Annotated in this window: 50 protein-coding genes (1 of these 50 cut by a window edge); 29 read left to right on the top strand and 21 right to left on the bottom strand. The window is 70.2% G+C overall.

What is annotated here, in order from left to right; translation table 11 throughout:
- The 10 genes in view from ABZ863_RS04940 to ABZ863_RS04895 are tightly spaced (at most 40 nt apart) and all read left to right on the top strand, a layout consistent with a single transcriptional unit that may run on beyond the window.
- A protein-coding gene (locus ABZ863_RS04940) for a sugar ABC transporter ATP-binding protein (protein WP_358531165.1) crosses the window boundary here: on the top strand, nt 1-1490 show its 3' portion. It extends 19 nt beyond the left edge of the window; 1490 of the gene's 1509 nt are visible here — the last part of the coding sequence; its start codon lies off the left edge, out of view; it ends in the stop codon at nt 1488-1490.
- A gap of 21 nt (nt 1491-1511) precedes the next feature.
- Nucleotides 1512-2516, top strand: coding sequence for an ABC transporter permease (locus ABZ863_RS04935; protein WP_358531163.1), 1005 nt, complete (start codon nt 1512-1514; stop codon nt 2514-2516).
- Nucleotides 2516-3616, top strand: coding sequence for a zinc-binding dehydrogenase (locus ABZ863_RS04930; protein ID WP_358531161.1), 1101 nt, complete (start codon nt 2516-2518; stop codon nt 3614-3616). The genes ABZ863_RS04935 and ABZ863_RS04930 overlap by 1 nt, the downstream gene beginning before the upstream one ends.
- A complete protein-coding gene (locus ABZ863_RS04925) occupies nt 3613-4797 on the top strand; it encodes a DUF4380 domain-containing protein (RefSeq protein WP_358531159.1) in 1185 nt (394 codons plus the stop codon). The genes ABZ863_RS04930 and ABZ863_RS04925 overlap by 4 nt, the downstream gene beginning before the upstream one ends.
- Nucleotides 4794-5546 (top strand): SDR family NAD(P)-dependent oxidoreductase, encoded by a 753-nt coding sequence (locus tag ABZ863_RS04920; RefSeq protein ID WP_358531157.1) that lies wholly within the window; start codon nt 4794-4796, stop codon nt 5544-5546. The genes ABZ863_RS04925 and ABZ863_RS04920 overlap by 4 nt, the downstream gene beginning before the upstream one ends.
- Before the next feature lie 40 nt (nt 5547-5586).
- Nucleotides 5587-6309: an FCD domain-containing protein gene (locus tag ABZ863_RS04915; RefSeq protein WP_358531155.1), complete on the top strand. Its 723-nt coding sequence runs from the start codon at nt 5587-5589 to the stop codon at nt 6307-6309.
- The gene (dgoD, locus tag ABZ863_RS04910) at nt 6306-7451 is read left to right on the top strand and encodes a galactonate dehydratase (RefSeq protein ID WP_358531153.1); all 1146 of its coding nucleotides are present in this window, start codon (nt 6306-6308) and stop codon (nt 7449-7451) included. The genes ABZ863_RS04915 and dgoD overlap by 4 nt, the downstream gene beginning before the upstream one ends.
- Nucleotides 7452-7465: 14 nt before the next feature.
- The gene (locus ABZ863_RS04905) at nt 7466-8098 is read left to right on the top strand and encodes a bifunctional 4-hydroxy-2-oxoglutarate aldolase/2-dehydro-3-deoxy-phosphogluconate aldolase (protein ID WP_358531151.1); all 633 of its coding nucleotides are present in this window, start codon (nt 7466-7468) and stop codon (nt 8096-8098) included.
- Entirely contained in the window at nt 8095-9012 is a 918-nt protein-coding gene (locus ABZ863_RS04900; RefSeq protein ID WP_358531149.1) for a sugar kinase, read from the top strand. The genes ABZ863_RS04905 and ABZ863_RS04900 overlap by 4 nt, the downstream gene beginning before the upstream one ends.
- Nucleotides 9009-9869, top strand: coding sequence for an SMP-30/gluconolactonase/LRE family protein (locus ABZ863_RS04895; RefSeq protein WP_358531147.1), 861 nt, complete (start codon nt 9009-9011; stop codon nt 9867-9869). The genes ABZ863_RS04900 and ABZ863_RS04895 overlap by 4 nt, the downstream gene beginning before the upstream one ends.
- Here the strand turns inward: ABZ863_RS04895 and ABZ863_RS04890 are convergent.
- The 8 genes from ABZ863_RS04890 to pip all read right to left on the bottom strand — a co-directional run bounded on the left by ABZ863_RS04890 (nt 9866) and on the right by pip (nt 20032).
- Complete coding sequence (locus ABZ863_RS04890) at nt 9866-10282, bottom strand: pyridoxamine 5'-phosphate oxidase family protein (RefSeq protein ID WP_358531146.1); 417 nt, start codon at nt 10280-10282, stop codon at nt 9866-9868. The genes ABZ863_RS04895 and ABZ863_RS04890 overlap by 4 nt on opposite strands.
- Nucleotides 10283-10467: 185 nt before the next feature.
- Nucleotides 10468-11643, bottom strand: a complete 1176-nt coding sequence (locus tag ABZ863_RS04885; RefSeq protein ID WP_358531145.1) for a Cmx/CmrA family chloramphenicol efflux MFS transporter — start codon at nt 11641-11643, stop codon at nt 10468-10470.
- 197 nt (nt 11644-11840) lie between these two features.
- The gene (locus tag ABZ863_RS04880) at nt 11841-12995 is read right to left on the bottom strand and encodes a VWA domain-containing protein (RefSeq protein ID WP_358531143.1); all 1155 of its coding nucleotides are present in this window, start codon (nt 12993-12995) and stop codon (nt 11841-11843) included.
- The gene (locus ABZ863_RS04875) at nt 12992-15202 is read right to left on the bottom strand and encodes a DUF5682 family protein (protein ID WP_358531141.1); all 2211 of its coding nucleotides are present in this window, start codon (nt 15200-15202) and stop codon (nt 12992-12994) included. The genes ABZ863_RS04880 and ABZ863_RS04875 overlap by 4 nt, the downstream gene beginning before the upstream one ends.
- Nucleotides 15184-16272, bottom strand: coding sequence for an AAA family ATPase (locus ABZ863_RS04870; protein WP_358531139.1), 1089 nt, complete (start codon nt 16270-16272; stop codon nt 15184-15186). The genes ABZ863_RS04875 and ABZ863_RS04870 overlap by 19 nt, the downstream gene beginning before the upstream one ends.
- Nucleotides 16269-17684: a DUF5691 domain-containing protein gene (locus tag ABZ863_RS04865; protein ID WP_358531137.1), complete on the bottom strand. Its 1416-nt coding sequence runs from the start codon at nt 17682-17684 to the stop codon at nt 16269-16271. The genes ABZ863_RS04870 and ABZ863_RS04865 overlap by 4 nt, the downstream gene beginning before the upstream one ends.
- Nucleotides 17681-18982: an SWIM zinc finger family protein gene (locus tag ABZ863_RS04860; RefSeq protein WP_358531135.1), complete on the bottom strand. Its 1302-nt coding sequence runs from the start codon at nt 18980-18982 to the stop codon at nt 17681-17683. The genes ABZ863_RS04865 and ABZ863_RS04860 overlap by 4 nt, the downstream gene beginning before the upstream one ends.
- An 87-nt stretch (nt 18983-19069) precedes the next feature.
- On the bottom strand, nt 19070-20032 hold the full coding sequence (pip, locus tag ABZ863_RS04855; protein ID WP_358531133.1) for a prolyl aminopeptidase: 963 nt from the start codon (nt 20030-20032) through the stop codon (nt 19070-19072).
- Nucleotides 20033-20077: 45 nt separating this feature from the next.
- Here pip and ABZ863_RS04850 point away from each other — a divergent pair, with 45 nt between their 5' ends.
- Both ABZ863_RS04850 and ABZ863_RS04845 read left to right on the top strand, forming a co-directional pair.
- Complete coding sequence (locus tag ABZ863_RS04850) at nt 20078-20560, top strand: MarR family transcriptional regulator (RefSeq protein WP_358531131.1); 483 nt, start codon at nt 20078-20080, stop codon at nt 20558-20560.
- A gap of 463 nt (nt 20561-21023) precedes the next feature.
- Nucleotides 21024-22211 (top strand): DUF222 domain-containing protein, encoded by a 1188-nt coding sequence (locus ABZ863_RS04845; RefSeq protein WP_358531130.1) that lies wholly within the window; start codon nt 21024-21026, stop codon nt 22209-22211.
- Nucleotides 22212-22213: 2 nt separating this feature from the next.
- Here ABZ863_RS04845 and ABZ863_RS04840 read toward each other — a convergent pair whose 3' ends face one another.
- On the bottom strand, nt 22214-22732 hold the full coding sequence (locus tag ABZ863_RS04840; protein ID WP_358531128.1) for a hypothetical protein: 519 nt from the start codon (nt 22730-22732) through the stop codon (nt 22214-22216).
- Between the two features lie 97 nt (nt 22733-22829).
- On the opposite strand from ABZ863_RS04840, the gene ABZ863_RS04835 reads away from it, so the two are divergent.
- The 5 genes from ABZ863_RS04835 (at nt 22830) to ABZ863_RS04815 (ending at nt 27766) form a co-directional block, all read left to right on the top strand.
- Nucleotides 22830-23576 carry a TetR family transcriptional regulator gene (locus ABZ863_RS04835; protein ID WP_358531127.1) on the top strand — a complete coding sequence of 249 codons (747 nt, stop codon included), beginning with the start codon at nt 22830-22832 and terminating at the stop codon, nt 23574-23576.
- A 63-nt stretch (nt 23577-23639) separates the two neighbouring features.
- Nucleotides 23640-24965, top strand: coding sequence for a sensor histidine kinase (locus ABZ863_RS04830; RefSeq protein ID WP_358531260.1), 1326 nt, complete (start codon nt 23640-23642; stop codon nt 24963-24965).
- An 8-nt stretch (nt 24966-24973) separates the two neighbouring features.
- Nucleotides 24974-25645 carry a response regulator transcription factor gene (locus ABZ863_RS04825; RefSeq protein WP_358531125.1) on the top strand — a complete coding sequence of 224 codons (672 nt, stop codon included), beginning with the start codon at nt 24974-24976 and terminating at the stop codon, nt 25643-25645.
- Nucleotides 25646-25728: 83 nt separating this feature from the next.
- The gene (locus ABZ863_RS04820) at nt 25729-26625 is read left to right on the top strand and encodes an ATP-binding cassette domain-containing protein (RefSeq protein WP_358531123.1); all 897 of its coding nucleotides are present in this window, start codon (nt 25729-25731) and stop codon (nt 26623-26625) included.
- Nucleotide 26626: 1 nt separating this feature from the next.
- Nucleotides 26627-27766 carry an ABC transporter permease gene (locus ABZ863_RS04815; protein ID WP_358531121.1) on the top strand — a complete coding sequence of 380 codons (1140 nt, stop codon included), beginning with the start codon at nt 26627-26629 and terminating at the stop codon, nt 27764-27766.
- A gap of 19 nt (nt 27767-27785) precedes the next feature.
- Here ABZ863_RS04815 and ABZ863_RS04810 read toward each other — a convergent pair whose 3' ends face one another.
- Nucleotides 27786-28409 (bottom strand): DUF2267 domain-containing protein, encoded by a 624-nt coding sequence (locus tag ABZ863_RS04810; RefSeq protein ID WP_358531119.1) that lies wholly within the window; start codon nt 28407-28409, stop codon nt 27786-27788.
- Nucleotides 28406-29725 (bottom strand): phosphoribosyltransferase, encoded by a 1320-nt coding sequence (locus ABZ863_RS04805; protein WP_358531117.1) that lies wholly within the window; start codon nt 29723-29725, stop codon nt 28406-28408. Before ABZ863_RS04805 ends, ABZ863_RS04810 begins: the two co-directional genes overlap by 4 nt.
- Nucleotides 29726-29871: 146 nt before the next feature.
- Here ABZ863_RS04805 and ABZ863_RS04800 point away from each other — a divergent pair, with 146 nt between their 5' ends.
- Nucleotides 29872-30444 (top strand): CBS domain-containing protein, encoded by a 573-nt coding sequence (locus ABZ863_RS04800; RefSeq protein ID WP_358531115.1) that lies wholly within the window; start codon nt 29872-29874, stop codon nt 30442-30444.
- A 9-nt stretch (nt 30445-30453) separates the two neighbouring features.
- Here the strand turns inward: ABZ863_RS04800 and ABZ863_RS04795 are convergent, their stop codons facing one another.
- Complete coding sequence (locus tag ABZ863_RS04795) at nt 30454-30855, bottom strand: hypothetical protein (RefSeq protein WP_358531113.1); 402 nt, start codon at nt 30853-30855, stop codon at nt 30454-30456.
- 188 nt (nt 30856-31043) lie between these two features.
- Between ABZ863_RS04795 and ABZ863_RS04790 the strand changes: the two genes are divergently transcribed.
- A complete protein-coding gene (locus ABZ863_RS04790; protein WP_358531111.1) occupies nt 31044-32399 on the top strand; it encodes a nicotinate phosphoribosyltransferase in 1356 nt (451 codons plus the stop codon).
- Here the strand turns inward: ABZ863_RS04790 and ABZ863_RS04785 are convergent.
- From ABZ863_RS04785 to ABZ863_RS04770, 4 genes are all read right to left on the bottom strand, one after another.
- Nucleotides 32387-32869: an adenosine-specific kinase gene (locus ABZ863_RS04785; RefSeq protein ID WP_358531109.1), complete on the bottom strand. Its 483-nt coding sequence runs from the start codon at nt 32867-32869 to the stop codon at nt 32387-32389. The genes ABZ863_RS04790 and ABZ863_RS04785 overlap by 13 nt on opposite strands.
- Nucleotides 32870-32941: 72 nt before the next feature.
- Nucleotides 32942-33583 carry a dienelactone hydrolase family protein gene (locus ABZ863_RS04780; RefSeq protein WP_358531107.1) on the bottom strand — a complete coding sequence of 214 codons (642 nt, stop codon included), beginning with the start codon at nt 33581-33583 and terminating at the stop codon, nt 32942-32944.
- Between the two features lie 104 nt (nt 33584-33687).
- Nucleotides 33688-35388, bottom strand: coding sequence for a GAF domain-containing protein (locus tag ABZ863_RS04775; protein WP_358531105.1), 1701 nt, complete (start codon nt 35386-35388; stop codon nt 33688-33690).
- Nucleotides 35389-35577: 189 nt separating this feature from the next.
- Complete coding sequence (locus ABZ863_RS04770) at nt 35578-36324, bottom strand: GAF and ANTAR domain-containing protein (RefSeq protein ID WP_358531103.1); 747 nt, start codon at nt 36322-36324, stop codon at nt 35578-35580.
- Nucleotides 36325-36918: 594 nt separating this feature from the next.
- On the opposite strand from ABZ863_RS04770, the gene ABZ863_RS04765 reads away from it, so the two are divergent.
- Nucleotides 36919-37839: a carbohydrate-binding protein CenC gene (locus ABZ863_RS04765; RefSeq protein WP_358531258.1), complete on the top strand. Its 921-nt coding sequence runs from the start codon at nt 36919-36921 to the stop codon at nt 37837-37839.
- Between the two features lie 417 nt (nt 37840-38256).
- Here ABZ863_RS04765 and ABZ863_RS04760 read toward each other — a convergent pair whose 3' ends face one another.
- Nucleotides 38257-38922, bottom strand: coding sequence for a hypothetical protein (locus ABZ863_RS04760; protein WP_358531101.1), 666 nt, complete (start codon nt 38920-38922; stop codon nt 38257-38259).
- Nucleotides 38923-38957: 35 nt separating this feature from the next.
- Between ABZ863_RS04760 and ABZ863_RS04755 the strand changes: the two genes are divergently transcribed.
- Both ABZ863_RS04755 and ABZ863_RS04750 read left to right on the top strand, forming a co-directional pair.
- The gene (locus ABZ863_RS04755; protein ID WP_358531099.1) at nt 38958-42329 is read left to right on the top strand and encodes a glycosyltransferase; all 3372 of its coding nucleotides are present in this window, start codon (nt 38958-38960) and stop codon (nt 42327-42329) included.
- A 373-nt stretch (nt 42330-42702) separates the two neighbouring features.
- On the top strand, nt 42703-42972 hold the full coding sequence (locus ABZ863_RS04750) for a DUF1876 domain-containing protein (RefSeq protein WP_358531097.1): 270 nt from the start codon (nt 42703-42705) through the stop codon (nt 42970-42972).
- On the opposite strand, the gene ABZ863_RS04745 is transcribed toward ABZ863_RS04750, so the two are convergent.
- The 3 genes from ABZ863_RS04745 to ftsH form a co-directional block, all read right to left on the bottom strand.
- Nucleotides 42941-44122, bottom strand: coding sequence for a site-2 protease family protein (locus tag ABZ863_RS04745; protein ID WP_358531095.1), 1182 nt, complete (start codon nt 44120-44122; stop codon nt 42941-42943). The genes ABZ863_RS04750 and ABZ863_RS04745 overlap by 32 nt on opposite strands.
- Nucleotides 44123-44137: 15 nt before the next feature.
- Entirely contained in the window at nt 44138-45520 is a 1383-nt protein-coding gene (locus ABZ863_RS04740; RefSeq protein WP_358531093.1) for an AAA family ATPase, read from the bottom strand.
- 77 nt (nt 45521-45597) lie between these two features.
- Nucleotides 45598-47550 (bottom strand): ATP-dependent zinc metalloprotease FtsH, encoded by a 1953-nt coding sequence (ftsH, locus tag ABZ863_RS04735; protein ID WP_358531092.1) that lies wholly within the window; start codon nt 47548-47550, stop codon nt 45598-45600.
- Nucleotides 47551-47779: 229 nt separating this feature from the next.
- On the opposite strand from ftsH, the gene ABZ863_RS04730 reads away from it, so the two are divergent.
- The 5 genes from ABZ863_RS04730 to ABZ863_RS04710 are packed head-to-tail and all read left to right on the top strand — an operon-like array spanning nt 47780 to nt 53453.
- Nucleotides 47780-48172, top strand: coding sequence for an Hsp20/alpha crystallin family protein (locus ABZ863_RS04730; RefSeq protein ID WP_358531090.1), 393 nt, complete (start codon nt 47780-47782; stop codon nt 48170-48172).
- Complete coding sequence (locus tag ABZ863_RS04725) at nt 48169-48966, top strand: universal stress protein (protein WP_358531088.1); 798 nt, start codon at nt 48169-48171, stop codon at nt 48964-48966. Before ABZ863_RS04730 ends, ABZ863_RS04725 begins: the two co-directional genes overlap by 4 nt.
- A gap of 40 nt (nt 48967-49006) precedes the next feature.
- Entirely contained in the window at nt 49007-51343 is a 2337-nt protein-coding gene (locus tag ABZ863_RS04720) for a phosphoketolase family protein (RefSeq protein ID WP_358531086.1), read from the top strand.
- Entirely contained in the window at nt 51343-52446 is a 1104-nt protein-coding gene (locus ABZ863_RS04715) for an acetate/propionate family kinase (RefSeq protein ID WP_358531085.1), read from the top strand. Before ABZ863_RS04720 ends, ABZ863_RS04715 begins: the two co-directional genes overlap by 1 nt.
- A gap of 38 nt (nt 52447-52484) precedes the next feature.
- Nucleotides 52485-53453, top strand: a complete 969-nt coding sequence (locus tag ABZ863_RS04710) for a magnesium transporter CorA family protein (RefSeq protein WP_358531083.1) — start codon at nt 52485-52487, stop codon at nt 53451-53453.
- A 22-nt stretch (nt 53454-53475) separates the two neighbouring features.
- On the opposite strand, the gene ABZ863_RS04705 is transcribed toward ABZ863_RS04710, so the two are convergent.
- Nucleotides 53476-53724: a PLDc N-terminal domain-containing protein gene (locus tag ABZ863_RS04705; protein ID WP_358531082.1), complete on the bottom strand. Its 249-nt coding sequence runs from the start codon at nt 53722-53724 to the stop codon at nt 53476-53478.
- Nucleotides 53725-53879: 155 nt separating this feature from the next.
- Between ABZ863_RS04705 and ABZ863_RS04700 the strand changes: the two genes are divergently transcribed.
- Nucleotides 53880-55310 (top strand): DUF4389 domain-containing protein, encoded by a 1431-nt coding sequence (locus ABZ863_RS04700; RefSeq protein ID WP_358531080.1) that lies wholly within the window; start codon nt 53880-53882, stop codon nt 55308-55310.
- A 348-nt stretch (nt 55311-55658) separates the two neighbouring features.
- On the top strand, nt 55659-56825 hold the full coding sequence (locus tag ABZ863_RS04695; RefSeq protein ID WP_358531079.1) for a CapA family protein: 1167 nt from the start codon (nt 55659-55661) through the stop codon (nt 56823-56825).
- Nucleotides 56826-56842 lie beyond the last annotated feature (17 nt).

Below are 56842 nucleotides of genomic sequence, written 5' to 3'. Positions count from 1 at the left end.
GCGGCACGACCGTGATCGTGGTCGACGGTGTCACCAAACACTATCCCGGCGTACCAGCGCTGACCGATGCGCACCTGACCATCCGCCAGGGTGAGGTCCGCGCGCTCCTCGGCCGCAACGGGGCGGGCAAATCGACGCTGATCCGCGTTCTGTCCGGAGTGGAGAGAGCCGATTCGGGCAGCGTGACGGTCGGCGGCGCGGAGCTCGCCGACGGCGGCGTGCGGCGGGCGGCCGAGCTCGGCATCCGCACGGTGCACCAGGAGCTGAGCCTGGTCGCCGAGCTGACCGTCGCCGAGAACCTGTACCTCGGCCAGTGGCCCCGGCGCGGGACGGCGATCGACTACGCCGCGATGCGCGCCGGTGCGGCAAGTGTGTTCCAGCGGTTGGGGCTCGACATCGACCCGTCCGCGACCGTCGGTTCGCTGTCGCTGGCCAACCGCCAGCTGGTCGAGATCTGCCGTGCCGTGCGTGAGCAGCCCCAGCTGCTCATCCTCGACGAACCGACGAGCGCGCTCGCCGCTGCCGAGGTCGACATCGTGCTGGACACCGTTACCCGCATCGCCTCGCAAGGTGTGGCCGTGCTCTACGTCAGTCACCGGCTCGAAGAGATCCGCCGGATCGCCCACAGTGCAACGGTGATGCGTGACGGTCGCATCGTCGACACCGTCGACGTCGGCGAAGCCGACACGGGGCGGATCGTGTCGCTGATGCTCGGTGAAGCCGCCACGGCGGCCGCGCGGCCACCCGAGCGGCACGTCGACCGCACCGGCGTCCCCCTGCTCTCGGTCCGCGGGCTCGCCGTCCCGCCGAAGGTGCTCGACGTGTCGTTCGACCTCCACGCCGGGGAGATCCTCGGGCTCGGTGGGCTGATGGGCTCGGGCCGCACCGAGGTGCTGCGCGCGATCGCCGGGTTCACGCACGCCGCCGGAACGATCGCCGTCGAGGGACACACGATCCAGCGCCCCAGCGCGCCGGCCATGAAGCGGCTCGGCGTGGGGATGACGCCGGAGGACCGCAAGGACGAGGGCGTCGTGCCGTTGCTCGGTGTCGACGAGAACCTCGTACTGTCCAAATTCGACACCGTGAGCTCGGGCCCGACAGTGCTGCCCGGCAAGGTCCGCCGCGCCGCCCAGCAGCTCATCAAGCGGCTGTCCATCGCGACCGCGTCCGCTCGCACACCCATCGTGAACCTCAGCGGTGGCAACCAGCAGAAGGCCGTCATCGGCCGGTGGCTGCACGCCGGCAGCCGCATCCTGTTGCTCGACGAGCCGACCCGAGGTGTCGACGTGCAGGCCAAGGCCGAGATCTACCGCCTGGTGCGGGAACTGGCCGATGGCGGCGCCGCGATCGTCTTCGTCTCCGGCGAGCTGGAGGAGCTGCCGCTCGTCTGCGACCGGGTGCTGGCGCTGCGCGAGGGCAAAGTGGCCGGGGAGCTGACCGGGCGCGAACTGACGACTGATTCCGTGCTGTCCGCTGCGATGGCGGCCTGAGAAAACGACAAGAGGACGACAATGACCGTTACCCAGACCACGCCGGAGCAACGTCGCGGCAGCGTGGGCAGGCCGTTCGCGGGCCGCTCGCTCAACGAGATCGGGCTGATCGCGGCGATCGTGGTGCTCTACATCGCACTCGGTAGCACGGCGGCGGGATTCCTCAGCCTGGACAACCAGCTCGGCATGCTCCGTGACGCCGCGATGGTGGGCATCGCCGCCTGGGGCGTCACCCTGGTGATCATCGCGGGCGAGATCGACATCAGCATCGGCCCGGCAGTGGCGTTCTCCTCGGTACTCGTCGCCAAGGCCGCGGCGGAGTGGGGGATCGGCATCGGACCCGCTGTGCTGCTGACCCTCGTCGCGGGAGCGGCCTGGGGTGCGCTCGCCGGCTGGCTGCGGGCCCGCTTCGACGTACCGTCCTTCATTGCCACACTCGGCGTGTGGAGCGCGCTGGGCGGTCTCGGCCTGTACCTCACCGACGCGCTTCCGGTGGTGCTGCCGGAAAGTGGGCTGTTCGACGTGCTCGGCGGCACCGTGCTCGGCATCCCCACCCCGGCGGTCGTGATGGTGGTGCTGTTCTTCGCCTTCGCCTACCTGGCGCGCTACACCGGCTACGGACGTTCCGTGTATGCCATCGGCGGCAACGCCCCTGCCGCCCGCATGGCGGGGATCAACCTCGCCAGGGTCCGGGTGCTGCTCTTCGCGACGACCGGCCTGCTGTCGGCTATCACGGGTGTCCTGCTCGCGGCGCGGCTCGGCTCGGGCAACGGTGGTGCCGCGTCCGGTCTCGAGTTCGACGTGATCGCCGCGGTCGTCATCGGTGGTACCGCGCTCGCGGGTGGGCGCGGGTCGATGCTGGGCACCCTGCTCGGCGTCGTGTTCATCACCGTGATCGGTAACGGGCTCGTGCTGCTCGGTGTGGACTCGTTCCTGCAGAACGTCGTACGCGGTGTGATCATCGTGGTGGCGGTGCTCGTGAACGTCGTGATCACCAAGCGGGCCCGTGCCACGAGGGAGACCTGATGAATGAGGAGACACCGATGTCCGGCAAGACCATGCAGGGCGTGTACCTGCCAGGTGACTCGACCGCGGTCCTGCGGGAGCTCACCGTGCCGGAGCCGGGGTACGGCCAGGTCCTGATCGAGGTGGGCGCCTCCGGCATCTGCGGTTCCGACATCAGCTACATCTACCGCGGGCACAAGGGACACCGGGGCGTCGACGGCCCCGCCTATCGTGGTGTGGTGGCAGGCCACGAGCCGTCCGGGCGGATTGTGGCCACCGGACCGGGGTGCCGTCGTTTCGGCGCTGGTGACCGGGTGATCGTCTACCACATCGCGGGCTGCGGGCTGTGTGACAACTGCCGGCGCGGTTACCTCATCAGCTGCACCGCGCCCCAGAGGCAGGCCTACGGCTGGCAGCGCGACGGCGGCCACGCGCACTACCTCCTTGCCGAGGAGTCCACCTGCGTCCCCCTGCCCGAGGAACTGTCCTTTGTGGATGGCGCGCTCATCGCGTGCGGGTTCGGCACCGCCTACGAGGGCCTGCGCCGCATCGGGGTGAGCGGTGAGGGCGATCTGCTCGTGGTGGGGCTCGGCCCGGTCGGCCTCGCGGCCGGGATGATCGGCAAGGGCATGGGCGCGCGCCGCGTGGTGGGCGTCGAGCTCTCACCCCAGCGCCGCGAGTGGGCCGCGGGCCTCGGCGTGTTCGACGCGACCATCGCTCCCGAAGCGGATGCCGAGGCGACAGCGGCGCGCGTCACGGATGTGCTGCACGCCAGGGGCGCGGTCACCACCATCGACTGTTCCGGCTCCAGGGCGGGGCGTGCGACGGCGATCGCGGGCGCGGCCGAATGGGGCAGGGTCTCGCTGGTGGGCGAGGGCGGCACGCTCGAGACGGAAGTCTCCGATGCCTTGCTGCACAAGCAGCTCACGCTCTACGCCTCCTGGGTGACCTCGGTGACCGCGATGACCGAGCTGGCCGGGAACCTGGCCCGCTGGCGGCTTCGACCCGAGTCCGTGGTGAGCGACCGGTTCCCGCTCGCGGAGGCCGACAAGGCCTATGAGCTGGCCGCCGGAGCGAGCCGGGGCAAGGTGGTGCTGCTGCCCGCGGAGCGGGCATCGTGACCAGCGCGCCGCGCGTGGAGCGGCATACCGGGCCGGAGGTGCTGTGGCTGGACAACGGCCTGCTGCGCCTCGGGCTGGTGCCCGCCCTCGGCGGCCGGCTGCTCTCGCTTCGCCTGCTGTCCGATCCGGACAGTGGGGAACTGCTGTGGCGCAACGGTGAGCTGCTCACCGACGAGCTCACGCCCCAGCCCGGCCACCGCCCTGCACCGCATGCGGGCAGCCTCGGTGACTGGGTCAACTACGGCGGCGACAAGACCTGGCCCGCTCCGCAGGGCTGGGACCACCAGGCACAGTGGGCCGGGCCACCGGACCCGGTGCTGGACTCGGGGCCGTACCGCGTGGAGGTGGAGCAGAGCGGGGACCTCGCCGCCGTCACGCTCACGAGCGGCGACGATCCCCGTACCGGCCTGCGGCTCACCCGCAGGTTCGAGCTGCGCCGGGGCCGCTGCTCGTACCGGTTGCGGCTCACGGCGGTCAACACCAGCGAACGGTCGGTGCGCTGGTCGCTGTGGAACGTCACGCAGCTCGCGGCCGGAACCGACGGCGGCACCTACGTCGCGAGCCCACCGCAGGTGACCGATGTGCTGGCAGGAACCGGGTTTCCCGAGTGGACGGCACTGCCCGGCGACCGCGTCCACATTCCACACCAGGATGTGGTCGGCAAGCTCGGCTTCCCGGCCGCCACCGGCTGGCTCGCCCACGTCGGCGGCGGTGCGACGCTCACTCAGTCGTTCACCGTCGACGCCTCGGCCGGGTACCCGGACGCGGGCTCACGCGTGGAGGTGTGGCTGGAGTATCCGCTGCCCAGACCGTTGGCCGAGCTGGGGAACCTGGACCCGCCAGCCAGGATCGTCGAATGCGAGGTGCTCGGACCGCTCACCACGCTGGCACCGGGCGACCAGACATCCCTGGTGCTGGACTGCGCGGTCACCCCGGGCACGGCACCCGTGCACGCCGTGACCCCGGCCGGGCACTGGACCAGGCCCGCCGAGCTGCGTGCCGGCCGGGTGGTCGGTGAGTTCGTCGCCTACCAGGACGGCATTCTCACCGCGGGGGACGCTGCGGTCGGAGCGCGTGCCGGACAGGCCACGATCGTCGACCTGCCCGCCGATGCGGGAGCGCCGGTGGTGGAACTGATCGACGACTCGGGTGACCGCATCCCAGTGGAGGTGCGAACATGAACAGGCTGACCGGCAAGGTTGCCGTGGTCACCGGTGCGGCACAGGGCATCGGCGCTGCGACCGCCCAGCGGCTCGCCGCCGACGGCGCCTCGGTCGCCGTGCTCGACATCGCCGCTGCCCGCGACGATGTCGCCGCGCGGATCAACGCCGCAGGCGGGCGAGCCGTCGCGATGCGGTGCGATGTGAGCTCGGAGGCCGACTGGGCCGAGGCGATCCGGCGTTGCCGTACCGAGCTCGGACCCGTGGACGTTCTGGTGAGCAACGCCTACACGGTCGATGTGCGACCCGCACACGAGACCAGCCTCGCCTCGTGGGAACGGCAGCTGTCGGTGAACCTCACCGGGACGTTCCTCGGTTTCCGCGCCTGCCTGCCGGACCTGACCCGGAATCGCGCCGGCTCGGTGGTGCTGACCTCCTCGGTGCACGCGCTGATCGGCCTGCCCGGCAGACCGGCCTACGCGGCGACCAAGGCGGCGCTGACCGGGCTGGCCCGCCAGCTCGCCGTCGAGTACGGCACCGCGCTGCGCGTCAACTCCGTGCTGCCGGGCCCCGTGCTGACGGCGGCGTGGGACGAGATCGGGGAGGCCGACCGCCAGCGCAGTGCCGAGGAGACCGCCATGAAAAGGTTGGGACGGCCGGAGGAGGTGGCGGCTGCCATCGCGTTCCTGGCGAGCGAGGAGGCGTCGTTCATCACCGGGGCGGCGCTGACGGTGGACGGCGGCTGGAGCGTCTACAAGATGTCGTCGTGACCGGCGGCTCGCCGGGGGACGACAAGGGGAGGAGCGGTTCATGAGTGCCTACAGCGGGCGCGGTGTGCACGGACAGACCGTGGCGACACTCGGCGCGCGCATCGTCTCCGGGGAGATCGGGCAGGGGGACATCATCGACCTCGGTGCACTCTGCCGCGACCTGGACGTGAGCATGACGGTGCTGCGCGAGGCCATGAAAGTGCTGGCGGCCAAGGGATTGGTCGAGGCGCGGCAGAAGCGCGGCACCTATGTGCGGGCGCGCGAGCACTGGAACCTGCTCGACGGCGACGTCATCCGGTGGCGCAGTGAGGCCGGTGACACCGCCGACGTACTCCGGGATCTCGCCGAGGTCCGCGCTGTGGTCGAACCGGCCGCGGCCGCGATGGCCGCGCTGCGCCGCGACCAGCGGGACCTCGCCGAGCTGGAGGCCGCGCTGGCGGCGATGGCCGGTGCCGTCGGCACCGGCGCGCACGCGGAGGTCGCGGCAGACCTGCGCTGGCACCGTGCTTTGTTGCGGGCCACGCACAACGAGATGCTCGCCAGGATGGACGTGTTCATCGAGCCGGCGCTGCGCCTGCGGGACGCCCTCGTCCACGAGGCGAGCGCCGACGACCCGGTGCCCAGCCACGCCGTTGTACTGGACGCCGTGCGCAACGGCGACCCGGACGCCGCTGCCGCGGCGGTGACCGCGTTGCTGGACAAGGCAGCCCACGATGTCGCCGGTGTCATCGGCACCGACGGGAAAGAGATGCATTCCGAGTGAAGATCACCTCCGTAGAGACGTTCCTGGTTCAGCCGCGCTGGCTGTTCTGCCGGGTTGCCACCGACGAGGGGCTCGTCGGCTGGGGCGAGCCCGTGGTGGAGGGCAGAGCGGAGACCGTTCGCGCGGCGGTGGACGAGCTCGCCGACCTGCTCGTCGGACGTGACCCGCGGCGCATCGAAGATCTGTGGCAGCTGCTCACGAAGGCAGCGTTCTACCGGGGTGGCCCGGTGCTGTCCAGCGCCGTCGCCGGTGTGGACCAGGCGCTGTGGGACATCCTCGGCAAGTCACTCGGTGTCCCGGTACACCAGCTGCTCGGTGGCGCGGTCCGCGACGAGGTCCGCGTCTACGGCTGGATCGGTGGTGACGAGCCCGCGGCGGTCGCCGAGGCCGCCGCGCAGCAGGTCGAAGCGGGCCTGACGGCCGTGAAGATGAACGCCTCCGGCCGGATGGGGCGCATGCCCAACCGGGTGGAGGTCGACGGCGTGGTGTCCAGGCTGGCGGCCGTGCGCGAGGTGCTCGGCGACTCCCGCGACGTCGCGGTCGACTTCCACGGCCGGTTCGGTGTTGCCGCTGCACGACGGGTGATTCCCGAGCTGGCACCGCTGCACCCGTTGTTCGTCGAGGAACCGGTGCTGCCGGAGTACACCCACCGGCTCGCTGACGTGGTGTCCGCCAGCACGGTGCCGGTGGCCTGCGGTGAGCGCCTGTTCTCGCGGACCGACTTCCTGCCCGCGCTGCAGGCCGGGGTCGCCATCGTCCAACCGGACCTGTCCCATGCCGGGGGGATTTCGGAGGTGCGCAGGATCGCCTCGCTCGCCGAGACTTTCGACGCGTTGCTCGCACCGCACTGTCCACTCGGGCCGATCGCGCTGGCGGCGAGCCTGCAGACGGCGTTCGCCACACCGAACTTCCTGATCCAGGAGCAGAGCATCGGCATCCACTACAACGTGGGGGCGGAGCTGCTCGACTACGTTCTCGACCGCGCGCCGTTCGCCATCGTGGACGGCGTGATCCGGCGCTGGGACGATCCCGGCCTCGGTGTGCGTATCGACGAGGACGCGGTCCGCAAGGCCGATCGGGAAGGGCACCGCTGGCGGCCGCCGGTGTGGCGGCACGACGACGGATCATTCGCCGAGTGGTGACGAGAGGAAACGTGATGGAGCTGACCGATCTGCTGGCCCGGCACCGCGTGATGGCGATCATCCGCGGCAGTGATCCCGCGGCATGCGTCCGGACCGCGGAGGTACTCGTCGAGGCCGGGATACGGTTGCTGGAGGTGTCACTGACCACCACCGACGCGCTCGATGTGCTGGCACGCATCACCTCCACACTGGCCGGTGGCGCCGAGATCGGTGCCGGCACCGTGCTGAGTGCTGAGGATGCGGAGAACAGCAAGGCGGCAGGCGCGACGTTCGCGGTCACCCCGGCGCTGGGCGAGGGTGTGACGGCGGCGATCGGGCTGGGCATGCCGGTACTAGCGGGCGCGATGACGCCGACCGAGGTGGTCGCCGCGCACCGTGCCGGTGCGGCGGCGGTGAAGCTCTTCCCGGCAGGGACACTGGGCCCCGGCTATGTGAAGGCATTGCGAGATCCGTTCCCGAAAGTGGCGCTGGTACCTGTCGGCGGGGTCGGGCTCGCCGACGTGCCCCGCTACCTCGCCGCGGGCGCGCTCGCCGTCGGCATCGGCAGCCCGCTGGCCGGTGACGCGCCGCATGGCGGCGATCTCGGTGCACTGCGGGAACGCGCGGGGAAGTTCGTCGAGGCCGCGCAGCAGGGGTCAGCGGGATGACCGAGGTCGTCACGCTCGGCGAGACGATGGTGGCGATGCGGGCGGACGGCCTGCTGCGACTCGGCACCACACTGCGTGCCTCGATCGCCGGTGCCGAGTCGACTGTCGCGATCGGACTGAGCAGGCTCGGGCACAGCACCCGCTGGGCGGGCCGGGTCGGTCGTGACGAGCCGGGCGAACTGGTGTTACGCACGCTGCGCGCTGAAGACGTCGACGTGTCCACTGTGGAATATGATTCGGCGCCGACCGGACTGATCCTCTTCGAGCAACGCCTGCCCGAGGTGACCAGGGTGCAGTACTACCGGGCAGGCTCCGCCGGCTCCTGCCTCGGCATCGAGGACGTCGCCGCCACGCTCGACAGTGGCGTCCGTGTGGTCCACCTGACCGGCATCACCCCCGCCCTGGGCGAGCGGCCCCGCGCTGCGGTGGCGGCCGCGCTGGCGCGAGCCCGCGAGCTGGGCGCCACCGTGTCGTTCGACGTCAACTTCCGGTCGAAGCTGTGGCAGGCCGACGATGCGGCGCGTGTGCTCACTCCGCTGGCGCGCCAGGCGAACGTGGTGATCGGCTCGGCGAACGAGCTGCGACTCGTCGGCGGTTCCCAGGAACTGCTCGCCGCGGGGGTCGGCGAGGTGGTGACCAAGCTGGGCGCCGAAGGTGCCTCGGTGTGCACTGTGGACGGTGAGTGGAGCGCGCCAGGGCATCGCGTGCCTGTGGTGGACTCCATTGGCGCAGGCGACTCCTTCACCAGTGGCTACCTGTCAGCTCTGCTCGACGGGCTGCCCCTGCCGGGGCGGCTGGCGCGGGGCAACGCCTGCGGCGCCTTCGCGGTGGCCACCTCCGGCGACTGGGAGGGGCTGCCGACCCGGGCCGAGCTGGAGCTGCTGGCAGCGGGAGAGGGGGCGGCGTTGCGATGACGACCGCACTGCACTGGATGCCCTGGGGCGAGCGGTTCGAGCTCGGTGAGGGCCTGCGGTACTGGGCCGGCCGGCTCCTCATGGTTGACATCCTCAGTGGACGGTTGCTCGAGCTGCCACAAGATCAGGGCGGGCCTGCTCACGTGGTGACCTCGCTCGACGAGCCGCTCGGCGCTGTCGCGCCGCTGGCGGACGGGGGCTGGATCGCCGCCGCAGGTACCGGGATCGCGTTGCTCGGCACCGGTGGCGCCGTGCGCTGGCTCGCGCGGCCGGAGGATCGCAGCGGCCCGCGGATGCGGATGAACGACGGTGTGGCCGATCCGGCAGGCCGGTTCTGGGCCGGGTCCATGGCCTACGACAACACACCCGGCGCGGGGTCGCTGTACCGCGTCGATCTCGACGGCTCGGTCAGCAGGGTGCTCGACGGGCTCACCGTGCCCAACGGGCCCGCGTTCGACGCGGCGGGCGAGACGATGTACCTGGCCGACAGCGCACGCGGCGTCATCTACCGTTTTGCAGTCGACCCGGTCAGCGGTGAGCTCGGGGAACGCAGCGAGGTCGCGCCGGTGCAGGGCGCGAGCCCGGACGGCATGACCGTCGACGCGCAGGGGTACCTCTGGTCGGCGATCTGGGGCGCGGGGCAGGTGCACCGGTACGCGCCGGACGGCTCGCTCGACCGGGTCGTGCCCGTGCCCGCGACGCAGCCGACGAGTGTGTGCCTCACCGGTGACCGGCTCGTCGTCACCTCGGCGACGATCGGTCTCGCCCGGCCCGGCACGCTCGACGGGGCGGTACTGGCCGCCCCGCTGACGCTGTCCGGTGTGCAGGCACACCCGGCCCTGGTTCGCGTCGATTAGGCGGGGATGTCGCTCGACGTCAGCCGCCTGCCCGACACCATCTCCACGGGGATGCGCAGGAACAGGTCCCTGGCGCCAGGTGCCCAGGAGCGGCTGCTGGGATCACACAGCGCGACGATCGTGTCGATGTCCGTGATGCGCTGGGCTCTGCCGAGCACGACGACGCTCCAACCGCAACGCAGGTCGGCGTCGACCTCGTCGGCTTCGAAGGCCACGACAGACTGGTGCAGGCGCGCGAGGCAGCCGTTGTGCGTCGTGCGGACGATGATGCTGCGCCCGTCGACCACGAAGTTCACCGTGCGGATCGCCGGGAGCGCGTCCTGGTTGAACACCACGCGTCCCAGGCGCACCGTCGGCAACAGGTCGAGGCACTCCTGTTCGGTCAGGGCGTGCATTTCGGGTCGGTTGTTCATGCTGTGTCCAAGCCTCGAGCGGCGATCGTTGCCGTCGAGAGTGCGCAGTTTTCCGTGCCCGTTACGACTGGCGAAGGTCCCTATTGCCGGTGACCAACGACACCCGGTGGGCAGGAAACGACATCGGGAACGCCGCGGGATGCTGACGTGACAGGCGTCACTGGTTAGGGTGAGGCGTCGGCCCGTCAACGCTGCCGGGCCGGCCCTGGGGCAGCTGCGAGCGCCCTACGCGTGGGGAACGCGATGACCAGGGCGACAGCGACGAGGAGTCCGCTTGCCCACAGCGGCCCGAGGTTGCCGACCGTGGTGCTGAGGGTGGTCGCGGCGATGAGTGGTCCGGCGGCGGCTCCGACGTTGAGTGCGGCGGTCGCGTAGGAGCCGGCCATTGTGGGGGCTGCGGACGCTTCGTAGAGAACCCGCGTGATCAGCGTGCTGCCCACCGCGAACGACAGCGCGCCCTGCACGAACACGAGGGTGAACAGAGCACCCGGGTTGTCGGCCAGCATGGCCAGGGCCGGCCAGCCGATGAGCAACAGGGGACCGCCGACTGCGATGACCAGCCCGGGGCGCTGGTCGGACAACCGTCCGGCGACGGTGACGCCGGCGAAGGAACCGACACCGAAGAGCACCAGGGCGATGGAGATCCACAGCTCGCCCAGCCCGGCGATGTCGGTCACGATAGGGGCGAGGAAGGTGAAGCTGGCGAAGGTCGCCGAGTTCACCAGCGCGCCGAGTAGCAGGGCCAGGAGCAACCGCGGCCTGGCGAGTTGCGCGAGCTCCGAGCGCAAGGCCGGCCCTTCAGCCGCGGCCGCGTGCGCGCGGCTCGCTGGCAACGCCGCGAGGATGCCGATGGCTGCGGGCACGCAGAGAACGGCGACGGCCCAGAATGTGGCCCGCCAGCCGAGCAGTGTGCCGAGGACTGATCCTCCGGGGACGCCGGCGATCGTGGCCATCGTGGTGCCCGACAGCAGCACGGCGAGCGCGCGTCCCTTCTTACCGGGCGGGACCAGCGTGGCAGCCATTGTCAGTGCCACGGCGAGGAATCCCGCGTTAGCGAGCGCCGCGACCACCCGGGTCGCCAACAGGACCGGGAAGCTCGACGTGGCGCCCACGGCGTGGGCTGCCAGGAACACGAGGACGAACCCGAGCAGGCTGGACCGCGCGGGCCAGGTGCGGGCGAGTGCTGCCGTGAGTGGGGCGCCGACGATCATTCCGATCGCGAAGGCAGAGGTGAGCATGCCCGCGGTCCCGACGGTGACGTCGAGGTCTGAGGCGATGTCCGGCAGGAGACCGGCGAGCATGAACTCCGAGGTGCCCATGGCGAAGACCGCCAAGGCAAGCAGGTACAGCGGGAAAGGCATCGAGTGGCTCCGGGGTGAGGAGAAGAACGAGAAAGGTCATCTCGTCACCGCGGTCAGCACCCACAGGGCGTACTCGCCTGGCCGTAGAGAACGGCAGAACTAGGCGCTCAGTGGTTCAGGGGGCTGACGGCGTGACCGAAAGCCCCCACCCTGTCTGACTCAGGACTCGACATGGCACGCACGCTACCCGACCGCGCCTAGCCGTCAGCGGGCGGCGCGGCCAGCGTGATGTCGTGCGCGCCTGCCCACGCCGTGAGGTCCTCACGTTCGATCGCGGCCGCGAGGAGATCGGGGAACCGGTCCGGCGTGCAGGCGAAGGTCGGGATGCCCAGCGCGGCCAGTGCCGCGGCGTTGTCGTGGTCGTAGGCCGGTGCTCCCTCGTCGTTGAGCGCCAGCAGGCACACCACCTGTGTCTCACCGGCGACCAGCGCCTGCGCGCGGCGCAGCATCTCGTCGTTGTCGCCGCCCTCGAACAGGTCACTGATCAGCACGAACACCGTGTCGCGCGGGTTGGCGATCTGCGTCTGGCAGTAGGCGAGAGCGGAGGCGATGTCGGTACCGCCGCCGAGTTGCACACCGAACAGCAACTCGACCGGATCGGCGACCGCGTCGGTGAGGTCGGCGATCTCCGTGTCGAACGCGACGATCCGGGTGCGCAGTGACCGCACCGACGCCAGCACCGCACCGAACACACCGGCGTAGACCACCGACGACGCCATCGACCCGCTCTGGTCGAGGCACAGCACGACCTCCCGGCTCAGCTGTGGCAGCCGGCGCCCGTAACCGATCAGTCGCTCCGGAACCACGGTGCGGTGGGCGGGCTGGTAGTGCTTCAGGTTGGCCAGGATCGTGCGATTCCAGTCGATGTCACCGGCGCGGGGCCTGCTGGTGCGCCCGGCGCGGTGGAGCGCTCCGGTGACGGCCTGCCGGGTGGGTTGCGCCAGCCGCCGTTCCAGCTCCTCGACCACCTGGCGGACCACTTCCCGCGCGGTCTGCCGGGAGCGCTCGGGAATGGCCTCGTTGAGGCTCAGCAGCGTACCCACCAGGTGCACGTCGGGCTGCACCGATTCGAGCAGCTCCGGTTCCAGCAACAACCGCCGCAGGCCGAGCCGGTCCATGGCGTCGCGCTGCATGACCTGCACCACCGACGCCGGGAAGTACCCGCGGATATCGCCGAGCCAGCGGGCGACCCTCGGCGAGGAGCCGCCCAGTCCGCCGCGCCGCTTGTCGTTGCCGTACAAGGCATCCAGCGTGCTGTCCCGCTTGAGGTCCCCGCCGGACAGTGTGCTGCCGGTGCCGTCGGCGTCCGAGCCGCCGAGGACGAGCCGCCAACGGCGGAGCCGGTCGTTCATCGGTCGCTCCCGAGAAGGTCGAGGACGCGGGGCAGGACCCTGGCCGCCCGGTCCGGGTCGAGGTCCTGGCCGGACATGGCCGGCAGGTTCGTGATGCCGCGGTCCAGCCGGGCCACCTGCGCACCGATGTCGCGGCGTTCGGCGGGCGGGAACGTGGCGAACGTCCGCCGCAGCAACGGGAGGAGGTGGTCGAACAGTGCACTGTCCACTTCGGTCACCCAGCGGTCCACGACCGCGAGCAGCTCCGGCTCGTGGACCAGGAGCGCAGCCTCGCCGGACAGGAAGCCGTCCAGCCAGCCCGCGGCCTGCACCGCGTTCGCCGCGGGGGAGAGGCGAAGGGACAACCGCCGGCTCGCCTCGCCCACGTCGATCCGCCCGGCGTCCAGCAGCAGCCGTGTCGCGCGGCCCGCGACGAGGCCGTGGACGCCTGGCTGTTCGGCCACCGCGTCGAGCGCACGCTGCCATTCCCGCCGCAGCGGGTCCTGGTCGAGCAGTGCGATGCCGCGCTGTACTCCGTCGACCAGCTCACGCAGCGCCGCCGCGGCGTCGTCGTCGAGGGCGGCACAGGCCGCGGGCAGGCCGACGGCCACCCGGGTCACGACGCCGGTCAGCACCCGTTGCACCAGGCCGGTGTCGGCGCGCCGCACCGTGCCGTAGCGGCGCACCCTGGCCATGGGCTCCACCGCCGCCATCAGCCGCGACGTGTCGTGTGCCCGCGCCGCCCGCGCATCCAGTTCCGTGAGGACGGTGCTGAGCGCGTCCGGCAGATCGGCCACCAGCGCTGTCTCCACCAACTCGGCGAGCGCGGCCAGATCGGCCTCGGCGGCCCGCTGCGTGACGATCGCCGTTGCGGCGGTGCCGATCGTCGAGCCGTAGCCGCTCGCCTCGATCAGCGCCACGTCGAGCTCGGGCCGCCATTCCAGCGTCCACGACTCACGGAACGTGCCCCTCGTCCTGCCCACCTCGGCGGGGACGCCCCACGGCACGCCGAGCAGCAGCAGCCGGTGCAGCAGGGTGCTGCGCTCGCGGTGCGTCGCCGTGCGCAGGTCGAGATCAAGTGTCCGGACCGCTGCGCTCTGCTTGAGCCGCAGCCGTTTCCGGCTGGTCTCCAGGTCGCGGGCGAGCGGCACCATCGGGGTATCGGGCGGGACCCTGCCGAGGACGTCGCCGACCAGAAGCTCGCGGGCCACCAGCCGCATGGGGACCGGCGAACCTCCGCACAGCACGGACTGGGCGGACTCGAGCACCTCGGCAAGCCCCGGCTGCGGACGGCCACGCAGGCCGGCCAGCGCGTGCGCCAGCCGGACCGCCTCGATCACCGCCGCGGACGACACGTCGTACTGCTCGGCGCGCAGCAACCGGGCAACGCGCACGAGCCACCGGCCCACCACCTCGTCGGGTGTGGTGTACAGGTGGTGGTACCAGCCGGGGGACTCGATTCCCGCGCCGTAGCCGCTGGCTCTGGCCAGCCGACCGGAGGTCCATGGCACCCAGGTGGCGCGCACCTTGGTGCTCGGCAGCCCCTTGAGCAGGGCGGCATCGGAGGTCGCCGTGGGGAAGTGGTCCGGGCTGAGCGCGGGCACGTGCCACGCGCCGCACACGACCACGATCGTCCCCCGCTCGGCGCGCCGGGCCGCCCGCAGTATCCGGCGCATGGCGGCTTCCCTGCGGCGGGTGTGCGGGTCGAGTTCGTACCCGTCGCGCAACGTGTGCATGGCTTCGCCGACCGCGGCGAAGACGTCCATGCCGTGGTAGCGCAGCTCGATGGCGTCCTCCCACCAGCGTTCCGGGTCGTCGTATCCGGCGGCCGCGGCGAGCGTGGCGATCGGGTCGGCAGGGGAACGGGGCTCCTCGTCGTCCAGCGCGAGGGCGTTGGCGGCCGGCAGGTCGAGAAAGCGCGCCTGCCTGCCGTGCTCGGCGGCCCAGCGCAGGGCAACCCACTCCGGGGAGAACGCCGCCATGGGGTAGAACGCCGCGGTCGCGGGGTTGTCCGCGGCGTACACCAGCCCCGCCACCGGTGGCCGCATACCTGCCGAGGCTGCCAGACCGGCGACCTGGTCCAGCTCGGGCGGCCCCTCGATCAGGACCAGCGCGGGGGAGAGGGCATCGAGCGCGGCGCGGACCGCGCGCGCCGAGCCGGGACCGTGGTGCCGTATGCCGAGGACGTGCATCGGGCCGGCCTCGCCGCTCACACCAGCTCGCGGCATGCCCGGTAGAGGTCCTGCCACGGTGACCGTTCGCGCACCACGGCCTCGAGGTACTCGCGCCAGACCAGCCGGTCGGCGACCGGATCCTTGACCACCGCGCCGTGCAGACCGGCCGCGACGTCGGCAGCGCGGACCACGCCGTCGCCGAAGTGCGCCGCCAGTGCGATGCCGCTGGTGAGCACGGAGATCGCCTCCGCGGTGCTCAGCGTGCCCGATGGCGACTTGAGCTTCGTGCGGCCGTCGGCGGTGACCCCGTCGCGGAGCTCCCGGAAAACGGTGACCACCCTGCGGATCTCCTCCACCGCCTTCAACTCGGCCGGCAGCTGGAGGGCGGCGCCGAGCTGGCCGACCCGCAACCGGACGATCTCGACCTCCGATTCGATGTCCTCCGGCAGCGGCAGCACCACCACGTTGAACCGCCGCTTGAGCGCCGCGGACAGCTCGTTGACGCCGCGGTCGCGGTCGTTGGCGGTGGCGATCACGTTGAACCCGGCGCGTGCCTGCACCTCGTCGTCGAGTTCGGGAATCGGCAACGACTTCTCGCTGAGTACCGTGATCAGTGCGTCCTGCACGTCGGAGGGAATGCGGGTCAGCTCCTCGATGCGGGCGATGCCGCCGCGTTCCATGGCACGCAGAACCGGGCTGGCGACCAAGGCGCCCCGCGACGGCCCCTCCGCCAGCAGCCGCGCGTAGTTCCAGCCGTACCGGATGGCCTCCTCGGCGGTGCCACTGGTGCCCTGGACCAGCTGGGTCGAATCACCCGAGATGGCCGCCGCCAGGTGCTCGGCGAGCCACGTCTTGGCGGTGCCGGGCACACCGAGCAGCAGCAGGGCCCGATCGGTCGCGAGGGTGGCGACGGCGACCTCGACCAGCCTGCGGGACCCGAGGTACTTCGGGCTGATCTCCGTGCCGTCCTGGGTCTGGCCACCGAGCACGTAGGTGGCAACGGCCCACGGCGACAGCCGCCAGTTGGGTGGCCGGGGACGATCGTCGGCCGCGGCGAGTGCGGCCAGCTCGTCGGCGTGTTCCTGCTCGGCATGCGCCCGGAGTACTGCGGGCACGTCGGTCATGAGAACTCCTGATCGATGGCGCTTCGGATGGTGAGGGCGTGGGCGAGGCTGCGCAGTGTGCGGCGGCGCGCCTTGCTGTCGTGGGACGTTTCGGCGAGCCAGCTCTCGACCCCGGTCAGTGCGGTGGTGTCGAGGTGTTGTGCCAGCCCGGGGAACGCGGTGGCGAGCACCCGGTCGGTTCGGACGGTCCGCAACCGCTCGATGACGGCGCTGGAGAACGTCGCGGGCCACGGGCCGGGACACGCGGCGAGCAGTGCCGCGAACCGAGCGTCCACTGTGGATAGTTCACTGACGATGCGAGTGCCCACCTCCGGCGGCAGTGCGCGGAGGAGCTCGGCCGTGGGGTCGGACTGCGCGAGGGCGGTAAGCCACCGGATGTCCTGTTGCCGCAGCGCCGCTTTCGTCCAGCCCGCGATCACCGCGGGATCGGCCTGCCGGAGAGCCGTGGTGCCGGGCGGTGACTGCAGCGGGGCGGCTCCGACGATCTGGATGAGCCACGACGCGTGTAGTCCATGGCCGGGTTCGCGGCGGTCGGTGATGCCGTCCCGGCGGGCGGCGGCGTCGGGTTCGCCGGGCAGTTCGATGGTGCTGTCTTGCCGGGTGAGTGCGCGGACCCGCTGGGCCATCCTGGCGGCGCGGCGGGAGTGGGGCAGCCGGTCGAGCAGCGCCGCGGCGGCCGCTCGCACGGTGGGTGCCCGATCGTCCAGAACGGACTCGAGGAACGGTTCGTCCGCATCGGACAGTCCGATGGCGAGTGTGTCGACGAGTGCGGCACGGCTGGCCGCCTGCTCAGCTGTCCAGGTCTGCTCGACGAGCCCGCGCGCGAGTTGCGGGTCCACCTCGCGCAGCGTGGCGAGCAGGGCCAGCCGTTCGGCGCGGGTGGCGGTGCCGAACTGTCCGGCGGCGCCTGCGACGTCGGCCGGTACCGCCCACGCCCAGCGCCGGTTGTGAGTGCCGAGCCATCCGCCGCGCGCCCCCGCAGCGGAACGTACAGCTTCGCGTAGCTCCGGGACCGTGGTGCCTGCCTGGAGGAGGGGCACCACTAGCTGCGCCGGTGGGCGGTGCCCGGCCGCCTCGCATGCGTGGAGCCAATAAGCGATCAACGGCTCGTTGCCGCCGTCGACGCGGATGCTGCGATCGAGCAGGAGTTCCAGAAGTTGTGCCGCGGCCGCCGAGCACTCCGGCCGGTCGTCGGCGGCCGCGGCGTCTCGCGGTGTGCCCTGCCAGGCCGGGGGAAGCCAGCCCGCGCGGCGGCGGGTTCCGAGCACAGCGGCGGAGGCCAGCACGGTGGCTTCGGTCCCGTCGACCGGGAGCGTGCCTGGTGCGACCACACCGGCGAGCAGGTCGGCAGGCGGCGGCCGGCGCCCGGTCCCGACGAGCGCGGTGCCGATCAGCGTGTCCCATTCACTCATACCGACACCAGCTTCCCGGCCGCGGCGACGCTGCACGGGTGGAACCGGTTGTCGATCCACTCGCCGAACACCTCGACGGGGTGGCCGCCGGAGAGCGCGAGCAGCGGCCAGACGTCCGTGCCCGCTGCGACCGGCAGCGCGCTGCCCGCGCGGTCGACGAGGACGGCGTCCTGTTCGCCGGGCATGAGGGTGATCTCACCGAGTGCCATGGGAATCCGGTCGAGCCACGGGTTGCCTGCGAGCCACGTCGCCGCCTTGTCGAGCGCACCGAGAACGGTGTCGGTCACGGGCAGGCCGTCGCCCGTGGTCACCGTGTGCTCACCGGCGAGCAGTGCCCGCCGCGGTGCCGAGCCGGGGTAGAGGGCCAGCTCGCCGTCGAGTACCGAACCGAGCACCTGCGGAACCCGCAGTGTCCCGCCGGCCGCGGCGAAGTCGAGTAACACCACCATTTCGCTGCTGTTCTGCCCGTAGAGCCAGGTTCGCTGGGACAGTAGCCGCTCGTCCTCCTCCTGCCGCAGTCCGAGGACCCACCACCGGTCGTGCACGCGTTCGCCGGCAAGGACTTCCTCGGAGCGCCGCGCCCAGCCGAGCAGCGCGCGCAGGTCGCCCAGCGCGTCCGCGGGCAGTGTGGCGCGGCGGCGCCACGCGCGGACCGCGAGATACCAGCGGCCGAGCTGGTCGAGCAGGTACTCGGCCCAGTCGGCCCGGGCGTGCACGACAGCGCCCATGGTGCGAACCCGCTCGGCCAGTCCCGGCACCTGCGCGTCGACCAGCCGCGCGGCGGTGTCGTCCCAGAACTGTGGCGGCTGCGTACGCACCGTGGCGAGGCCCTGGCGCACCACGTCGAACAGCCAGCGCTCGAAGTCGTCGAGACCGGCGGTCATGAGACGTTCGCGCTCGGCCTGCCGTGTGGCCGCCGCCTCCGGATCGGGCGGCGAACCGGTGGCGCGCCGCGCGGACCGTTCCTGCCTGCCGGCTGCCCACTGTGCGGCGAAGTCGGAGGCGGTGTCGAGGTCGGCGACGGCGCCGTCGTGTGCGGCCCACATCAGCAGCAGCGCCAGCCCGTGCTTGCAGGGGAACTTGCGGCTGGGGCAGCTGCAGCGGAACGCAGGCTCGGTCACGTCCACGGTGACCTGGTAGGGCTCGCGGGCGCTGCCCTGACACTTGCCCCACACCAGTGAGTCGGTGCTGCCCAGCGCCGACCAGGTGCGGGGCCGCGCCAGCGTGCGGGCGGCTTTCACGGAGCCGCCGTCGGGGGCGAGCGCGAGCACCTGCTCCACCGTCCACCGCGAGCCCACGCCAGGTCCCTTCCACGTCGGCGCTCGGCGCCGTTTTCGCCGTGCCATCCAGCATATGGACAGTGCGGCTTCGCCGAACCTGGGCGGTCACCCCTGGGCGAAGGTGTCCAGCGCCGTGCGGATCCGTGCCCGCGTCGTGTCGCTGCCGACGTGCCCTGAGTCGTCGATGACGGCGAGCTCGGCGCCGGGCCAGCGGCGGGCAAGCTCCCACGCGGTGTGGAGCGGACTGCTCAGGTCGTGGCGACCGTGGATCAGCACGCCGGGTATGCCGGCGAGGCGTCCGGCTTCGGCGAGCAGGACGCCATCGGCCAGCCACGCGTCGTGCGAGAAGTAGTGTGCGCAGATGCGGACCAGCGCCAGCCGGTCGCGGAGCGAGCGACTGCTGAACGCGTCCGGTACGCCGTGGGGTTCGGTGGCGAGTATCGCGTCCTCCCAGGCGCACCAGGCGTCGGTTGCGCGGACTCGCACGGCGGGGTCCGGATCCTCCAGCAGGCGGGCGTAGGCGGCGGTCAGGTCGCCGTCGCGCTCGTCCGCCGGCACGACGTCACGAAACCGCTCCCACTCCTCGGGCAGAAAGCGCCCGGCTCCGCGGTAGAGCCAGTCGATCTCGTCGTGGCGGCCCGTGGTGACGCCTACGATGACCAGCGCGGTCACCCGGTGCGGATGTCGTTGGGCGTAGGCGAGCATCAGGGTGGATCCCCAGGAGCCGCCGAAGAGCAGCCAGCGTTCGACGCCGAGGTGCTCGCGAAGTCGTTCCATGTCGGCGAGCAGATGCTCGGTGGTGTTGTGGCGCATGTCGGTGGCCGGATCGCTCGCGTGCGGGGTGCTGCGACCGCAGCCACGCTGGTCGAACACGACGAGACGATAGCGATCCGGATCGAAGTACCGGGGCGTGATCGGCGTGGCGCCCCACCCTGGGCCGCCGTGGACGTAGAGGGCGGGCTTGGCGTCGGGCTTGCCGTAGCTCTCCCAGTACACGTGGTTCCCGTCGCCGACGTCGAGCATGCCGTGCGTGGTCGGGTCGGTGGGCGGATACAGCACGTCGGTCACGGGATTCCTTCCAGTCGGATGCAACAGTGCTGTTATATTAGCGCTGTGACTTCTACGCATGGGCCAGACCCCACCGAGCTGCTGGGAACCCGGCTGCGCCGCCTGCTGGAGCTGTTGGACAGCGAGGTCGCGGCCGTCTACGCCGAGCTGGGGCTGCCCGGTTTCCGGCTGCGCTACGCCCCCATCCTGCGGGTGCTCGCGACGTCGGGTCCGGCCTCGATCCGAGAGCTGGCCGACGCGATCGGCGTGACCCATTCCGCGGCGAGCCAGACCGTGACACAGCTGGCCAGGGACGAACTGGTCACGGTGTCGCTGGGGGAGGATGCCCGGCAGCGCATCGTCCGGCTGGCTCCCCAAGCCTCGCGCATCGTGTCGGTGGTGAACGCCGAGTGGGTGGCTACGGTCGCCGCGGCCAGGGAGCTGGAGGCCGAGTTGCCCTATTCGATGAGTCAGCTGATCGACGAGATGTTCGCTGCGCTTGAACGGCGGTCCTTGCGGTCGCGGGTCGTTGCTCATTTTTCCGGGTAGGTGGTTGCCGTTATTCGGTGGGGTGGTTGGGTTTCGGGCACGCCTTCGGCGCGCCGTGTGAAACTGTCGCTCCTGTGTTTGGGTTTTGTCACTGTCTACTGGCGACAGTTTCTCCACGGTCCGGGTGTCGCTGTCAGGTTGCTTGGAGCCGGGGAGGACGCCTGGCAGCGCATTGTCCGGCCGGCTTCTCAGGCCTCGCGGATCGTGTCGGTGGTGAACGTCGAGTGGGTGGCTACTGTCGCCGCCGTCAGGGAGCTACTCATGTGTCTGGGTAGGGTGGTTCGGGTTCGGTTGCCGGAAGTTGTTGGGGTGGTTGGGTTTCAGGCACGCCTTCGGCGCTCCGTGTGAAACTGTCGCTCCTGTGGTTGAGTTTGCCACTGTCTACTAGCGACAGTTCCCCACGGTCCGGGTATCGTTGTCAAGTTTCCTTGTAGTGGTCTACGCATTGCGGTATGATCGGTTCGTGGGGGATTTCTCGCGACACCAGCAGATTCCGGATCGGATCTTGGCGTTGAATCGGCTCAAGATGTGGGTTGATGCCTCGTTGCATCGGGCCTTCGATGCGCTGGATGAGGATCGGGGGCGTGCTCCTGATGTGGCTGCTGAGTTGGCGTTGTTGTTGTCGGTTGGTGAGCAGCACGCTCGGCGGGTCTTGGATCTGTCGACTGTCCTGGTCCATCGGCTGCCGGAGACTTTGGCTGCTATGGAGTCCGGTGTTGTCGATTCCTACCGCGCATCGAAAGTTGCTAGCGCTACCGCTTGGCTCAATGATGAGCAGGCTCGGGAGGTTGACTCGACTGTCGCCCCCAAGCTTGGGGGTAAGAATCCGCATCAGGTTCGGCGGGTTGCGTCCTATTGGGCTTTGAAGGCCGATCCTGAGGGTGCTGCCCTGCGGGCGGACCACTGTCGGGCGGAACGGTCGGTGCAGTTGCTGCCAGGCGAGGATGGGATGTCCACCCTGCTCGCTGACCTGCCCGCTGAGGTTGCTTCATCCGTGTATGCGCGGATTGATCGGATGGCCCGTACCTTGCGTGGTACCAACGAATCGCGCACCCTCGACCAACTTCGGGCCGACGTGTTCGCTGAACTCCTGCTCGGCTCAAATGCCAGTGGTTCGGGGGCGAAAGCCGATGTGCACGTCTACGTCGACCTTGCGACCCTCGCCGGGTTGAACGACGATCCCGCTCAGTTGGCCGGATATGGGCCCATTCCGGCTGGCGTGGCGCGGCAGATCGCGCACCAGCCGTCCTCGACCTGGAGGCGGATTGTCACCGATCCACTCACTGGGGCGCCGGTGGACGTCGGGCGACAACGGTATCGGCCACCGGCGGTCACCGACGAGTTCGTGCGGGTGCGGGATCGCGAATGCCGCTTCCCATCGTGCCACCGGCCGGCGCATTGCGGCGACAACGACCACCACATCCCGTGGAGCAGGCGGGGACCCACAGGTCAGGCGAATCTGATCAACCTGTGTCGGCGACACCACCGCCTCAAGGACCGTCCCGGGTGGACCTACCGACTACACCCGGACACGGGAGTCGTCACCGTCACCACACCCAGCGGCTACACCTACACCAGCAACCCCGAACCACTCCACGACCCACCTTCGGCTAGGAACAGTCCGAATGCGACAGACGACAAACCCAAGTGACGCTACTCAATCGCTGTCCGTCTTGTCCTGGGGCGCACGGTGGTCAAGCCCTTGTGGTCCCAGCGTGGCTCGCGGGCAGGGCCGCCGCGAGCCACCGAACGGATGCTCGCCAGCACGGCGGCCAGGCTCGGGAGCCACCGTTGGTGCTCATCCGGTGCGACCAGCCAGCGTGCTAGGTTGCCGGGTCCATTGCCGGGCAACGGAACTCCGCTGCCCGTCGGCAGCACCTGAACGCCCTCGGGCAGGGGAGTGTCGTCGAAGGTCAGAGCGTCGGTCTCCACCAGCAGCATCACGACGGTGCCGCGTTTCGTGGGTACGTTGACGGCCGGGCCGGAGCAGCCCTGGCGGGCGAGGCTGTCCAGTACGCGGTCGGCCAGTGCCTTCGGTACGGTCACGGCGCCGATCCCGGAACCAGTCACGAGCATCAACTCACCGTTGTGCCAGCGCACCGGCCAGCCGAACAGCCCACGGTAATCCAACTGCGGAACGACGTCCGGTACCACCCGCTGATCGATGCTCATGAGTCTCACCTTCCGCCGGTGGCACTGCACTGTCCCGTGCTCGATAACTCTAGTGGCACTGCGTGCCGTTAGCAAGATGGCCTGTTAGGTTCTGTCCATGCTCGAGGAGTCGCAGCCGGCGCCCCGGCCACGCGCCGGCCGGACCATGGCAGGCCGGCGCAGGCTGCGCCATGCGCTCACCGTGGCCGCGATCGACCTGTTCCTGAAGCAGGGCTACGACGCGACCACCGTCGACGAGATCGCCTCAGCGGCCGGGGTCGGCCGGCGCACCTTCTTCCGGTACTTCCGGTCGAAGGAGGACGCCATCTTCCCCAACCACGAGGAAGTGCTGCAGGACATCGAGCGGCTCTTCGCCGGCGCCGACGAGACACGGAACCCAGTGGAGGTCGCCTGCGCGGGCGTGAGCCTCGTACTCGACTTCTACCTCGCCGACCCCGACGTGTCGGTCAAGCGCTACGCGCTCACCCGCACCGTGCGTTCCCTGCGGGACAAGGAAGTGGCGAGCGTCGACCAGTACCAGCGCGTGCTCGCCGGCTACCTGCGCGGCCGGTTCGAGCGCGTCGGCGACCCGCTCGCCGACCTCCGTGGCTCGGTGATCGCCGCCGCGGTCGCCGCCGCGCACAACCACGTCCTCCGGCGATGGCTGCGCAGCGGCGGCGCCGGCGACGCACACGCCGATGCCGAGCAGGCATTCCGGCTCGTCGTCGAGGCGTTCCCGCCCGCCGGTGGCACGGCCCGGCAGGACGCCGGCGAGACGGTGGTGGCCGTGCTGCGCAGCTCCGCAGCCCTGCCCGACGTGGTCAACGAGATCAACGCGGCACTGAGACGGGCGGAAGCTGAATGATCCTCCCACCTTAGTGGCACGTGGTGCCGTTAGAGCGAGGGTGGCAAGCTATGGCGCGTGTTGATGTCACGGGCTGAGCCGGAGCCGGACTGGGCCAGCTGGCGCCGGCCGCGGCCGACCGCGGCCGAGCAGCGGTGGGACGTCTGGGTGGCGCTCGCCGTGTTCGCCGGCGCGATGGTGGGGACGATGCTCATCAACAGCATGGGTCCTTTCCCGTTGGGAGTGGCTCCGTCGCTGTCCGAACAGCTGCTGTGGGGTGCCGCGCTCGCCGTGCCGCTGGTCGTGCGCCGGAGGTTCCCGGTCCCGGTGCTGATCGTGGTGGGCGCGATGTTCATTGCCGGGCAGTTCCGGCAGAACGGCGACACCTTCACTCCGGCGGTCGCACTGTTTCTCGCGATCTACACCGCAGGCGCCTGGGAACGCAACCGCATGGCCGCCCGGTGGGCGCGGATCGGTGTGGTCGTGGCGATGTTCACCTGGCTCGGGTACGGGCTCGCCCGGTTCCTGCTCGATCCCCGCCCCGACTTCGGCATGGTGGCCGGCCCGCTCGATCCGGTGCTGGCGTCCGTGCTCTACAGCATCGGGTTCAACCTCGTGTTCTTTGGCGCCGCCTACGTCTTCGGCAACATCGCATGGGTCTCGGCGCGCAGGGAGGCTGAGCTCGCACAGCGTGCGCGCGAGCTGCGCGACTCCCAGGAACAGAACCTGCGTGGCGCCGTCGTCGCCGAACGGGTGCGCATTGCCCGCGACCTGCACGACGTCGTGGCACACCATGTGTCGGTGATGGGCGTGCAGGCGGGCGCCGCGCGCCGGGTGTTCGACACCGACCACGACCTCGCCCGCTCGGCACTGCACACCGTGGAGGAGACCGCGCGCACAGCGATCGGCGAGCTGCGCTCGCTGCTCGGCGTGCTGCGCGCGGAGCCCGCCGACGCGCCCGCGGCCGACGCGGAACACTCCGCCTCACCCGGCCTCGAGCAGCTACCGGAGCTGGTGACCGCGGCCGGTGCGGCCGGGCTCGACGTGCGCCACGGCACCTTCGGCGAACCGCGGGCGGTGCCGGACGGTGTGGCGCTCTCGGCGTACCGGGTGGTGCAGGAGGCACTCACCAACGTCGTCAAGCATTCCCGCGCCAGGACGGCCGATGTGCGGGTGCGTTTCCTCGACACCTCGCTGGAGGTCGAGGTGACCGACGACGGGCTCGGCGCGGCTGCCGCCAGGCAGCGCGGCTCCGGGTTCGGCCTGCTGGGCATGCAGGAGCGGGTCGCGGTGCACGGCGGTGAGCTGGAAGCGGGGCCGCGGCAGGGCACCGGCTTCCGTGTCAGGGCACGGTTCCCGTCCGCGATGCCCGATTCGTCCATTGCGGACAGTGTGAACGGTAAGGAGTGAGGGGACGTATGACGGGGGCCCTGCGAGTGGTACTCGCCGATGACCAGGACCTGGTGCGGGCCGGTTTCCGGGTCATTCTCGGTGCGGAGGACGGCATCGAGGTCGTCGGCGAGGCCCGCGACGGCGCGGAGGCCGTGGACGTCGTGGCGCGGGAGCAGCCCGACGTGGTGCTGATGGATGTCCAGATGCCCCGCCTCGACGGGCTCGCGGCCACCGAGCGCATCCTCGACCAGTCCGCGCCGGGAGCCGGTGCGAAGGTCGTCATCCTCACCACGTTCGACCGCGAGGACTACCTCTTTGCGGCGTTGCGCGCCGGTGCGAGCGGTTTCCTGCTCAAGAACGCCGCACCGGAGGACCTGATCGACGCGGTCCGGATCGTCGCCCGCGGCGACGCGCTGTTGTCACCGGAGGTCACGCGCCGCGTGATCGCGCGGTTCAGCACACCAGGGCCCGCGCTGCCTGCCCACCGGCCACCCGAGCTGACCGACCGGGAGTTCGACGTGCTCGTGTTGCTGGCTCGGGGCGCCAGCAACGCCGAGATCGCGGCCGAGCTGTTCGTCGGCGAGACGACGGTGAAGACGCACGTGTCCCGCATTCTGAGCAAACTCGGCCTGCGCGACCGGACACACGCGGTGGTCTACTCCTACGAGAACGGCATCGTCGCGCCCCGCGGCGCGTAGCCGGGTCCTTCGCGAGGAGGACCCGCCGGATCGGTCTCCTGCCGGACGACGGGGGAGCAGGCTCTGTCCTAGTCTTCCGGACTATGTTGCAGGTGAGCACGATCAGCAGGAGCTTCGGCGAGCACCGCGTCCTCGACGGGGTGTCGTTCGAGGTTCAGCCGGGCCGGATGACGGGGTTTCTGGGGGCCAACGGTTCCGGCAAGACCACAACGATGCGGATCATACTGGGGGTGCTGGCCGCGCACGGCGGAACCGTTACCTGGCAGGGAAAGCCGGTGACTCAGGCGGTGCGGCAGCGGTTCGGCTACATGCCGGAGGAACGCGGCCTGTACCCGAAGATGCGGATCGCCGAGCAGATCGCCTGGTTCGCGCAGCTGCACGGACTGAGCAGGGCGGCGGCCCGCCGGAACACCGATGACCTGCTGGAGAAGCTGGAACTGACCGAGCGCGCGAACGACAAGCTGGAGGCGCTGTCGCTGGGTAACCAGCAGCGGGTGCAGATCGCCGCCGCGCTGGTCCATGAGCCTGCCGCACTGATCCTCGACGAGCCGTTCTCCGGCCTCGACCCGATCGCCGTCGAGACCGTGCTCGGGGTCCTACGCGAGCGGGCCGTGGGCGGTGTTCCGGTGCTGTTCTCCAGCCACCAGCTCGCGGTCGTGGAGAAGCTCTGCGACGACGTGGTGATCATCTCCCGGGGTGCGATCGCCGCCAGCGGTGAGCGGGAGGAGCTCCGCAGGCGCTACGGCACACCCCGGTTCGAGCTCGTCGTGGACGCTGACGCGGGGTGGCTGCGCGATCTTCCTGGCGTGCGGGTCGTCGAGCTGGACGGTCCCCGCGCGGTGTTCGACGTCGCCGACGACGCCATGGGGCCTGAGCGCACCGCACAGCATGTGCTGCGTGCCGCGCTCGGCCGGGGCGAGGTCCACAGCTTCACCCCCGTTCTTCCCTCGCTGGACCAGATTTTCAAGGAGGCGATCTGAGATGACGACCGCAGAGCGCGGTATCCGGCACGCGGGTCCACAGCACGAGCAGCCCGAGCCCGGCGTCTCGTTCGTCTCGGCGACCCGGCTTGTCGCCGAGCGGGAGATCATGAGCTTCCTGCGGATGAAGGGATTCTGGATCGGCCTCGGGGTCCTGGTCGTCGGCCTGTTCGCGTTGACCATCCTGCCGTCGGTGTTCGGCGGCGGGCAGCCCAGCGTTGCCGCTGCCGGTTCGCAGGCGGCGTCGGCGCTCGCCGGGACGGGCTGGGAGGTGCGGGAGGTCGCCGATACCGCTGCGGCCGAGGAGCTCGTGCGCGCCGACGAGGTCGACGCCGCGGTGGTACCGGACACGACCGGGGAGTCCGCGACCGGCCTGCGGATCGTCGGGTTGTCCGACGTCCCCGACGAAGTGGTCGCCGCGCTGGGCACCGTGCCGCCGGTCGATCTGCTGGAGCGCGCCGACGTCAGCGCGGGTGAGCGCCAGCTCGTCATCATGGTGTTCGCCTTGCTGTTCATGATGTTCGGCATGGGGGGTGCCGCCATCGCCCAGAGCACCGTCACGGAGAAGCAGACGCGGGTGGTGGAGATCCTCGTCGCGACGGTTCCGGTGCGGGCGCTGCTCGCCGGCAAGATCCTGGGGCACACGCTGCTGACGCTCGGTCAGGCGGTCGTGGTGGCGTTGGCGGGGATGATCGCACTGCAGGTCGGCGGGCTCAGTGAGCTGCTGTCGATCGTCGCGCCCGCACTCGGCTGGTTCGTGCCGTTCCTGTGCGTCGGGTTCGTCCTGCTCGCCGCGATGTGGGCGGTCGCGGGGTCGCTCGTCAGCCGCCAGGAGGACCTCGGCTCCAGCATGAGCGTGGTCATGCTCCTGGTGATGGGCCCGTACTTCGCGGTGATGTTCTTCTCCGACAACAGCACTGTCCTCAATGTACTGTCCTATGTGCCCTTCTCCTCCGCGATCGCCATGCCGGTCCGGATGTTCGCGGGCCAGGCGCAGGTGTGGGAGGCTCCGGTGGCGCTCGCCCTGCTGGCCGCGACGGTGGTACTGATCGTGCTGCTGGCAAGCCGGATCTACTCCGGCTCGCTGATGCAGACCCGCGGCAAGGTCCGCCTTGCCGCCGCCTGGGCAAGGGCGGAATGACGGCTGTAGTAGCCCCGCATCAGGATTGGCGGGCGAGCATGATCCGCTTGACGGTCCTGGCGGCTTCCGCGCCGCGCTCGCCGAGGGGCGGGCTCGCCGAGTTCTCCGCCAGTCCCCTGGCGAGGGTGGCGACGGCGTCGGCGAGCAGCTCCACGTCGTCGCGGACACCCCGCAGCTGGTCGGCCAGCCCCGGCTCGGCCGGCAGCGGGGTGGCCGGCAGCTGCGCGCCGGTGAACAGCTCGCGCAGGTCCTTCGGCAACTGGTCCAGCGCATGGTCGAGGGCCCCGGTCGAAAGCAGCTCCCGCATTCCCGTGGTCACGCCTCCGATCACCTGCCGCACATCGGCGCGGCGCACAGTGGCCTCGGTCGAGACTCGCGTGATGCACTCCTCGACGCTGAAACGCTGTGGCTGCTTGCTCGGGACCCAGCCGTCGTAGAAGGTGCCGCGCAACAGTTCCGGTAGCTGGGCGGCGAAATGCGCGGCCGCCTCGACGGTGAGCCGGTCACGCAGGACATGCAGCCAGGCGCGCAGTACCCGGTAGGTGAACCGGCGGTCCCGGGTGCCCAGCGCCTGTGCCACGGTCGCCAGCCACTCGCACGCGGTGTTGTAGGTACGGGCGAACGGGTCGTCGTGATGTGTCATGTGGTCCTCCCGGTGGAGCCGAAATGGGCGAGGAACCAGTCCCGGGCCAGCCGCGCGGCGTGGTCGAGGGTTCCTGGTTCCTCGAAAAGGTGGCTGGCACCCGGAACCACGGCGAGCTGCTTCTCGCAGCGCAGCCGTTGTGCGGCAGCGCGGTTGAGCTCCAGCACGAACGAGTCGTTGCCGCCGACGATGAGCAGGGTCGCCGCGCGTACCCGGTGCAGCACCTCGGTGGCGAGGTCCGGCCTGCCGCCACGGGAGACGATCGCGGCGATACCGGCGGCGGAGTCGGCAGCCGCCCACAACGCCGCCGCGGCACCGGTACTGGCGCCGAAGTACCCGAGCCCGGCCTCCCGGCAGCCGGGCTGGGAGCTCAACCAGACGGTCGCGTCGCGCAGCCTCCCGGCGAGCAACTGGATGTCGAAGACGAGCCTGCGGTCGACCTCCTCGTGGCGGGTGAGCAGATCGAACAGCAGCGTGCCGAGACCGGCGTCATGGAGTATTCCGGCGACGTGCCGGTTGCGGGGGCTGTGCCGGCTGCTGCCACTTCCGTGCGCGAACACCACGATCCCTGGCGAGTGTTCCGGGATGGTGAGGTGTCCGGCGAGCGGTATCCGGCCCGCGAGGACCTCGACCTCCTCGTCACGGGCGGACGGATCGGACCGCGCGGGTCGCACGGAACCGGGTTCCCCTGCGTTGTGCAGGAGTTCGAGCACCTCGTCGTCGGTGACCTGCTGGAAGTCCTCGTACCACTGGCCGACCGCGTGGAACCAGGACGGGGTTTCCAGGCACACCACGCTGTCGGCTTCCCGCCGCAGCGCAGCGACAGCCCGCGGCGCCCCGACGGGCAGCGCGAGAACGACCCGCTTTGCGCCCTCCGCCCTGGCCACCCGGCAGGCCGCGCGCGCCGTGGAGCCGGTGGCGACGCCGTCGTCGACGATGAGCGCGATGCGGCCCCGCAACGGGATGCGGGCCCGGCCGCCCCGGAAGTGGCGGGCGCGCCGTTCGAGCTCGGTGCGTTCGGTGGCCTCGATGCCGGCGAGTTCGGCCGGGGTCACCTGACAGGCCCGCATGACCTCCGGATCGATGACGCGAACACCGTCCTCACCGATCGCGCCCATCGCGAGCTCCGGCTGGTAGGGAACGCCCAGTTTCCGCACCACGATGACGTCCAGCGGCGCCTGCAGTGCCCGTGCGATCTCGCCTGCGACCGCCACCCCGCCACGGGGCAGGCCCAGCACCACCACGTCCTGACCGCGCAGCTCCGCCAGCCGTCCGGCGAGCCGCCGCCCGGCATCGGCGCGATCCACGAAGGGCACGACGTCAGCGTCCCGCGGCGCCACCCGGTGCGAGCCAGTGTCGAAGGTCCCGCCGGTGCAGGACCAACGCAGGCAGCTTCGGCCCGGGTCCGGCTCCTAGCGTCGTGGCCATGGTCGTCGGGCGAGACGAGTAGTGGAGAAACGCGATGGATGCCAGGGACATCATGACCCGGCCGGTGATGACGGTGCACCCCGACACCCTGATCCGGGACGCGATCGCGGCGCTCGTGGAGCACGGTTTCGCGGCGCTGCCGGTGGTCGACTCCGAAGATCGGGTGCTCGGCATCTTCAGCGAGGCCGATGCCCTGCGCAGTGCCGCAGGCCTGTCGGCCGAGGCGGCCGTGGGCTCGATGATGACCACACCGGTCGAGGTCGTCGACGCCGACACGGATGTGGCCCGCATTGCCGAGCACATGCTCAGAGACCGGCGTCGCTGCGTGCCGGTGGTCTATGACGGTGTGCTGATCGGTGTGATCAGCCGCAGGGACCTGCTGCGCTCGCTGGTACGGCAGGACGACACGATCGCCGCCGCACTGCGTGCCGTGCTGGCCGAGTACGCCGGGCCACGGCGACGGTGGTCGGTGAACGTCGTGGGCGGCGTCGCCGCCATTCGCGGTGAGTTCACCGATGCGGCGGAGCGGCAGACGATCGAGGCATTGGCCAGGACCGTGCCGGGTGTCAGCAGTGCCGAGGTCTCCAGCGTGAAGGCGGAGGTCTGACGGCGGCGTTCACCGCCCGGCCCCTGCGGGGTGACCTTCCAGCCGTGCGACCCGCACCCGTAACCCGTTGCGGAACGCCTCCAGCATTGCGAGCGCTCCGCTGGTGTAGGGAAACCCGGCAGGCTCGTCCCTTCGGTTGAGCGGTTTCGCCAGCCCGATCGCGACGATCGTCCAGCTGCTGTCGCCGTCCGGGTCCGGGTGGGTGAACTCGACGGTGACCGGCCTTCCGGCGGCGGCACGTAACAGCGTGCGGTCCTCGCCGGTCGGGATGAGGACGTCGCCATCCGTCTGCACGAAGCAGACCAGCGGGACCGGACGGTTCCCGTCGACCGACAGTAGTCCCACCCGGCCGCGGTCCGGCGCGGCGACCAGCCTGACGCAGTCCTCGTGACTCAGCGAGGTAACCGTCATCGCCGACCCCCTCTGCCCATGCGCGAACAGCGTCTACTGTGGCGAGTCACTGTGGACGGTGGTCGCCGGCAGGCTCCGCTGTCCCCAGCGTCCTCGGCCGGAAACCTGGTGGGAAGGGGCGAAAGTCCCCGCTGTGCCGGTCACCCAGCCCTGTCACGGCAGGGCGGCGGTTCGTAGTTTGTTGGCCCATGACGGCGTTGCACACCGATCTGTACGAGATCCGGATGGCGGTGAGCTACCTGCGCCGTGGCATGACCGAGCCCGCCACGTTCAGCCTGTTCGCCCGCACCCTGCCCCACGATCGCGGTTTTCTGGTGGCCGCCGGGCTCGCGGACTGTCTCACTTTCCTCGAGCGGTTCGGCTTCGCCGACGACGAACTGGCCTACCTCCGCGACCATCTCGGTATGGCCCGGGCCGATCTCGACGCGCTCGCCCGGCTGCGGTTCGACGGTGACGTCTGGGCGGTCCCCGAGGGACGTGTGGTGTTCGCGGGCGAGCCGCTACTGGAGGTCACCGCCCCGCTGCCGCAGGCACAACTCGTGGAAACGGCGCTGCTGAACTTCGTCACGTTCCAGTCGCTGGTGGCGACGAAGGCCGCGCGGTGCCGGATCGCCGCGCCGGATGCCGAGCTGATCGACTTCGCGGCACGCCGCGCCCACGGTCTCGGCGCGGCGCTCGCGGTGGCGCGTGCGGCGGCCGTGGTGGGCTTCGCAGGTACGAGTAACGTCGCGGCCGCGCGCGAGTTCGGCCTGACGCCGCTCGGCACGATGGCGCATTCCTATGTGCAGGCCTTTCCCAGTGAGGCCGCCTCGTTCACCGCCTTCGCCGAGGACTTTCCGGACAACGCGGTGTTCCTCGTCGACACCTACGACACGGTGGGCGGGGTACGGGCGGCCATCGAGGTGGCCGGGAAGCTCGCACTGCCCGATGACAGGGTCGGCATCCGCCTCGACTCCGGTGACCTGTCCGAACTCGCCCACGCGGCGCGGCGGCTGCTGGATGCGGCGGGCCTGCGCCGGGCGCGGATCGTGGCCAGCGGCGGGCTGGACGAGCACGAGCTCGCCGCGCTGGTCGCTTCCGGCGCGCCCATCGACTCCTACGGAGTGGGAACCAGGTTCGGGGTGTCGGCCGACGCGCCATCGTTGGACAGCGCGTACAAACTCGTCGAGTACGCCGGACGGCCGGTCCGCAAGCTCTCGCCCGGCAAAGTCAGCGTACCGGGTGCGAAGCAGGTCTACCGGCGCGCGCCCGGCGAGCCGGATATGCTGGCGTTACGGCAGGAGGCGCCGCCACCGCGCGCGGAACCGTTACTGGCGAGGGTGATGCACGGTGGCAGGCGTGCGCATCCCGCGGAGACCAGGGAGAAGGTCAGCGAGGCGCGGGACAGGTTCGACCACGACCTGGCCTGGCTTCCCCGTGCGGTGTGCCGGCTGCGGGCGCCGGACACCGTGCCCGTCCGGCACTCCGCCGCGCTGCTCGCTCTGTCCGAGCGGCCGACGGGTGTCCGAAGTGGACCAGATCGCGGCCCGTCTCACAGCTTGTAGCCCATCGTGCGCAGGAACGCCCTTCGTTCGGCCTGATCGGCCTCCGTCTCGACGCCCAGCGGCGTCGCGCCGTCCACCACGCCGACAATGCCGCGCCCGAGCCCCGTCCCGGCGACCAGCACATCGACCTGGTTGGCTGTCGCGCAGAAGATCGTGCACACCTCGGGTACCGCCTTGAGTGCGGTGAGCACGTTGAGTGGATAACCCTCGCGCAGGAACACCAGGAACGAATGTCCCGCACCGATCGCCTGTGCGTTCTTGACCGCCAGCGCGGTCAGGTCGGAATCGTTGCCCGAATGCCGGACCAGGCGTGGTCCTGACGCCTCACAGAAGGCCAGTCCGAAGCGTAGGTGCGGGCTGGTGCCGGCGAGTGCCTCGTGCAGATCCTCCACCGTCTTGACGAAGTGGGTCTGGCCGATGATGACGTTGAGCCCGTTGGGCTTGTCGACCCTGATCGCCGTGAATGCCATGCGCGGCAGTGTGCTCGCGGTCCTCGCGCGTCGTGAGTGTCGAAGGTCCCGTGCGCAGGGGCACCTCGGCCCTCACCGCGGCGCGGCACGCTGCCGCAGCGGGTAGCGGAGTTGGGCGAGCACACTCAGCAGTGGCGCATTCCCGGTCCCGGCGCCGGGATAGATCGTGAGGTCGCGCTCCGCGCTCAGCTCGGTGAGTATGCGCTGCAGCTGATCGACGGGCCGCGCACCGGCGATGCGATCGCGGCCACCGAAACCGCAACCGGTCGGGCACGCCCCCGCCAGTGCGGGATGCGCATGCGCGGGAAGCCCGCCACGGAAGACACCCGGCGTCGACAGGTCGTGGCCGGACAACAGCACGGCGTAGCCGCCGCCGACACAGAAGCCGAGCACACCGATCCTGCCGGTGCACGCCGAATGCGTGCGCAGCCATGCGCGGACGGTCTCGATGTCGTCGAACGTCCGGCCCTGGCGCGCGCCGAGCTCGCGCATGATCGCACGCAGGCACCGCAGGCGGCCGCCCCAGTAGTAGAGGTCCGGTGCGGCGGCAAGGAAACCGTTGCCCGCCAGCCAGTCTGCGTGGGCGCGCAGGTCACGGGTCATGCCGGTGAAGTCGTGGACCACCACGACGCCCGGCCACGGTCCCGCACCGGACGGTGTCGCGACGTAGGTCGGCATGTGGCCGTAGCCCGTCACGAGGTCGATATCGGACATGCACTCAGTCGACCCGGCGAATGCCCTGGGTAACCAGGAGCCAACGCCCCGTGCAAATAGGGCCGAAGTGCCCGCGCGGGCGTGACGCCCACACTTTCACGCGATCAGTCCGGCTCCCGTGCCGGCAGCGGCGCGGTCCACCGCACCTGCGTGCCCTTGCCGGGACTGCTCGTGATGACGCCTTCACCGCCGCAGGTCCTTGCTCGTTGCTCCAGGTTGGACAGCCCGCTGCGACGTGCCGTCTCGGGAACGCCGACACCGTTGTCGCTGACGGTGATGACCAGCTGGTCGGCGGCTTCCACATCGACCCGGATGTCGGTGGCGTTGGCGTGCCGGATGGCGTTGCTCAGACTTTCCCTGACCACGGCCTCGACGTGTTCGCCCATGGTGGCAGGCACCACGCTGTCCACCGCGCCGTCGATGCGGATCGTCGGCGCGACCGTGCTGCTCGCGGACAGTTCGGCGATGATGTCCAGCAGCCTGCGACGCAGGCTGTGCGGCCGGCGTTCGTTGGCGGCGTGCAGATCGAACACCGAGGTGCGGATCTCCCTGGCCACCTCGTCGAGCTTCTCGACCGCGTCCCGGATGCGCTCGCGTGACTTGGGATCGGAGATGCGCCGCAGTGTGCCTTCCAGGCTCATGCCTGTCGCGAACAGCCGCTGGATGACGTGGTCGTGCAGGCTCTGCGCGATGCGGTCGCGATCGGCGAGCAACGCGAGCTGCCGCTCGTTGTCCTGTTTGTCGGCGAACTCGAGGGCGACCATGGCCTGCGCGGCCAGTGAGGACAGCATCGACACCTGCTGCTCGGTGAACTGCTCGCTGCCTTTCTCCCTGATGGCGAGCAGGACACCACTCGTGCGTGTGGCTGTGCGCAGCGGCGCGACCACAGCGGGGCCGAACTCGTCGCCGATGAGCGGCGCGTTCGCCCGGGACAGCTGGGCGAGGTCGGGGATGATCTTCGGCTCCCCGGTGCGTGCCACATCGCCCACCACACGGTCGGTCGACGCAACAGTGACCCCGAGCAACCGTTCCAGCCCGCCACCCGTGACGGCGCCGACCGACAGCGTCGCCTGATCCGGACTCGTGAGCAGGACGAGTGCCGCACCGGCGTCGGCGAGGTCCTTCGCCGATGCCGCGATCGCCTGCAGCGCATCCCCGGTCGAGGCGCCGGCGAGCAGTGTGGTGTTGATGCTGGAGATCGCGCCGAGCCAGCGTTCCCGCATTCTGGAATGCTCGAACAGGCGCGCGTTCTCCACGGCAGCGCCAGCGGCGGCGGCCAGGGAACGCAGGACGATCTCGTCGTCGACGCTGAACTCCCCGCCACCTTTTTTCTCGGTCAGATAGAGATTGCCGAAAACGTGGTCGCGCACCCGCACGGGAACCCCGAGGAAGTTCCGCATGGGCGGATGGTTCGGCGGAAAGCCGACCGAGGTGGGGTGCTGCGTGATGTCGGGCAGCCGGATGGGACGCGGTTCCTTGATGAGCAAGCCGAGAACGCCGTGGCCTTCGGGCAGATGGCCCATCCGTGCGCGGGTTTCCGGGTCGATCCCGTCGTAGACGAACTCCGCCAGGCCTTCCCCAGTGGCATCGAGGACACCGAGTGCGCCATAGCGGGCGTCGACGAGTTGTACTGCCGCATGCACGATACGTTGCAAGGTCGAATGCAGTTCCAGTCCGGTTCCCACGGCGAGGACGGCGTCGAGAAGTTCCTGCAGCCGGTCCCGCGTATGCGCGATCTCCGCGAGTCTCTGCTGGACTCCGGCGAGCAGTTCATCCAGTTTCAGTCCGGTCAACTCGCGGCTCACCGGTTGGTACCCCGGGGCCTGCTGAGACGGTGTCGAGTCAGTTTCCACCACGCCAACGCCTGCCTTATCAGTCCAGGGAATGTGGCTCCGGCTCGAGCCCTCACTTGCCAGGGACTGGGGCGCTAACGAAACTAGTCGGCATAGTGCCGATCGGCAACCTTGACCAGGGTGGACGTGGTTGTGGCCTGCTCAGGCGCGATGGTGGCGCGGCCCGTGCGGCACGGTCTGGCCGGGCTTGCCGGCGACGATGTCGTGTGCGAGGTCGTGGATGCGCTGGTTGGTGTTGCGGGCGTGCCGGCGTAGCCGTTGAAACGCCTCGTCGACAGTGCAGTCCTGTTGCGCCGCCAGTATCCCCTTGGCCTGCTCGATCACGATCCTGGTGTCGAGCGCTGTCTGTAACTGCTGCGCGAGCGCGCTACTTCGGGTCAGCTCACGGCGGTGCGCAAGGCCAACGGCAGCAGCGTCCACTAACGCCTGGCCGACGCCCTGTACCGCGGTCGGCAGCGGTCCACGATCGGTGCTGAACAGGCTCAGCGTTCCGATCATCTCCTCGCGCAGGCGGACGGGAAGTGTGTGCCATGCCGCGTATCCCGCCTGGGTGGCTGCCGCCAACGCCGGTGTGCGGTGCGTTTCCGCGGCCAGGTCGGGCACGGTCACCGCGACGCCTTTGGTGAAGCAGTCCATCGCGGGGCCGTCCGTGTCCTCGGCGTGCAGGTCGAGTACGGCGCGGGCCTCGTCGCTCGATGCGGCCACCGGGCGCAACGGCGGCTCCGGGTAGGCGAGCAGGAGCGCGGCGGCCTGAACCCCCAGCAGGTCAAGGCACCGCGCAGTGAGCTTCTCGGCGTACCGGGCCACATCGACGTCCGAAACCGCCGTATCGACGAGCGCGATCATCGCACTCGCGATGCTGGCGGCCGAAAGCTGGCCTGTGCGCATCATTTCCTCCCCACGTCCGATTCCCCTGCCGTGAGGTCGGGTCTCACCGAACACCCGTTACGTGCATGAGTGCAGGTTCACCGGCCTGGCACAACGGTGAGTGCACGATCTCCGACAGAAGGCACGTGAAAGTACCCACTTCCTAACCAATTATTCGCAACCACAGGGATTTCGCGATTTTTGGGGGCCCGCGTTGACCGTTCCGGGACAGCGTCGTATGTTCGGGATGCCGCTCGAGACCCCGGCAGCACCGCCTGAGACCGGTGCTCCGGCGCGGTCGCACAGGGCGGTATCTGGGAAGCGAATCTTCGGTCGGCAATACCCTCCGCACCACTCGGTGCGGGTCCCCATGCGCCGCCCGGAAATGGCGGGTCCGCCATCGCCGGGGAGGGTACGACTCGACCGTAATGCCCACATCACAGACATCAGGTGCCGCGGCGGGGGCGGCACCTGATCATTGTGACGGTACGAGATTTATTTTCCCGGTTTCTCCAGCCCAGCCGTGCCTTTTCGGCATTGTGCTGGGCGGCCGGGTGGAGGTTCTAGTCAGTGAGACGGGCGGACAACGGCCTACCTAGACGCGGAAATGGCTTGGTGATCGTGTTGTGCTCAGTGCTGCTCGCAGCCTGTTCGGCTGCGGTGGAGCAGCGGCAGCCGCAGCCGATGACGGCCGGGCCCTACGTCTACGTGGGATCGGCGGACACGGGTATGACAGCGGCACTGACGGCCGCCCCCGTGAACCGCTTCGTGCTGGCGTTCCTGCTGGCAGGCGAGACGCCGTGCACACCGACGTGGAACTCGCAGCGTGCTGTCGATGATCCGGCACTGCTGGCCGAGATCGACCGGGTGCGGGCTGCCGGCAGCGCGGTGACTGTGGCCACCGGCGGGGCGAGCGGCACCTATCTGGAGAACACCTGTGGGAGCGCGGCGGAGCTCGCTGCGGCGTATCGGACCGCGCTGAGTGCTACGGGTGCGGACCGGCTCGATCTCGACATCGAAGCGGAGATCCCGGTCGACATGGTCGCGGACGCGCTGGCCGCGGTTCACGCGGACGGCATAGGGATCACCACGACGGTGGAGGTCCTCGATGCGCAGCGCGGGTTGACGCGTGAGGCCACCACCATGGTGCGCGCCCTCGCCGCGCGCGGTGTCGACGTCATCGTCAACGCGATGATCATGAACTTCCCGGAAGGCCAGGACTGGCAGGCATCACTGCTGCAGGCAGCGGAGTCGGTGACGGGTCAGATCGCGCAGATCTGGCCGGGGGACGGCCGCGACACGGCGTACCGCCGGCTCGGGCTGACCTTCATGGCCGGGCGTAACGACACCGGTCCGGTCACGACTCTGCATGACGCGCGCGCCCTGCGGGAGTACGCCGGCCGCAACGCCATCGGGTTTCTCGGTTTCTGGTCGCTCGGCCGCGACACCGGCCGCTGTGCCGGCGCGGCGACGGCCCAGAACCACTGCAGCGGTGTGGCGCAGCAGCGTTACGCCTTCACGGCGGCACTGGTGTGACAACCACTGCCGCCATCGAAATGTGTACGGACAGGAGATCATTGTGGACCAGGACAGGCAGTTGACGCGTCTGGGAGAGCCGGACTCGACACGGCCCGTATTCTTCGACCCGCGTGGCCGCCGTCGGATCTGGGTCCGGTTGACCGCCGGCGTGACCGGCAGCGGTGGTGTCGCGGCGATGGTCCTTTGCGGCATGTTGCTCGCCGAGCAGCCCGCCACGGTGTTCTCGCCCCAGACAGGCCCGGAAAGACAGGCGGCCCGTCCGGCACCCGGCGATGCGGAAGTGCCGCAGGCCGACTCGTCGCCGCAAGGCGGCACATCGGACGGGCCGCGATTCGGCTCGGACGTCAATCGCGCCGCGGAGATCTACGCGAACGGCCCCGCGGCCGTACCGAAACGACCGGTGCCGCCCGCGAATCAGTCCACAACGAACCGTGGGCTGCTCGGTGACGAACAAGGCGAAGCGCCGCGGACGCGGCAGCCGCGACCTGTCGTGCCCGTTGAACCGCAGCCGCGACCGCCTGTGGAGCAACCACCCACGAGCCCTCCGAGCAATGAACCGACAAGCCCGCCGACCGACCCGCCGAGCAACGAACCGACGACCCCGCCGACCGACCCGCCGAGCAACGAACCGACGACCCCGCCGACCGACCCGCCGAGCAACGAACCGACGACCCCGCCCACCGACCCGCCGACAAGCCCACCGACGAACCAACCAACGAGCCCACCGACGGATTCGCCGCCGACGGATTCGCCGCCGAGCAACCAACCGACGAACCCACCGCCCAGCAACCCATTGCCAACGGATCCGCCGCCGACGAATCCGCCGCCGAGCAACGTGCCACCGACCAACCCGCCGACGAACCCACCGAGCAACCAACCAACGAACCCGCCGACGAACCAACCGCCCAGCAACCTGCTGCCGACCGATCCGCCGACCAACCCATCGCTCACCAACCCGCCGACGACAGATCCGTCGCTTCCGGCGAACCCGCCGCCTGGCGATCCGCCGACCCAGCCGCAGCCGCCGGCGGCCAGCAGGTTCGTGCCGGTGAGCCAGTCGGTGGTCGACGCAGTCGTCAACAACCTTTCCGTGCTCGGCAAGTAGCGGTGGTGGAATGCGAATCAAGGGATCATGGCTGGTCGCCACAATCATGGGCCTCGTGCTCGTCGGCATGCTCATCGTCGCGGGCTGGTCGAGCGCCGAAGTCGCCAACGAAGCCTCGGCGCGGGATCTGGTGGCAGCGGACCAGGTACCGGGCTCGGTTCACGGGGGCGGTTCCATCGTCGACACCACGGCCGATGAGGTCGTGTCGCGGGAGATACCCGACCGCACCATCGTTCTGACGTTCGATGACGGACCCGATCCGGAATGGACACCGCGCATACTCGAGGTGCTGCGAAAGCACGACGTGCCCGGCACGTTCTTCGTGCTCGGCGCCATGGCCGCACGCCACCCGGACCTGATTCGCCAGATCCGCGACGCAGGCTCCGAACTCGGCGTGCACACCTACACCCATCCTGACCTCGCGCACGTTCCGCAGTGGCGGTTGGAGCGCGAGCTCGATCAGTCCCAGCTGGCGCTGATCGGTGCCGCGGGAATCACCAGCCGGTTGTTCCGCCCGCCGTTCTCCTCGAGCGCGGCGGCACTGGACAACCCCGGATACGGCGTCGTCGAGGCGGTGGGGGATCGCGGTTACGTGAGCGTCTTCACCGACGCCGACAGCGATGACTGGCACAAGCCGGGTGTGGACGCGATCGTCCGCAACTCCGTTCCGGCGAACGGGGCCGGTGGGACCGTCCTCATGCACGACTCCGGTGGTGACCGGTCGCAGACGGTGGCGGCGCTGGAGGTGTTGATCCCGCGGCTGCAAGCGCAGGGCTACCGGTTCACGACGGTCAGTGGTGCTCTCGAACTGCCGCCGTCGAACCCGCCTGCGCCCGCGACCGACCGGCTGCCCGGCACGTTGCTGGTGGCGGTGGTCGGTGTCTCGATGACCATAGTCACAGGACTGAAAATGCTGCTGGTGGTCGTCGGGGTGCTCACAGCGCTGCGGTTGCTGATCATGGTGATCGCCGCGCGGGGCCATGCGCGGCAACGGCGCAGCAAGGACTGGAGCTGGGGCCCGCCGGTGACCGAGCCGGTCACGGTGATCGTGCCCGCCTACAACGAGGCGGCCAACATCGAGACCACCGTGCGCTCCGCGGTCGCCAGTACCCAGCGTGTCGAGGTCATCGTCGTCGACGATGGGTCCACAGACGACACAGCGGAGATCGTGGAACGGCTCGGCCTGCCGCAGGTGCGGGTGATCCGTCAGCCCAACGCCGGCAAGGCGGCGGCGCTCAACACCGGCATCGCCCACGCCAACAACGAGCTGATCGTCATGGTGGACGGTGACACCATGCTCGAGCCGGACACCGTGCGCGAGCTGGTGCAGCCGTTCGCCGACCCACAGGTCGGCGCCGTGGCCGGGAACGTCAAGATCGCCAACCGGGACACGTTCCTCACGCGGCTGCAGCACATCGAGTACGTCATCGGCTTCAACGTCGACCGGCGTGTGCACGACCGCACGCAGTCCATGGCGACGATTCCCGGCGCGGGTGGCGCTTTCCGTCGCCGGGTGCTCATCGAGGTGGGCGGGCTCAGCTCCGAGACTCTCGCCGAGGACACCGACCTCACACTGGCCATCGGGCGGGCGGGGTGGCGCATCGTGTACCAGGACACGGCCGTGACCTGGACCGAGGCACCCGCGACCGCGCGCCAGCTGTGGCAGCAGCGGTACCGATGGACATTCGGCACGATGCAGGCGATCTGGAAGCACCGGCGGGCGATCTTCCAGCGCGGTGCGAGCGGTCGTATCGGCAGGTTCGGCCTACTGCACGTCATCTCCTTCCAGATCGTGCTGCCGCTCAGCGCACCGGTGATCGACGTGTTCCTCATCTACGGGCTGGTCTTCCTGGATCCCGCGACCACGATCCTGTTGTGGTTGGTGATGCTCGTGATCCAGCTGGTCGGCGGTGCGTGCGCGTTCCATCTGGACGGGGAACGCAAGGGTGCACTGTGGCTGTTGCCGGCGCAGCAGCTGGTGTACCGCCAGCTCATGTACGTGGTGCTGCTGCAGTCGGTGACGGTCGCGCTGTCGGGGATGCGCATCCGCTGGCAGCGGATGCGCCGGGTCGGCGTGCTCCGCAACCGGCGCCTTCCGGCCAGCCGCACCGAAGCACGGGACGAGCGGACCGAGCGTACCGGGACGGCGACCCACGCGGAACCGGAGGAGCTGGCGCCGGTGGCGCAGGCCGCGTACGCGGAGCCGGAGCAGTCACCTGTCGACGCCGCGGATCCGTCGGCGCGGCGCGGGCCCAGGCACGCCGCGCGCAGGACGGTGGCAGCAGTCGCCGCGCCGGTGCGCGAGCGCTGGCTCGACGTGCTGCGGATGGCCGCCCTGGTGCGTGTCGTCATCTACCACACCACGGGCTGGGGCTGGCTGAGCCTGGCTTTCCCTGCGATGGGCGTGATGTTCGCCCTCGGTGGCTCGCTCACGGCACGCTCGATGGGCACCAGCCCAGCGGTGGACGTCATGGGCCGGCGTATTCGCCGCCTGCTGCCACCACTGTGGTTGCTCGCGGTGATCATGGTGCCGTTGATGCTGCTGCACGGCTGGAACACGATCGCGACCGACGAACACGACCGGTACGTCCTCAACGTGCCGGACCTGATGTTCTGGATCTTCCCGATTCTCGATCCGCCCGCCAACGACTGGGGGATCGGCCAGAACGCGGCCGTCGTGCTGTGGTATCTGCGCGCCTACATCTGGTTCGTCCTGCTCACACCGTTGCTGCTGCGGGCGTACAACCGGCGGCCGGTGCTGACCGTGCTCGCGCCGTTGGCGTTGCTCGCCGTCGACGCGCTGCTCGGAGCGAGGCTGGGGAGTGGCGGTCCGTTCTCGCATGGCGTGCAGGACTTCCTCACCTACGGGGCGTGCTGGGTACTCGGGTTCGCACACCGGGACGGCCGGCTGCGGCAGCTGCATCCGGCCGTGTTGTTCGCAGCCGCGGGAACGGCCATCGGCGTCGGCGTGGCCTGGCTGCTACAAGATCCGGTGGGGCGGGTTTCGCTCGACATCAACGACGTGTCGCTCGCACAAGGGCTGATCAGTACCGGCGCGGTGCTGCTGCTCCTGCGGGTGTCACCGTCGCTGGACTGGCTCGACCGCAGGGCCGCGCTCGGCTGGCTGGTCACGCTGTTCAATGCCAGGGCGATCACGATCTACCTCTGGCACAACATCGCGATCGATGTCGCGATTCCGGTAATGGGCTGGCTCGGTGTGCCGTACTCGACCGGGGCGCACCTGACGGTCGTGGCGGTGCTCGTGGGCCTCGCCGTGGTCGCCTTCGGCTGGGCCGAGGACATCGCCGCGAAACGGCGCATCCGGCTACTCCCCGGCCGGGTCCGAACGCGGGCACCTGCCGTGGAGCGGGTGCCGGCCTGAAGCCAGGTTCGAATAAGAGGTCGCGCGGATAGGGGTCTCGGATCAGCGGGCGGCGTCCAGGTGGATGAGATACAAGGCGGAGGACGGGTCGCAGGCGGGTCAGTTGTACTTGCCTTGTCCGACAACGCAGTAGCTCGCCGCCTGGGCGCTGCCCGCCCGAACGTTCCCTATCTGCGTGACCTCTAAGGGGGGGTGGCAGGCCGCCGACGTGCCAGTGGGCACGGAGGCGGCCTGTCGCCGTTCGGGGTTGGAGTCCATGAAGGACAGTAGTGGCGTTGGCCTCAGGCGAGTCAGGACCTCCGACTCTGCGCAGTGGCGGGCTCGTGCGCCGATGCTGACCGGCGGGCAAGCGGCGATGACGTGAGGAGTCATGATGGAACACGTCACGACCTGGAACGTCGAGATCATCATCGGCGAACAGGAGCGCAGCACCAGGGCCGAAGCCAGGCTGCGGACCAGCGCGGGCAGCATGCGCACCGGTGTCGGCAACGCCAGGAGGAATCCGCGTGACCGGGACGTGCCCGAGATCGGGGACGAGCTGGCGGTCGCACGTGCGCTGGCGGATCTGTCTCATCAGCTGATCGAGGCGACCGCCGAGGATATCGAGGCGATCACCCGGCGTCCCGCGCACCTGAGCGAGTAGGCCGTGTAGGGGCGCTCGGGCGGGACGGCGCCAGCGCCGCGAGCTCCAGCGCCCTGCTGAGGTCACCGGCGGAGACGATGCCGACGAGCGTGCCCTGCTCGCACACCAGCAGCAGGTCGCGACCGGGCCGGAGCACGATCTTGCTCACCACGTCGGTGAGTGGGTCGTCGGGTGCGGCCATCGTCACGGCGGGTGGGGTCCGGGAAATGTCGCAGACCCGGGTCGCCAGGCGCCTGTCCGCGGGCAGCTTCGCCACGTCGGCAAGGCTCACGACGCCCAGCGGCCTCCCCTCGAACGACAGCACGGGAAACGCCCGGTGCCGCGCGGAGGCGGCAACGTGGTCGAGGAAGGCGTCCACGGTCCACCAGCCGGGCGCGGTGACCGGCTCGGTGGTCATGACCGCGCGCACCGGGACGCCGTCGAGGAGCTGGTGCAGGCGCCCGCCGCTGAGTTCGGCCTGCGCGGCGACGATCAGGAACCAGCCGATGAGGCTCAGCCACAGGCCGCTCAGCCTGCCGGCCAGCAGCGCCTCGGCGAGCCCCAGCACGGCGAGGGCGACGCCGAGGACCTGCCCGCAGCGGGCGGCGACCGCGTTGGCGCGTACCCGGTCGCCTCCGCGTTTCCACACCAGCGCGCGCACTACCCGCCCGCCGTCGAGCGGCGCGCCGGGCAGCAGGTTGAACACACCGAGCACGATGTTGGTCAGCGCCAGCCAGAGCAGCCCGGCGAGCAGCAGCTCGGGCAGCCAGTGCTGGGTCAGCGCGACAATGCCCCAGCACACGCCGCCGATGCCGAGGCTGGCGGCGGGTCCGCCGGCGGCGATCACCAGATCGGCACGCGCGGTGGGCGGTTCGCTCTCGAGCTCCGCCACGCCACCGAGCAGCCACAGGGTGACCCGCCCCACGCGTACCCCGTAATGACGGGCCAGCAGCGCGTGCGCCAGCTCGTGCGCGAGCAGCGAGGCCAGCAGGCACAACGACGTCACGGTCGCGGCGACCCAGTACCAGCCCGGTGCCAGCCGCGGCACGGTCGCCGGCAGCACCTGCACCGCGAGGATCTGCGTGAAGAGGAAGACGGCGATCAGCACCGACCAGTGCACGGCCACGGCGATGCCGGCGATGCGTCCCAGTGGGATCGCGCTACGGAACATGGTGACCTCGGCTCGTCATTGCGATTCCTCCCAGATGACGGCCAGTGCCTGCACGAGTGCGTCGTCGGGTGTGCCGGCGGTCAGTACGCGATAGGTATCCGGCCACGGGTTCATCTCCGCGGTTCCGCCGAGTGGCCGGCCCGATGCCTTACCGGTGCGGTGCGCGAGCCGGTGCACGGTCGTCGCTGCCGGCGCCCAGCACTGCAGGGCAACGAGACGGCTGTGCGTGCGGGCCGCGACCACCCGCGCGGCAAGACGGTGCTCCGGGTGGCTCCAGGAGGCGTCCAGGATCACGGTCTCGCCGAGCCCGAGTCGCTCGCCGGCCTGGCGCAACAGCTCGGGGTACACGGCCACCGCCGGGACCGCCGCCGAACCGGCGAGCTGCGCCCGTACCCGGTCGGTGCTGAGCACGGTGGCGCCGAGCCGTAAACCGAGTGCGGTGCTGAGCGTCGACTTGCCGGATGCCGGTCCGCCACACACGAGGATCAGCCGGACCGCACCTGCCCGCAGGTGGTCCAGCGCCATCCGGGCCAGCTGGCGGGCAGGCCGGCGCGGGTCCGCGGCGAGTGACAGCGCGCGGTAGGCGAGGAAGTGGTGCCAGAGCGCCGGTGGTGCGGGATCGCCCGCGTACTCGGTGTAGGCCCCGACGAGCAGGGTGGCCAGGTCGGCGGCGCCGAGCTGTTCGAGATCGGCTGCCAGTAGCGCCACATCGTTGAGCCCGTCCAGCGAGCGGGCCCGCACACCGAGGTCGGGGCCGCCGAGCACCTGGAAGGTCTCGCCGGTCCGGAAGATGTTGTCCGCCAACAGATCGCCATGACCGTCGACGATGCGCCCCTCGGCGATTCTGCGGTCGAACAGGGCCGCCCGGCTGGTGAGGAACTCATCGATGAGCTTCTCGATCGTCACGAGCGTCTCGGCGCCGATGCTGGTGCGTGCCCGGTCGAGCGTTGCCCGCCACTGTGCGCGCATCACGTCCCGGGACCCTTGTGACGTAACGGCTTCACCGCGTGCCGCGACCGCATGGAACTCCGCGAGCTCGCGCGCCAGCAGGCGGATGCCGGTGGCGAGCGGCTCGCCCCGCCGGACCAGCGTCGTGAGCCGCTGCTCCTCGGGCATCCGCTGCATGACGACGAGGTGCTCGCACGGCTGCCCGGCGGGATCGGTCACCGTCGCCACACCGAGGTAGGTCCTGGGCGCCAGGCGCCGGCTGAGCTCGACCTCCTGGCGGCAGGACTGCTCGCGGCCCGCGCGCGTGGCGCTGTCACCGGCGGGCTTGTGCAGCTTGTACGCGCGGTCGCCGACCAGGAACACCACGCTGTGCTCGGTTTCGTGCACTGCCGCCCGCGCGGACGACCCGGTGGAGGGGCCGGGCGCGCTGGACTGGCCGGAGCCGGACATGCGCTCAGCCTGCCCCCGCCCGCGGCCCGCACACAGGGCCGGAAGTCCTTGCACACGAGGCCTTCCGCATCCGGCGGTCAGCCCAGTGATGAGGGTCCTGACCCTGGTCGCGCGTCCGTCGCCGCGACGGTGGCCTTTCGTCCATCGGCGCGCGGTTGTTCTTCCGTGCGCAGCACCTCGAGCACCGCGGCCCCGTCGACGGTCTCGCGTTCGACCAGTTCGTCGGCGAGCCGTTCCAGAGCCCTCCGGTGGCGGGTGAGCATGTCCACGGCGCGGTCCTCGGCATCGCGCAGCAGGCGCGCGACCTCCTCGTCGACCAGCCGCTGGGTCTGCTCGGAGTAGCGGCGTCGAAGCGGTTCGACCGCCCCGCCGGCGCCGGGCAGGTATCTCGGCTCGCCGGACTCGTAGCCGACCGGGCCGAGAGTCGGGGACAGCCCGAACTCGGTGACCATGCGGGTGGCCAGCTTTGTCGCACCGCTCAGGTCGTTGGCCGCGCCGGTGGACCCCTGGCCGAACACGACGAGCTCGGCGGCGCGTCCACCCAGCCGGACGGTGAGCAGGTCGTTGAGGTAGGACTCGTTGTAGAGGTGCCGCTCGGCCTCGGGCAGCTGCTCGGTGGCGCCGAGTGCGAGCCCAGCCGGCAGGATCGTCACACGGTCCACCGGGTCGGCGTGTTCACACAGAGCCGCGAGCAGGGCGTGCCCGGACTCGTGCACGGCGACCGAGCGCCGTTCCTCGGGCAGCAGTGCGTTGGAGGTTTCCCTGCGGCCGAGCAGTACCCGGTCGCGTGCGGCGCTGACGTCGTCAGGGCTGATGACGGTCCGGTTGTCCCGTACCGCGTTGATGGCCGCCTCGTTGATGACGTTGGCCAGATCGGCGCCGGAGAACCCGGGGGTGGCGCGCGCGAGCCGGTCCAGTTCCACGTCGGGGGACAGGTGTTTGCCGCGGGTGTGCACGTGCAGTATCGCGGCGCGCTCGGCCTGGTTCGGCAGCGGGATCGTCACCTGGCGGTCGAATCGTCCCGGCCGCAGCAGCGCGGGATCGAGCGCCTCAGGGCGGTTGGTCGCGGCGAGCACCACCACACCGCTGCTCTGGTCGAAACCGTCCATTTCGGCCAGTAGCTGGTTGAGTGTCTGCTCCCGTTCCTCGTTGCCGCCGGTGCCGCCGATGCCGCGGCGGCTGCCGACCGCGTCGAGCTCGTCGATGAAGATGATCGCCGGTGCCCGTTCCCTGGCGTCCTCGAACAGGTCGCGGACCCGGGATGCGCCGACGCCGACGAACATCTCGACGAACGCGGAGCCGTTGATGGCCAGGAACGGCACCCTGGCCTCGCCCGCGACCGCGCGGCCGAAGAGTGTCTTGCCGGTGCCGGGCGGGCCGACCATGATCACCCCGCGGGGCCCGACGGCGCCCGCGGCGGCGAACCGGCCTGGTGCGCGGAGGAAGTCGACGATCTCGCCGATCTCCTGCTTGACCCCGTCGTAGCCGGCGACGTCGGCGAACCGCGTCGTCGGACGCTCCGCCTCGATGATCTTCGCCTTGGACCGGCCGAACCCGCCGAGCGCGCCCGAGGCCAGCGAGCGCTGCGCCTGCCTGCCCGTCCACACGAAGAACCCGATCAGCAGCAGCAGTGGCAGGAAGGTCAGCAGGAGGGTGCCCCAGTTGCTGCCGGAGGCCTTCTTCGCCGATATCTGCACATTTTTGCTGCGCAGCAACGGTTCCAGCTGCGTGTTGTTCAGTGCGGTCGGAAGCTGGCTCGTGAACGCCGAACCGTTCTGCAGCCTGCCGTTGACCGAGCCGTCACTCTCGATGGTCACCGACTGCACCTGGTTGTTGGTGACGTCGTCGACGAACTGTGTGTAGGACAGCGACGCCACCGTGCCCGTGCGCAGGTTGGGCAGGAACAGCAGTCCGAGTGTGACCACGATGCCCAGCGGGAGCAGCCACCGCCGCCAGCGCGGCGGCGGTGGCTGCTCCCGCTGCGCCGGCGGCGGGTCAGGTGGTGGCCCGGGCTTCGCCATACGTGACATGGCTGCCTCCTCCCGCGCTCGGCCCGCCCCGGGCACCACTCAGCGTCACGCACCGAGGCCGGTGCTGTCGCGGGTCGAAAGTCCCTGACCGGCTGGGCAGAAGGGGCGGCGCCTTCCGGGTGGGCCGTTGGTCCCGCGCCGTGGGGCAGGGCGCCCCTACCGATGCGGTGCCGGCGTGGGATTGCGTCGAGGAGGTCAGGGATGTTGCTTCGACCAGGAAGTGGTGCACATGGCGTCGATCGTCCCGCGCGGTGGCTTGCTCCCCGACGTGTTCCAGTGGCTCGAATCGGAGTTCCCGTTCGGCCCGCGGATGCGGCTGGAGGACTACGTCGCCGACGACAAGTACGTGTTGCGTGCGGAACTGCCCGGCATGGACCCCGATCGTGACATCGCGATCACCGTCGAGAACGACGAGCTGACCATCCGTGCGCGGCGCGGTGAGGAGAAGAAGGAGAGCGGGCGCAGCGAGTTCCACTACGGCGCCTACAGCCGCACCGTCCGGCTTCCCGTCAACGCCGACCCGAGCAAGATCGAGGCCCGGTACGACAACGGAATTCTGGAGCTGACCGTCCCGCTCGCGAAGAGCGCGGAAAAGCGGGAGATCCGGGTCAATCGGGCGTGATCTCGTCCGAACCGGTTCTGGTGGGTGTGGACGGAACGGTGGCTGCGTTGCGTGCCACCGGCTGGGCGGCGCGGGAGGCCGCGCGCCGCCGGGTGCCGTTGCGTCTCGTGCTGGCCGAACCGGGGGAGCAGTGGGTCCGCGATGCGGCCGGCATCGCGCGGAGTGCGGCGCCGCAAGTACGGGTCGAGTATGCCGTGCACCGCGGGCGGGCGCGTGACGTGCTCGCGGCGGCGTCCTCCGGTGCGAGCCTGCTGGTGCTGGGCTCACGGAAGCGCAGTGGGCTGCGCCGGATCGATGTCGCGATGGTCGCGCACGCCCGCTGCCCGGTCGTGGTGGTGCCCGCGAGCGGGGATGCCGTCGACCACGGCCCGGTTGTTGTGGGAGTGAGCGGTTCGCCGGTGAGCGCGGACGCGGTGGGCTTCGCCTTCGCGGCCGCGGCTATGCGGGAGGTACCGCTGGCAGCCGTGTGGGCGTGGCAGGAGCTGGCGCCCTTCCACGGCTGGGGCGGCCCGTGGCCCCACGACACCGCCGATGCGGTGGCCCGGCAGCAGCGCAGGCGCCTGCACCGGGAACTGACCGGCTGGCGGGAGAAGTACCCCCACGTCGAGGTAGCGGAGTTCGCCGTGCACGCCAACCGGCCCGCGGCCGCGTTACTCGGCGCGGCAGGGCAGGCCCAGCTGATGGTCGTGGGGTCACACGGGCGCGGCAGCGTTGCGGGGCTGCTGCTCCGCTCGACGAGCCAGGCCCTCCTGGCGCACGCGCGCTGCCCCGTGGCCGTCGTCCGCGTTACCTGACAACGAGCGGAGGAAACCCGTGGCAGTCAACAGTGTTGCGGTGACCGAGCAGACGGTCACACCTGGCCCCGAGTACGCCGACGAGCTCGCCCGAGTGGATGCGTGGTGGCGCGCGGCCAACTACCTGTCGGTGGGACAGCTCTACCTGCTGGACAACCCCTTGCTCACCGAGCCGCTCGCACTGGAGCACATCAAACCGCGGCTGCTCGGCCATTGGGGCACCGTCCCGGGAATCACGCTCACCTACGCGCACCTCAACCGGATCATCATGCGCAGGTCGGCGAACGTGCTGCTGGTCGTGGGTCCCGGGCACGGCGCGGCGGGACTGAACGCGGCCACCTGGCTCGAAGGCACCTACTCCGAGTGCTACCCGGACATCGGGCGGGACGCCGACGGGATGCGGAGGCTGTTCCGGCAGTTCTCCTTCCCCGGCGGCGTGCCGAGCCACGCGGACCCGCACGTGCCCGGTTCCATTCACGAGGGCGGGGAGCTCGGGTACTCGCTGGCCCACGCGACCGGTGCGGCGCTGGACAATCCCGGGCTCGTGGTTGCCTGCATCGTGGGGGACGGCGAGGCCGAGACCGGCCCGCTGGCGACCAGCTGGCATGCGCCCGCGTTCCTGAACCCGGTCAGCGACGGCGTGGTGCTGCCGATCCTGCATCTCAACGGCTACAAGATCGCCAACCCGACGGTGCTGTCGCGGCTGCCACGCGACGACCTGCATGCGCTGCTGCGCGGTCACGGCTGGGAGCCCGTCGACGTCGAGGGCGGCGACCCCGCCGAGGTCCACGCGGCCTACGCCGCGGCGCTGGACGAGTGCTTCACGCGCATCGGCGAGCGCAGGCATCCGATGATCGTGCTGCGTACGCCGAAGGGCTGGACAGGTCCCGCCACGCTGCACGGTAAGCCGGTGGAGGGCAACTGGCGCTCGCACCAGGTGCCGCTGCCCGATGTGCGCACCGACCCGCAGCAGCTCGTGCAGCTGGAGGAGTGGATGCGGTCCTACAGACCGCACGAGCTGTTCGACACCGACGGCGCCCCGGTGCCCGGCATCCGGTCCTGGCATCCGCGCGCGGAGCTGCGGATGAGTGCGCACCCCATGGCACACGGCCTGACCCAGCGCGACCTGCGGCTGCCCGAGGTGTCCGCTCACGCGGTCACGGTGTCCGCGCCCGGCAGCGACGTCGCCGAAGCAACGCGTGCACTGGGCGACTACCTGCGCGCGACGCTGGTCCGCAACGCCGAGCACCATAACTTCCTGCTGTTCGCTCCCGACGAACACGCGTCCAATCGGCTCGACGCGGTCTTCGACGTCACCGGAAGGCGGTGGCTGTTGCCCAGCCACGCCGGTGACGACCACCTCGCCGCCGACGGTCGCGTGTTCGAGGTCCTGTCGGAGCACCTGTGCCAGGGCTGGCTGGAGGGGTACCTGCTCACCGGGCGGCACGGGCTGTTCTCGACCTACGAGGCGTTCGCCCACGTCGTCGACTCGATGGTCGCCCAGCACGCGAAGTGGCTGCACACCGCGGCCGGTGTGCCGTGGCGGCGACCGCTGCCCAGCCTGACCTACCTGCTCACCTCACACGTCTGGCGGCAGGATCACAACGGCGCCTCACACCAGGATCCAGGCTTCATCGACCACATCCTGAGCAAGCGCGCCGAGGTCGCGCGCGTCTACCTGCCGCCGGATGCCAACTGCCTGCTGCACGTCGCCGATCACTGCCTGCGTTCGCGGGGCCTGGTCAACGTCATCGTCGCGGGCAAGAACCCGGCGCCGCAGTACCTCGACAGCGATGCCGCGCGGGCACATTGCGTGCATGGGCTCGGGATCTGGGAGTGGGCCAGTACCGATGCCGCCGGTGGTACGGACGTGGTGCTGGCCTGCGCCGGGGACGTGCCGACGCAGGAGACCCTCGCCGCCGTGGGCGTGCTTCGCGACCTGGTGCCGGACCTGCGAATCCGGGTGGTCAACGTGGTCGACCTGACCCGGCTCGCCACGCCCGAGCGGCACCCGCACGGCATGAGCGAGCGTGCCTACTCGGCGGTTTTCACCAGTGACGCGCCGGTGATCTTCGCGTTCCACGGCTACCCGTGGCTGATCCACGAGCTGACCTACAACCGCCGCAACCACGATCACGTGCACGTCCACGGTTTCAGCGAGAACGGCACCACGACGACACCGTTCGACATGTGCGTGCTCAACGAGATCGACCGGTTCCACCTCGCGCTCGCCGCGCTGGAACGCGTTCCGCGCGTGGCAGGCAGGCTGGGCCACCTCCGGCAGCGGCTCCTCACCGAACTCGACCGCCACCACGACCACATCCGGCGCACCGGTGAGGACCTCCCGGAGATCCGCGGCTGGCGGTGGCGGTCCTGATGCGGGTGCTCACCCTCAATCCCGGGTCCTCCAGCGTCAAGCTGGCCGTCGTCGACGACGGCACCGCGACCGCGCAGCTCACCCGCGGCAGCTGGAGCGGAGCCCGGCTCGCCGAACTGGACACCTTCGCCGAGCGGCACGGCCCGGTGGATGCCGTCGCGGTGCGGATCGTGCACGGCGGCACGCGGACGGGATCGGTGCGGCTGGACGACACCGAGCTCACCGAGCTGGAACGCTGGACCCCGCTCGCGCCCCTGCACCAGCCGCGCTCGCTCACGCTGGCCCACCACGCCCGCAGCGCGCTGCCGGGCGTTGCGGTGATCGGCTGCTTCGACACTGCGTTCCACGCCGGGCTGCCGGCCAGGGCGGCGACCTACCCGCTGCCGCCCCGCTGGCGGCGGCAGTACGGGGTCCGGCGTTACGGGTTCCACGGCCTGTCACTGGCCTACGCCAGCAGGCAGGCAGCGCGGCTACTCGGCAGGCCGCCGGCCGAGCTCGGGCTGGTGTGCTGCCACCTCGGCGCCGGTGCCTCGGTGACCGCGGTCGAGGCCGGGCGCAGCGTCGACACCTCGATGGGGTTCACCCCGCTCGAGGGCGTGGCGATGGCGACCCGCTCGGGGTCGATCGATCCCGGCATCCTGCTGTACCTCATGCGCCATCACGGTCTTTCGGTGTCCGAAATAGACACCGAGCTCAACCGGCACTCCGGTCTGGCCGGGCTGTCCGGCACCGGCGGGGACATCCGTGACGTGCTCGCGGCCCGCGCACGCGGTGACGCCGATGCTGCGCTCGCACTGGAGGTGTACCTGCACCGGCTGCGCCGGGAGATCGCGGCGCAGGCGGTGTCGCTCGCCGTCGTCGACGCCGTGGTCTTCACCGGTGGGGTGGGGGAGCACCAGCCGTGGCTGCGTGCCGAGGTGTTCGCCGGTGCCCACTTCGGCATCGAGGTGGATCCGGTCCGCAACGTCGCGGGCGGCGACAGGGCAATCGGCGCCGGCGGTGGTGCGGAAGTCCTCGTCATCACCAGCCGTGAGGACCTTGAACTCGCGCGGGAGGCCGAGAAGGTGCTGGCGGGAACACCACTGGGTGCGCCTACCCCGTGATGCGGGCATTCGCACCACCGGGGCTCTAGGCTCCGGGCATGGCACGAACACGCGTCTACCGCAGTGGCGTTCTGGACGCCGAGGACGTTTCGCTGGCGCAGCTGCCGGAGCACCTGCGGGACCCGGCCGCGACGGTGTGGATCGACGTGTGCGGCCCGGACGAGCAGGAACTGGGCACGCTGGGCGAGGAGCTCGGGCTGCACCAGCTCGCGGTGGACAACGCCGTCGCGGGGGAACACCAGCGGCCCGCGCTGAACCATTTCGGCGACCACTGGTTCCTCACCAGCTATTCCGCGCGCCTGCAGGACGGCAAGCTCGTGGAGTGCCAGCTCGACGCCTTCATCACCGACCGCGTGCTGGTCACCATCCGCAGGGACGCCCGCTTCGACATCGCCGCGGTCGTCGAACGCTGGGACGACAACGCGGACCTTGCCAAGGAAGGAGTCGGCTTCCTGCTGTACGGCCTGCTCGACTACCTGGTGGACGGTTACCTCGGCGCCGCACAGGAACTCGACGACGAGATCGGGTCGCTGGAGGACCTGGTCTTCGCCGCACGCAAGGATCCGGCCACACTGCAGCGGCGCGCACTGCGGGTGCGCCGCAGCCTCATGGGCATGCGGCACACCGTGATCCCGATGCGGGAGGTCGTGAACTCGTTGCTGCGACGGGATTCCCGGCCGCTGAGCCCCGCGCTGCTGCCCTACTTCCAGGACGTCTACGACCACATGCTGCGTGTGTCCGAATGGACGGAGTCGCTGCGCGAACTGCTCGCCACCGTCCGCGAGACTCAACTGTCCATTCAGGCCAACCGTATGAGCTTGATCATGAAGAAGGTCACCAGCTGGGCCGCGATCATCGCGGTGCCGACCGCGATCACCGGTTTCTACGGGCAGAACCTGCCGTATCCCGGTTTCGGGCAGCTGTGGGGTTTCTGGGTCTCGACCGGGGTGATGCTCGCGCTGTCCGCGGCGCTGTACGTACTGTTCAAGCGGCGCGATTGGCTGTGATCGGTGCTTTTGCCCACACAGTCTACTGTGGACTACGCCTGCCGTAGCGGAAGTACGCGAGCGGGCCGATGACGTTGATTCCGATTACCAGTGCCCAGACGCCTTTCGAGCCGTGAACATCCTCGCTGGGCCTGCGCGCCAGATCCGTCCACGCGGCCGCGGCCAGTGCGAGCTCCACGGCGCCCAGTGCGGTGAACGCTGCTCGCTGACGGGGAGACAGGTCGCGCCAGCGTGTGCGCCGCCATCGCGACAGCCGGGAGTCGGCGTCCATGCACCGACTGTGTCAGTTGTGGCGGAGTAGGTAAAGAGGGTCGGAAGCCACTACTGGTGGGGACCTTCGCTTCTGCCCTTCGGCGGCGCCGCGCCCGGATCCTGCAAGGATGTCCGGACGTGCCGGGCTCGCACCGTTGCCGGGAGGTGGTATTCGTGACCGCGCCCACCAGAACGTATCCGGTCCACGTCACCGGCTCGTTCGAGCCACGGCTGTCCCGGTGGCTCTGGCTGGTGAAGTGGCTGCTCGCGATCCCGCACTACATTTTGTTGTGGTTCCTGTGGATCGCGTTCGCTGTAGTGACCATCGTGGCCTTCTTCGCCATCCTCATCACAGGCAGCTATCCGCGTGGCATGTTCGACTTCAACGTCGGCGTTCTGCGGTGGACCTGGCGGGTCCAGTTCTACGCTTATGCCACGCTCGGCACGGACCGCTACCCGCCGTTCACGCTCGCGGACGTTCCCGACTACCCGGCCCGGCTCGACATCGACTACCCGGAGCGGCTTTCCCGTGGGCTGGTGCTGGTGAAGTGGTGGCTGCTGGCGATACCGCAGTACATCATCGTCGGCGTTTTCATCGGTGGCTGGTGGTACTACTGGGACTACGCCTACGCGAGGTGGGGCGGACTCATCGGGATACTCGTGCTGTTCGCCGCCATCGCGCTGCTGTTCGGCGGCAGGTATCCGCGGTCGATGTTCGACCTCGTGGTCGGCCTCGACCGCTGGGTCGTGCGAGTCGGCGCGTACGCCGCGCTGATGACCGACGTCTACCCGCCGTTCCGGCTCGACCAGGGTGGCACCGACCCGGCGACCACCGAGCCGACTGCCGGGCCTCCGCCGCCGCAACCGGAGAACCCGGGGCAGAACCCGGGGCAGAACCCGGGGCGCGGTGGCTGGACGGCGGGCCGCATCGTGTCGGTGGTGCTGGGCGTCATCCTCGGCCTGATCTCCATGTTCCTGCTGACCGCCGCGTCGGTCCTGCTGTGGGTCAACGGGCCCGGACGTGACGAGGACGGGTACCTCACGGTGGGGAACAGGTTCAGCACGCCGGCCTATGCGATAACCAGCGGGCCGGTTGAGGTGACGAGCATGTCCACCGGCTGGGTGCCCGTCTCGTCGAACCTCGGCGACGTACGAATCCGGGTGCTCAGCAGGACGGGGACGCCGGTCTTCGTCGGCATCGCGTCGCCGCCCGTAGCCGCGGGGTACCTATCCGGTGTGCAGTACGCGACGGTGAGCGACACCGCTGAGAACGGGCTCGTCGTGCACGACGGCGGGCCGCCGGCAGGGCCACCCACGACGGCGGGTCCGTGGCTGGCGCAAGCCAGCGGCACGGGAATTCAGACGGTTGCCCTGCCCGCGCCCGCAGGCGACTGGACGGTCGTCATCATGAACGCGGACGGCAGCCCGGGTGTCAGTGTGCGGGCGCAAGCCGGTGCCACGGTTCCCGGACTCGGGGCGGTGGGCTTGAGCGTGCTGGGTATCGGAATCGTGGTGCTGGCGGGCGCTGAAGTGCTGATCGTGGTGGCGGTGCGCCGGGCATCCCGGGTGCCGCAGCCGCCCGCCGAACGGCGTCCCGAAGCCTGAGGTCTCCATCCACTTCGGACAGAAGTGTTGTATAACGTCCTATACGGCGCGGCCTTGGTCATCATATGAGTGGTGGGGCGATACCGCCTGGCATATCGCCCCACCACCGCGGCGCGTACGTCGGTCGGCCCCGAACCGCCAGGACGTCGCGCACGGCGGGCGCATCCCCCGACGCCACCCGCCTGGTGCAAGCGCCCCCGAGCGGTCGCTTGCGAGTTCCAGTGTGGGGCCTGCGTCCGCGGACCGCATACGGTCGAAGGTCCCTGTTGCCGGGGACCAACGCACGCTGGTTCGTGTGCGGCCGCCGAAACTACGGTCAGCGCAGAGGAAAGACGAGGTCGGCATGCGATGACGATGCTCTGCCTCGCCGGTGATGTGATGACCGGCCGCGGAATCGACCAGGTGCTGCCACATCCCGGTGACCCCACGCTCAACGAGCCGCACGTTCGTGACGCCCGGTACTACGTCTACGCCGCGGAACGGCGGCACGGCACGATACCCCGGCCGGTCACGTATTCCTGGCCGTGGGGCCGCGCACTACGGGTGGTCACCGCGCTCGAACCGGACGCGTGCGTGCTCAACCTGGAGACCGCGGTGACGGCAGGCGACGACTTCGCTGTGGGCAAAGCGGTCTGCTACCGGATGAACCCGGGTAACCTTCGCGCGGTTCTCATGCCACGACCCGACGTGTGTGTACTGGCCAACAACCATGTCCTCGACTTCGGGGCCCGCGGCCTCATCGACACGCTGGCCGTCCTGAAAAGTGCCGGTGTCGCGACGGCAGGAGCGGGCCGGACCGCCACCGAGGCAGCGCGCCCTGCCGTGGTCAGGGTCCGCCACGGCCACCGCGTCGTGGTGTTCGCCGCCGCCACCGAGTCCAGCGGTGTCCCCACGGCCTGGGCGGCGACACCGGGGCGGCCGGGGGTGCGCCTGCTGGCCGACCTCTCCTCCGGCACGGCACACGACATCGCGACCGAGATCGCGTCGGTGAAACGGTTCGGAGACGTGGTGGTCTTCTCGGTCCACTGGGGATCGAACTGGGGCTACCAGGTGCCACCGGCACACGTCGAGTTCGCCCACCGCCTCGTCGCCGCCGGTGCCGACGTCGTACACGGCCACTCGTCACATCACCCGCGGCCTGTCGAGATCTACCACGGAAAGCCGATCTTCTACGGCTGCGGGGACCTGATCAACGACTACGAGGGCATCGGCGGTTTCGAGGACTACCGCGATGAGTTGCGGCTGCTGTACTTTCCGTCGTTCGACGAACACGGTGTGCTCACAGAGCTACGGATGCTGCCGCTGCGCGCGGAACGATTTCGCTTGCGTGCGGCCGATCCCGGCGATGCCGCCTGGCTGCGGGAAACGCTGGCGCGCATCAGCGCGGCGTTCGGAACGCGGATCAGCCGTACGGCCGACGGCATGCTCGTCGCGCGCCACCACGCCGTTGCGGACACGGGGGAGGCGGCCCTGTTCGACCCGGTGACGTTCGGGGACGCCCCGGACGCGCTCTAGCGCGGCCGGAGATGGCG

Origin of the sequence: Saccharomonospora sp. NPDC046836, from assembly GCF_040645195.1 — a bacterium.
Taxonomy (GTDB): domain Bacteria; phylum Actinomycetota; class Actinomycetes; order Mycobacteriales; family Pseudonocardiaceae; genus Prauserella_A.
The sequence above is the reverse complement of the archived record's forward strand: the minus strand, read 5'-3'. Positions and strand labels throughout refer to the sequence as shown.

Coding starts and splice junctions, on each gene's coding strand:
- ABZ863_RS04935 (WP_358531163.1), top strand. CDS start 1,512: ATGACCGTTACCCAGACCACGCCGGAGCAACGTCGCGGCAGCGTGGGC.
- ABZ863_RS04930 (WP_358531161.1), top strand. CDS start 2,516: ATGAATGAGGAGACACCGATGTCCGGCAAGACCATGCAGGGCGTGTAC.
- ABZ863_RS04920 (WP_358531157.1), top strand. CDS start 4,794: ATGAACAGGCTGACCGGCAAGGTTGCCGTGGTCACCGGTGCGGCACAG.
- ABZ863_RS04915 (WP_358531155.1), top strand. CDS start 5,587: ATGAGTGCCTACAGCGGGCGCGGTGTGCACGGACAGACCGTGGCGACA.
- ABZ863_RS04905 (WP_358531151.1), top strand. CDS start 7,466: ATGGAGCTGACCGATCTGCTGGCCCGGCACCGCGTGATGGCGATCATC.
- ABZ863_RS04900 (WP_358531149.1), top strand. CDS start 8,095: ATGACCGAGGTCGTCACGCTCGGCGAGACGATGGTGGCGATGCGGGCG.
- ABZ863_RS04895 (WP_358531147.1), top strand. CDS start 9,009: ATGACGACCGCACTGCACTGGATGCCCTGGGGCGAGCGGTTCGAGCTC.
- ABZ863_RS04890 (WP_358531146.1), bottom strand. CDS start 10,282: ATGAACAACCGACCCGAAATGCACGCCCTGACCGAACAGGAGTGCCTC.
- ABZ863_RS04885 (WP_358531145.1), bottom strand. CDS start 11,643: ATGCCTTTCCCGCTGTACCTGCTTGCCTTGGCGGTCTTCGCCATGGGC.
- ABZ863_RS04880 (WP_358531143.1), bottom strand. CDS start 12,995: ATGAACGACCGGCTCCGCCGTTGGCGGCTCGTCCTCGGCGGCTCGGAC.
- ABZ863_RS04875 (WP_358531141.1), bottom strand. CDS start 15,202: ATGCCGCGAGCTGGTGTGAGCGGCGAGGCCGGCCCGATGCACGTCCTC.
- ABZ863_RS04870 (WP_358531139.1), bottom strand. CDS start 16,272: ATGACCGACGTGCCCGCAGTACTCCGGGCGCATGCCGAGCAGGAACAC.
- ABZ863_RS04865 (WP_358531137.1), bottom strand. CDS start 17,684: ATGAGTGAATGGGACACGCTGATCGGCACCGCGCTCGTCGGGACCGGG.
- ABZ863_RS04840 (WP_358531128.1), bottom strand. CDS start 22,732: ATGAGCATCGATCAGCGGGTGGTACCGGACGTCGTTCCGCAGTTGGAT.
- ABZ863_RS04835 (WP_358531127.1), top strand. CDS start 22,830: ATGCTCGAGGAGTCGCAGCCGGCGCCCCGGCCACGCGCCGGCCGGACC.
- ABZ863_RS04830 (WP_358531260.1), top strand. CDS start 23,640: ATGTCACGGGCTGAGCCGGAGCCGGACTGGGCCAGCTGGCGCCGGCCG.
- ABZ863_RS04825 (WP_358531125.1), top strand. CDS start 24,974: ATGACGGGGGCCCTGCGAGTGGTACTCGCCGATGACCAGGACCTGGTG.
- ABZ863_RS04820 (WP_358531123.1), top strand. CDS start 25,729: ATGTTGCAGGTGAGCACGATCAGCAGGAGCTTCGGCGAGCACCGCGTC.
- ABZ863_RS04815 (WP_358531121.1), top strand. CDS start 26,627: ATGACGACCGCAGAGCGCGGTATCCGGCACGCGGGTCCACAGCACGAG.
- ABZ863_RS04810 (WP_358531119.1), bottom strand. CDS start 28,409: ATGACACATCACGACGACCCGTTCGCCCGTACCTACAACACCGCGTGC.
- ABZ863_RS04800 (WP_358531115.1), top strand. CDS start 29,872: ATGGATGCCAGGGACATCATGACCCGGCCGGTGATGACGGTGCACCCC.
- ABZ863_RS04795 (WP_358531113.1), bottom strand. CDS start 30,855: ATGACGGTTACCTCGCTGAGTCACGAGGACTGCGTCAGGCTGGTCGCC.
- ABZ863_RS04790 (WP_358531111.1), top strand. CDS start 31,044: ATGACGGCGTTGCACACCGATCTGTACGAGATCCGGATGGCGGTGAGC.
- ABZ863_RS04785 (WP_358531109.1), bottom strand. CDS start 32,869: ATGGCATTCACGGCGATCAGGGTCGACAAGCCCAACGGGCTCAACGTC.
- ABZ863_RS04780 (WP_358531107.1), bottom strand. CDS start 33,583: ATGTCCGATATCGACCTCGTGACGGGCTACGGCCACATGCCGACCTAC.
- ABZ863_RS04770 (WP_358531103.1), bottom strand. CDS start 36,324: ATGCGCACAGGCCAGCTTTCGGCCGCCAGCATCGCGAGTGCGATGATC.
- ABZ863_RS04755 (WP_358531099.1), top strand. CDS start 38,958: ATGCGAATCAAGGGATCATGGCTGGTCGCCACAATCATGGGCCTCGTG.
- ABZ863_RS04750 (WP_358531097.1), top strand. CDS start 42,703: ATGGAACACGTCACGACCTGGAACGTCGAGATCATCATCGGCGAACAG.
- ABZ863_RS04745 (WP_358531095.1), bottom strand. CDS start 44,122: ATGTTCCGTAGCGCGATCCCACTGGGACGCATCGCCGGCATCGCCGTG.
- ABZ863_RS04740 (WP_358531093.1), bottom strand. CDS start 45,520: ATGTCCGGCTCCGGCCAGTCCAGCGCGCCCGGCCCCTCCACCGGGTCG.
- ftsH (WP_358531092.1), bottom strand. CDS start 47,550: ATGTCACGTATGGCGAAGCCCGGGCCACCACCTGACCCGCCGCCGGCG.
- ABZ863_RS04730 (WP_358531090.1), top strand. CDS start 47,780: ATGGCGTCGATCGTCCCGCGCGGTGGCTTGCTCCCCGACGTGTTCCAG.
- ABZ863_RS04715 (WP_358531085.1), top strand. CDS start 51,343: ATGCGGGTGCTCACCCTCAATCCCGGGTCCTCCAGCGTCAAGCTGGCC.
- ABZ863_RS04710 (WP_358531083.1), top strand. CDS start 52,485: ATGGCACGAACACGCGTCTACCGCAGTGGCGTTCTGGACGCCGAGGAC.
- ABZ863_RS04705 (WP_358531082.1), bottom strand. CDS start 53,724: ATGGACGCCGACTCCCGGCTGTCGCGATGGCGGCGCACACGCTGGCGC.
- ABZ863_RS04695 (WP_358531079.1), top strand. CDS start 55,659: ATGACGATGCTCTGCCTCGCCGGTGATGTGATGACCGGCCGCGGAATC.